The organism is Myroides sp. LJL116 (assembly GCF_054871685.1).
In genome coordinates, this window is record NZ_JBTXLR010000017.1 from 1 (window position 1) to 57671 (window position 57671).

At 32.4% G+C, this 57671-nt stretch carries 56 protein-coding genes (1 of these 56 running past the window's edge); 26 read left to right on the forward strand and 30 right to left on the reverse strand.

Annotated elements, in window-relative coordinates; translation table 11 throughout:
- Nucleotides 1–161: 161 nt before the first annotated feature.
- Nucleotides 162–1967, reverse strand: a complete 1806-nt coding sequence (locus tag ACYSNM_RS11480) for a GNAT family N-acyltransferase (RefSeq protein WP_461757044.1) — start codon at nt 1965–1967, stop codon at nt 162–164.
- A gap of 192 nt (nt 1968–2159) precedes the next feature.
- On the opposite strand from ACYSNM_RS11480, the gene ACYSNM_RS11485 reads away from it, so the two are divergent.
- The 3 genes from ACYSNM_RS11485 (at nt 2160) to ACYSNM_RS11495 (ending at nt 5285) form a co-directional block, all read left to right on the forward strand.
- Complete coding sequence (locus tag ACYSNM_RS11485; protein WP_461757045.1) at nt 2160–2924, forward strand: exodeoxyribonuclease III; 765 nt, start codon at nt 2160–2162, stop codon at nt 2922–2924.
- Nucleotides 2925–2936: 12 nt separating this feature from the next.
- Nucleotides 2937–3845, forward strand: a complete 909-nt coding sequence (locus tag ACYSNM_RS11490) for an OmpA family protein (RefSeq protein ID WP_461757046.1) — start codon at nt 2937–2939, stop codon at nt 3843–3845.
- 108 nt (nt 3846–3953) lie between these two features.
- Nucleotides 3954–5285 carry a mechanosensitive ion channel family protein gene (locus ACYSNM_RS11495; RefSeq protein ID WP_461753389.1) on the forward strand — a complete coding sequence of 444 codons (1332 nt, stop codon included), beginning with the start codon at nt 3954–3956 and terminating at the stop codon, nt 5283–5285.
- 47 nt (nt 5286–5332) lie between these two features.
- Here the strand turns inward: ACYSNM_RS11495 and xseB are convergent, their stop codons facing one another.
- The gene (gene xseB, locus ACYSNM_RS11500; RefSeq protein ID WP_461757047.1) at nt 5333–5527 is read right to left on the reverse strand and encodes an exodeoxyribonuclease VII small subunit; all 195 of its coding nucleotides are present in this window, start codon (nt 5525–5527) and stop codon (nt 5333–5335) included.
- Entirely contained in the window at nt 5488–6978 is a 1491-nt protein-coding gene (gene xseA, locus ACYSNM_RS11505) for an exodeoxyribonuclease VII large subunit (protein ID WP_461757048.1), read from the reverse strand. Before xseA ends, xseB begins: the two co-directional genes overlap by 40 nt.
- A 159-nt stretch (nt 6979–7137) precedes the next feature.
- On the opposite strand from xseA, the gene dut reads away from it, so the two are divergent.
- The 5 genes from dut (at nt 7138) to ACYSNM_RS11530 (ending at nt 11262) form a co-directional block, all read left to right on the forward strand.
- Complete coding sequence (dut, locus tag ACYSNM_RS11510; RefSeq protein WP_461757049.1) at nt 7138–7575, forward strand: dUTP diphosphatase; 438 nt, start codon at nt 7138–7140, stop codon at nt 7573–7575.
- A gap of 19 nt (nt 7576–7594) precedes the next feature.
- Nucleotides 7595–8605 (forward strand): sugar nucleotidyltransferase, encoded by a 1011-nt coding sequence (locus ACYSNM_RS11515; protein ID WP_461757050.1) that lies wholly within the window; start codon nt 7595–7597, stop codon nt 8603–8605.
- Nucleotides 8606–8685: 80 nt separating this feature from the next.
- Nucleotides 8686–9471, forward strand: a complete 786-nt coding sequence (locus tag ACYSNM_RS11520) for a DUF4292 domain-containing protein (protein WP_461757051.1) — start codon at nt 8686–8688, stop codon at nt 9469–9471.
- 10 nt (nt 9472–9481) lie between these two features.
- Complete coding sequence (locus ACYSNM_RS11525) at nt 9482–10717, forward strand: murein hydrolase activator EnvC family protein (protein ID WP_461757052.1); 1236 nt, start codon at nt 9482–9484, stop codon at nt 10715–10717.
- Nucleotides 10718–10728: 11 nt separating this feature from the next.
- Nucleotides 10729–11262: a 3-hydroxyanthranilate 3,4-dioxygenase gene (locus tag ACYSNM_RS11530; protein WP_461757053.1), complete on the forward strand. Its 534-nt coding sequence runs from the start codon at nt 10729–10731 to the stop codon at nt 11260–11262.
- Between the two features lie 87 nt (nt 11263–11349).
- Here ACYSNM_RS11530 and ACYSNM_RS11535 read toward each other — a convergent pair whose 3' ends face one another.
- Genes ACYSNM_RS11535 through ACYSNM_RS11545 form a run of 3 tightly spaced genes read right to left on the reverse strand, consistent with a single transcriptional unit; the run spans nt 11350 to nt 13827 of the window.
- The gene (locus ACYSNM_RS11535) at nt 11350–11907 is read right to left on the reverse strand and encodes a DUF3575 domain-containing protein (protein WP_461753381.1); all 558 of its coding nucleotides are present in this window, start codon (nt 11905–11907) and stop codon (nt 11350–11352) included.
- 44 nt (nt 11908–11951) lie between these two features.
- Nucleotides 11952–12680: a metallophosphoesterase family protein gene (locus ACYSNM_RS11540; RefSeq protein WP_461757054.1), complete on the reverse strand. Its 729-nt coding sequence runs from the start codon at nt 12678–12680 to the stop codon at nt 11952–11954.
- A complete protein-coding gene (locus ACYSNM_RS11545) occupies nt 12673–13827 on the reverse strand; it encodes a DUF5929 domain-containing protein (protein WP_461757055.1) in 1155 nt (384 codons plus the stop codon). The genes ACYSNM_RS11540 and ACYSNM_RS11545 overlap by 8 nt, the downstream gene beginning before the upstream one ends.
- Before the next feature lie 168 nt (nt 13828–13995).
- On the opposite strand from ACYSNM_RS11545, the gene ACYSNM_RS11550 reads away from it, so the two are divergent.
- From ACYSNM_RS11550 to ACYSNM_RS11585, 8 genes are all read left to right on the forward strand, one after another.
- Complete coding sequence (locus tag ACYSNM_RS11550; RefSeq protein WP_461757056.1) at nt 13996–15000, forward strand: AAA family ATPase; 1005 nt, start codon at nt 13996–13998, stop codon at nt 14998–15000.
- A 95-nt stretch (nt 15001–15095) separates the two neighbouring features.
- Complete coding sequence (locus tag ACYSNM_RS11555; RefSeq protein ID WP_461757057.1) at nt 15096–15959, forward strand: DUF58 domain-containing protein; 864 nt, start codon at nt 15096–15098, stop codon at nt 15957–15959.
- 10 nt (nt 15960–15969) lie between these two features.
- Nucleotides 15970–17592, forward strand: coding sequence for a BatD family protein (locus tag ACYSNM_RS11560; protein ID WP_461757058.1), 1623 nt, complete (start codon nt 15970–15972; stop codon nt 17590–17592).
- Entirely contained in the window at nt 17592–18593 is a 1002-nt protein-coding gene (locus tag ACYSNM_RS11565) for a vWA domain-containing protein (RefSeq protein ID WP_461757059.1), read from the forward strand. The genes ACYSNM_RS11560 and ACYSNM_RS11565 overlap by 1 nt, the downstream gene beginning before the upstream one ends.
- Nucleotides 18594–18599: 6 nt before the next feature.
- On the forward strand, nt 18600–19640 hold the full coding sequence (locus ACYSNM_RS11570) for a VWA domain-containing protein (protein ID WP_461757060.1): 1041 nt from the start codon (nt 18600–18602) through the stop codon (nt 19638–19640).
- Nucleotides 19641–19654: 14 nt separating this feature from the next.
- Nucleotides 19655–20542, forward strand: coding sequence for a tetratricopeptide repeat protein (locus tag ACYSNM_RS11575; protein WP_461757061.1), 888 nt, complete (start codon nt 19655–19657; stop codon nt 20540–20542).
- Nucleotides 20543–20548: 6 nt separating this feature from the next.
- Complete coding sequence (locus tag ACYSNM_RS11580) at nt 20549–22309, forward strand: BatD family protein (protein ID WP_461757062.1); 1761 nt, start codon at nt 20549–20551, stop codon at nt 22307–22309.
- Nucleotides 22310–22312: 3 nt separating this feature from the next.
- A complete protein-coding gene (locus ACYSNM_RS11585) occupies nt 22313–23074 on the forward strand; it encodes a tetratricopeptide repeat protein (protein ID WP_461757063.1) in 762 nt (253 codons plus the stop codon).
- On the opposite strand, the gene ACYSNM_RS11590 is transcribed toward ACYSNM_RS11585, so the two are convergent.
- A complete protein-coding gene (locus ACYSNM_RS11590; protein WP_461757064.1) occupies nt 23071–23622 on the reverse strand; it encodes a CvpA family protein in 552 nt (183 codons plus the stop codon). The genes ACYSNM_RS11585 and ACYSNM_RS11590 overlap by 4 nt on opposite strands.
- Nucleotides 23623–23705: 83 nt before the next feature.
- Between ACYSNM_RS11590 and ACYSNM_RS11595 the strand changes: the two genes are divergently transcribed.
- From ACYSNM_RS11595 to ACYSNM_RS11605, 3 genes are all read left to right on the forward strand, one after another.
- Nucleotides 23706–24062 carry a hypothetical protein gene (locus ACYSNM_RS11595; RefSeq protein WP_461753369.1) on the forward strand — a complete coding sequence of 119 codons (357 nt, stop codon included), beginning with the start codon at nt 23706–23708 and terminating at the stop codon, nt 24060–24062.
- Nucleotides 24063–24153: 91 nt separating this feature from the next.
- A complete protein-coding gene (pheS, locus tag ACYSNM_RS11600) occupies nt 24154–25170 on the forward strand; it encodes a phenylalanine--tRNA ligase subunit alpha (RefSeq protein WP_461757065.1) in 1017 nt (338 codons plus the stop codon).
- 506 nt (nt 25171–25676) lie between these two features.
- Nucleotides 25677–26729: a 2Fe-2S iron-sulfur cluster-binding protein gene (locus ACYSNM_RS11605; protein ID WP_461757066.1), complete on the forward strand. Its 1053-nt coding sequence runs from the start codon at nt 25677–25679 to the stop codon at nt 26727–26729.
- Between the two features lie 53 nt (nt 26730–26782).
- Here the strand turns inward: ACYSNM_RS11605 and argH are convergent, their stop codons facing one another.
- The 11 genes from argH to ACYSNM_RS11660 form a co-directional block, all read right to left on the reverse strand.
- Nucleotides 26783–28114: an argininosuccinate lyase gene (argH, locus tag ACYSNM_RS11610; protein WP_461757067.1), complete on the reverse strand. Its 1332-nt coding sequence runs from the start codon at nt 28112–28114 to the stop codon at nt 26783–26785.
- Between the two features lies 1 nt (nt 28115).
- Entirely contained in the window at nt 28116–29180 is a 1065-nt protein-coding gene (locus ACYSNM_RS11615; protein ID WP_461757068.1) for a M20 family metallo-hydrolase, read from the reverse strand.
- A 30-nt stretch (nt 29181–29210) separates the two neighbouring features.
- The gene (gene argB, locus ACYSNM_RS11620) at nt 29211–29993 is read right to left on the reverse strand and encodes an acetylglutamate kinase (RefSeq protein WP_461757069.1); all 783 of its coding nucleotides are present in this window, start codon (nt 29991–29993) and stop codon (nt 29211–29213) included.
- 23 nt (nt 29994–30016) lie between these two features.
- Nucleotides 30017–31009 (reverse strand): Rossmann-fold NAD(P)-binding domain-containing protein, encoded by a 993-nt coding sequence (locus tag ACYSNM_RS11625; RefSeq protein ID WP_461757070.1) that lies wholly within the window; start codon nt 31007–31009, stop codon nt 30017–30019.
- A gap of 15 nt (nt 31010–31024) precedes the next feature.
- Entirely contained in the window at nt 31025–32161 is a 1137-nt protein-coding gene (locus ACYSNM_RS11630) for an aspartate aminotransferase family protein (protein ID WP_461757071.1), read from the reverse strand.
- A gap of 12 nt (nt 32162–32173) precedes the next feature.
- On the reverse strand, nt 32174–33145 hold the full coding sequence (gene argC, locus ACYSNM_RS11635) for an N-acetyl-gamma-glutamyl-phosphate reductase (protein ID WP_461757072.1): 972 nt from the start codon (nt 33143–33145) through the stop codon (nt 32174–32176).
- A 10-nt stretch (nt 33146–33155) separates the two neighbouring features.
- Nucleotides 33156–34352, reverse strand: coding sequence for an argininosuccinate synthase (gene argG, locus ACYSNM_RS11640; protein WP_461757073.1), 1197 nt, complete (start codon nt 34350–34352; stop codon nt 33156–33158).
- An 18-nt stretch (nt 34353–34370) separates the two neighbouring features.
- Entirely contained in the window at nt 34371–35051 is a 681-nt protein-coding gene (locus ACYSNM_RS11645; protein WP_461753359.1) for a GNAT family N-acetyltransferase, read from the reverse strand.
- Nucleotides 35052–35443: 392 nt separating this feature from the next.
- Nucleotides 35444–35962, reverse strand: a complete 519-nt coding sequence (locus ACYSNM_RS11650; protein WP_461757074.1) for an adenine phosphoribosyltransferase — start codon at nt 35960–35962, stop codon at nt 35444–35446.
- A 25-nt stretch (nt 35963–35987) separates the two neighbouring features.
- The gene (locus ACYSNM_RS11655) at nt 35988–37031 is read right to left on the reverse strand and encodes a glycosyltransferase family 9 protein (protein WP_461757075.1); all 1044 of its coding nucleotides are present in this window, start codon (nt 37029–37031) and stop codon (nt 35988–35990) included.
- Nucleotides 37032–37108: 77 nt separating this feature from the next.
- The gene (locus tag ACYSNM_RS11660; protein ID WP_461757076.1) at nt 37109–37714 is read right to left on the reverse strand and encodes a DUF4254 domain-containing protein; all 606 of its coding nucleotides are present in this window, start codon (nt 37712–37714) and stop codon (nt 37109–37111) included.
- A 59-nt stretch (nt 37715–37773) separates the two neighbouring features.
- Here ACYSNM_RS11660 and upp point away from each other — a divergent pair, with 59 nt between their 5' ends.
- Nucleotides 37774–38427 (forward strand): uracil phosphoribosyltransferase, encoded by a 654-nt coding sequence (gene upp, locus ACYSNM_RS11665; protein ID WP_461753355.1) that lies wholly within the window; start codon nt 37774–37776, stop codon nt 38425–38427.
- On the opposite strand, the gene ACYSNM_RS11670 is transcribed toward upp, so the two are convergent.
- Entirely contained in the window at nt 38422–39360 is a 939-nt protein-coding gene (locus ACYSNM_RS11670) for a DUF6427 family protein (RefSeq protein ID WP_461757077.1), read from the reverse strand. The two genes, upp and ACYSNM_RS11670, sit on opposite strands and share 6 nt — an antisense overlap.
- A gap of 113 nt (nt 39361–39473) precedes the next feature.
- Between ACYSNM_RS11670 and ACYSNM_RS11675 the strand changes: the two genes are divergently transcribed.
- A complete protein-coding gene (locus ACYSNM_RS11675; RefSeq protein ID WP_461753353.1) occupies nt 39474–39704 on the forward strand; it encodes a DUF6341 family protein in 231 nt (76 codons plus the stop codon).
- A gap of 7 nt (nt 39705–39711) precedes the next feature.
- On the opposite strand, the gene purD is transcribed toward ACYSNM_RS11675, so the two are convergent.
- From purD to ACYSNM_RS11710, 7 genes are all read right to left on the reverse strand, one after another.
- Nucleotides 39712–40983 (reverse strand): phosphoribosylamine--glycine ligase, encoded by a 1272-nt coding sequence (gene purD / locus ACYSNM_RS11680; protein WP_461753352.1) that lies wholly within the window; start codon nt 40981–40983, stop codon nt 39712–39714.
- Between the two features lie 172 nt (nt 40984–41155).
- A complete protein-coding gene (locus tag ACYSNM_RS11685) occupies nt 41156–42139 on the reverse strand; it encodes a UDP-glucuronic acid decarboxylase family protein (protein ID WP_461757078.1) in 984 nt (327 codons plus the stop codon).
- Between the two features lie 212 nt (nt 42140–42351).
- Complete coding sequence (gene rfbD / locus ACYSNM_RS11690) at nt 42352–43137, reverse strand: dTDP-4-dehydrorhamnose reductase (RefSeq protein ID WP_461757079.1); 786 nt, start codon at nt 43135–43137, stop codon at nt 42352–42354.
- On the reverse strand, nt 43131–43682 hold the full coding sequence (gene rfbC / locus ACYSNM_RS11695; protein ID WP_461757080.1) for a dTDP-4-dehydrorhamnose 3,5-epimerase: 552 nt from the start codon (nt 43680–43682) through the stop codon (nt 43131–43133). Before rfbC ends, rfbD begins: the two co-directional genes overlap by 7 nt.
- A gap of 153 nt (nt 43683–43835) precedes the next feature.
- Entirely contained in the window at nt 43836–45515 is a 1680-nt protein-coding gene (locus ACYSNM_RS11700; protein WP_461757081.1) for a DUF6909 family protein, read from the reverse strand.
- 29 nt (nt 45516–45544) lie between these two features.
- Nucleotides 45545–47032 (reverse strand): GH3 auxin-responsive promoter family protein, encoded by a 1488-nt coding sequence (locus ACYSNM_RS11705; RefSeq protein WP_461757082.1) that lies wholly within the window; start codon nt 47030–47032, stop codon nt 45545–45547.
- Between the two features lie 5 nt (nt 47033–47037).
- Nucleotides 47038–47925, reverse strand: coding sequence for a M23 family metallopeptidase (locus ACYSNM_RS11710; RefSeq protein ID WP_461757083.1), 888 nt, complete (start codon nt 47923–47925; stop codon nt 47038–47040).
- 190 nt (nt 47926–48115) lie between these two features.
- Here ACYSNM_RS11710 and ACYSNM_RS11715 point away from each other — a divergent pair, with 190 nt between their 5' ends.
- Nucleotides 48116–48331: a twin-arginine translocase TatA/TatE family subunit gene (locus tag ACYSNM_RS11715; RefSeq protein WP_461757084.1), complete on the forward strand. Its 216-nt coding sequence runs from the start codon at nt 48116–48118 to the stop codon at nt 48329–48331.
- Nucleotides 48332–48434: 103 nt separating this feature from the next.
- On the opposite strand, the gene ACYSNM_RS11720 is transcribed toward ACYSNM_RS11715, so the two are convergent.
- Nucleotides 48435–50558 carry a Tex family protein gene (locus ACYSNM_RS11720; protein ID WP_461757085.1) on the reverse strand — a complete coding sequence of 708 codons (2124 nt, stop codon included), beginning with the start codon at nt 50556–50558 and terminating at the stop codon, nt 48435–48437.
- A 56-nt stretch (nt 50559–50614) separates the two neighbouring features.
- On the opposite strand from ACYSNM_RS11720, the gene ACYSNM_RS11725 reads away from it, so the two are divergent.
- Complete coding sequence (locus ACYSNM_RS11725) at nt 50615–50881, forward strand: DUF1294 domain-containing protein (protein WP_461757086.1); 267 nt, start codon at nt 50615–50617, stop codon at nt 50879–50881.
- A gap of 60 nt (nt 50882–50941) precedes the next feature.
- On the opposite strand, the gene rpiB is transcribed toward ACYSNM_RS11725, so the two are convergent.
- The 3 genes from rpiB to ACYSNM_RS11740 form a co-directional block, all read right to left on the reverse strand.
- Entirely contained in the window at nt 50942–51373 is a 432-nt protein-coding gene (rpiB, locus tag ACYSNM_RS11730) for a ribose 5-phosphate isomerase B (RefSeq protein ID WP_461757087.1), read from the reverse strand.
- A gap of 51 nt (nt 51374–51424) precedes the next feature.
- Nucleotides 51425–53038 carry an AMP-binding protein gene (locus ACYSNM_RS11735; protein WP_461757088.1) on the reverse strand — a complete coding sequence of 538 codons (1614 nt, stop codon included), beginning with the start codon at nt 53036–53038 and terminating at the stop codon, nt 51425–51427.
- Nucleotides 53039–53220: 182 nt separating this feature from the next.
- Complete coding sequence (locus tag ACYSNM_RS11740; RefSeq protein WP_461757089.1) at nt 53221–54117, reverse strand: 3-hydroxyacyl-CoA dehydrogenase; 897 nt, start codon at nt 54115–54117, stop codon at nt 53221–53223.
- Nucleotides 54118–54484: 367 nt separating this feature from the next.
- On the opposite strand from ACYSNM_RS11740, the gene rnr reads away from it, so the two are divergent.
- The 3 genes from rnr to ACYSNM_RS11755 form a co-directional block, all read left to right on the forward strand.
- Entirely contained in the window at nt 54485–56659 is a 2175-nt protein-coding gene (rnr, locus tag ACYSNM_RS11745; protein ID WP_461753339.1) for a ribonuclease R, read from the forward strand.
- 2 nt (nt 56660–56661) lie between these two features.
- On the forward strand, nt 56662–57339 hold the full coding sequence (locus ACYSNM_RS11750; protein WP_461757090.1) for a head GIN domain-containing protein: 678 nt from the start codon (nt 56662–56664) through the stop codon (nt 57337–57339).
- 89 nt (nt 57340–57428) lie between these two features.
- Nucleotides 57429–57671, forward strand: the start of a protein-coding gene (locus ACYSNM_RS11755) for a LysE family translocator (protein ID WP_461757091.1). It continues 435 nt past the right edge of the window; the window shows 243 of its 678 coding nt (coding positions 1–243); it begins with the start codon at nt 57429–57431; the stop codon falls past the right edge of the window.

A 57671-nucleotide genomic window follows, 5' to 3' on the forward strand; every position in this document is an offset into this window, starting at 1 on the left:
CCCTTTTATACTATTCTCCCCATTTGAAATTATAGTTACTAAACGCAACTTAAATTCATAATTATATATCTGTTTTTTACTCATAAAAAATGCCCCAAAAAGTGTCTAACTTTTTGGGGCATGTCTACTTTAATCTGTTAGAAGGGATTTTTATTTTCTATCTATTCCTGCTTATTTTGTCTTTCAATTTCTGCTTCAAATTCTTCCATAACTGGCTTAACAGTACTATCGGGTAAATCTGAAATCTTGATGTACATTAAACCATCTATCGCATTATTGAATAATGGGTCTACATTAAAAGCTATAACCTTTGCGTTTTGCTTTATGTACTTTTTTATTAAAACAGGTACACGAAGCTTCCCTGGTTCAATATCTTCAATTATTTTATCAAATTTATTCAAATCTGACTCGGTCTCATTGAATATCAAATCCTTTTCGTTGTCCTTTAAATTTACTTTATAAGCCATCTTTGGGGTAACATACTGAGCAATATAAGGATCAAAATAATGAGAACGCATAAATTCAATCATCAGTGACTTAGAAAAATCCGAAAATTGGTTACTTATACTTACTCCACCAATTAAATACTTATGCTCTGGATAACGAAGGGTAGTATGCACAATTCCTTTCCATAATAAAAACAATGGCATTGGCTTTTGCTGGTACTCTTTAATTATAAAGGCACGTCCCATTTCAATGGATTCGGATAACATTGGGTAAAGCTCTGATTCAAAACGGAATAATTCGTTTAGATAAAATCCATTAATACCATACTTCTTATATATCTCAGCTCCTAATCCCATACGATAAGCCCCACAAATCTGCTTTTGTTGGGTATCCCACAAAAACATATGATGGTAATAATTATCATAGCGATCTAAATCCAAGGAGTTATTGGTTCCCTCTCCTACTTGTCGGAAAGTTATTTCACGTAAGCGACCAATTTCCCTCATTATTGTTGGGATTTTATCCGCCTTACATAAGAAAACTTCGTAATTTTTACTTTCTAGCAAACGAGAATTCCCCTCTCTAAGGCTATTTACTTCTTGAAGAATTAACTCCGAAGAGCTTGGTTCTGCAATATCTTTAATTGTTTTAGGTAACTTAAAACTAAAAGATGGAACTTTGATCCACTTTTTATCATCTCCTTTATAAGCATTAGATAATAAATAAGTTTTAAAACGCAAAAAGTTACCGTAGTCCTTTAGGTCATAATGCTCATTTTGCTCCTCCACAGAAATTGGTCTACCAATCCTAATTTTAATCACCCTGTTTTTCTGGGTCAATAATTCGGAAGGTAATTTGGCTGTGCGTAAAGTTGGATTAATTTGAGATAAAAAATAAAACAACTTACTATTTTGAGCGTGAAAATAAATCGGTATAACTGGAACATTGGCTTTCTTTATAAGCTTAATGGCTCCTTCTTCCCATGGTTTATCTACGATTAATTCATCATCTTTATAAGTGGAAACTTCACCAGCAGGGAAAATACCTAAAGGCTTTCCATCACTTAAATGTCTTAAAGTGTCCTTAAGTCCGATTACACTAGACTTTAAATCTTTATTACTTTCAAAAGGATTTACTGGCATTATATAAGGCTTTAAAGGCTCTATACGATGCAATAAAAAGTTGGCTACAATCTTAAATTCTGGATCATGCTCTAGCATTAACTTTAGAAGTAAAATACCATCGATGCCCCCTAATGGGTGATTTGAAATAGTAATATAAGGCCCCTTTTTAGGTAAACGCTTTAATTCTTCAGGGTCGATTTCAAATTCAATTTGAAATTCTTCTAAAATAGCATTTAAAAATTCTAAATCATCTAAATGTTTATTTCGATCATATATTTCATTTAAAGTGCTTATTTTCAACGCTTTCATTAACATCCAACCAGATAATGTACCTAAAAATCCGTACTTATCTAGATTAATTGCTTTTGCTACTTCTTTAGCCGTTACTAACCCCATTCATATTAAAATTAAGTACCACAAATATACTAAAAACTTTAGCTACAACCTTTATTTTTAATTCAACAAAAAAGCTGGTTTTTCCAAAGGATTCATCACAAAATAAATATTGTATTAAAACCACCTTAACATAACAAACTTTAAGTTATATTTTTTATATTTTTGAGCAAACAATAAAAAACAAACAATAAAATGAAAATTATTTCCTACAATGTAAATGGAATTAGAGCTGCAATAAAAAAAGGCTTATTAGAATGGTTAGTAGAAGAAGATGCTGATATTATTTGTTTGCAAGAAATAAAAGCCAAACCAGAACAAATACCCACAGATTTAATATCCGAGGCAGGTTATGAGCACCAATATTATTTTAGTGCTGACAAAGCAGGATATAGTGGAGTAGCAATATTGTGTAAAACCAAACCTAACAATGTAGTTTACGGAACAGGCATTGATTATATGGATTTTGAGGGAAGAAACTTAAGGGTAGATTATGATACTTTTTCAGTAATGTCTCTATACTTGCCTTCCGCTAGTAATATTGCTAGACTTGATTTCAAATACCAATATATGGACGCATTCTTCGACTATATAAATGAATTAAAAAAAGAAATACCAAACTTAATCATCTGTGGAGATTACAATATATGTCACCAAGCCATTGATATTCACGATCCTATTAGGAATGCAAAAAACTCGGGTTTCCTACCAGAAGAAAGAGCTTGGCTAGACAAATTTATCAATCATGGCTTTATTGATAGCTTCCGTATGTTTAATAAAGAGCCTCACCAATATAGTTGGTGGACTTATAGAGCAAACGCACGTAACAACAATAAAGGATGGAGAATTGATTATAATATGGTTGCCGAGCCAATGCAAGAGCGTATAGTGCATGCATGTATACTTCCATCTGTTATGCATTCAGATCATTGCCCAATTGTAGTTCAAATTAAACCTTAAAAAATCAACAGCATGAGAATTAAATATTTTGCTTTAAGTCTAGTATGTATTACTTTTCTTTCCTCTTGTGTAACACGAAAGTTATATAACGAACTAGATAGTCAGTTAAAAGAAGCGCAACTAGAAAATCAAAAACTAGATTATGACCTTCAATTATTAAATAGTTCCAATAATGATCTAGAAAAAATAAAAAGAGATTTAGCAGCCCAGTTAAAAGAATTACAGCAAGAAAGACTAAACCTAAATGCTGAAATCGCCGCTGCAAAAAATCGTCTAAAAGACTTAGAAATGTCTTACACTAATTTAGAAAAGTATTCCCAAGAGTCTTTAGAGGCCGAGGCAGCTAGATTAGCTAAAGCCAAAAGCGATTTAGAACAAAAATCAAAACGCGTAGAAGACCTAGAAAGTATCATCGAGGCAAACGATCTTCAAATGCGCCTTTTACGTGATAATTTATCCGCCGCATTAAATGATTTCGAAGGACGAGGGCTTACCATTGAACAAAAGAATGGGCGAGTATACGTTTCTATGGAGAATAAACTTTTATTTAAATCTGGTAGTTGGTCTATCAACACAGAAGGTCAAAAGGCTATAGAAGAACTAAGTAAAGTATTAGCTCAAAATCCTGATATTACTGTAGTAATCGAAGGACATACGGATAATGATAAAATTTTAGGTAACTTAGGAGAAGGTGTTAAAACAAACTGGGATCTTTCTTCAAAACGAGCGCTTACTATTGTAGAAATTATCGCTAAAAATGAACAAGTAGATAAAAAGAACTTAACTGCAGCAGCTAGAAGTCAGTATGCCCCTATTGCCGAGAATACTACCACAGAAGGCAAGGCAAAAAACAGACGTATCGAAGTTATTCTAACGCCAAACTTGGACAAAATCAATCAAATGTTACAAAACATTAATTAGAAAGTCCTTGTTTAAAGTATTATTTTTATTCCTATACCTAATAAGTAATTATTAGGTATAATTTATTCTATCTTTTAATAAACTAAAAAGAGCTAAGCTACTAATTATATGTCTACGCCATTACTTTCAACTTTACAAATAAACGAACTGGTGGACCCAACAGAGTTCAACAAAATCTACTATTGGTTTTTTGAAAGTTTATCCTTTTTACAACTATCTAAATATGAAACCCAGGTAGTTGCAACCATTATTCTACTATTGTCTTTTACCTTTTTCATGCTTGTTTTAGATTATGTCTTAAAAAACATCATCATAAGTATAGTTAAGAAATTCGCTGCAAAAACCAAAACGCAATTTGACGATATCTTAGTAAAGAACAAAGTACTTGATAATCTTACCCACTTAATACCCATTACCCTTGCTAGGATACTATTTCCAATAATATTCACAGGATTTAAAAGCTTAACCCATTTTACAATTGTAATTACAAATATCTTTTTCATTATAGCCGTAACTGCAATGCTACGCTCTATAATAAAAAGTATAAGAGATTATGCTAAAACCAATCCAAAACTAGCAGATAAGCCAATTGATAGTTATTCCCAAGTTGCAACCATTATAATATATTCCTTTGCGGTAATTATTATATTCTCTAGCATCACAGGTAAAGATCTCAATACTTTCTTCGCCTCTATTGGAGCTGCTTCTGCCATTTTAATGCTTATTTTCAAAGACACCATTATGGGCTTTGTAGCGAGTATTCAAGTTTCTACCAACGACATGGTTAGAGTGGGAGATTGGATAGAAATGGCTAAGTTTGGAGCTGATGGTACAGTATTAGAAATAAACCTAAGTACTGTAAAAGTACAGAATTTTGATAAAACCATTACAACCATTCCTACCTACTTACTTATTAGTGATTCCTTTAAAAACTATAGAGGAATGCAAAACTCAGGTGGTAGAAGGATAAAACGCAGCATAAATATTAAGATTTCTTCTATCCGATTCTTAGAAGAAAATGAAATTGAGCAATTAAAGAAAATTCAAATCCTTAAACCTTATATAGAGGAAAGGCAACAGGAAATTGAGAAATATAATGCGGACACACATGCAGATCAATCCATGCCTGTTAATGGTAGGAGAATTACCAATATTGGATTATTTCGAGCTTATGTTTTACGCTATGTCCAACAAAATCCTAATATTCACAAAGAATATTTTATCATGGTTCGACATCTACAACCCACACCACATGGATTGCCATTGGAACTTTATATGTTTACCAATAGTACCTTATGGCTGTTTTATGAAAATGTAATGGCCGATATTTTTGATCATGTCTTAGCAGCAGTAGATTACTTCCATTTAGAAGTATTCGAATTGCCTTCTTCGGATGATGTAAGGGATTTTACACAAAGAACCCAAAACAACTTTTCTTAAAATAAACTACAAGAGGTTAGCTCATAGGGCTAACCTCTTGTGGTTTATTACATCTCTAACTTGTCAATAATCTGATCTACTTTCTTTTCAGTGTCCATTAGTTTTTTCTTGCAAAACGCAATCAACTCTGAGGCCCTCTCTACTTTAGTAGCTAATTCATCTATACCAACCTGATCTTCTTTAAGTTGACCTAGAATTAGCTCTAATTCTCTTGAGGCTTTTTCATAAGTAAGTTCTTCCATAATATCGTCTCTTTAAAATCTTTAATGGTAATTAAATAAGCTTTGTCTAAGATTTGGATTTCTAAAACGTCACCTATTTTCAAAACAGTATCTTTCGTTAATATTTTATCTTTTAATCGAACAATAGAAAAGCCCTTTTTAAGAACACTTTCTAAATCGTAAGCTTGTAGCATTTGGCTATTTTGATCCTGCTGTATTTGATTTTTCTTCAATAAACTCTTGGCATAGAACCCCAATAACTCCTGTTGGTTAGTTAACTGATATTCGGCGGATTTTCTAGTACTACTAGTAAACAAAGCTATATTAGAGCTTTTTTGTATTAAGTGCTGCAGTTGCTCTGTACAAGAAGCTTTCGCAATACCCCCTACTTGTTGAGCAATAGATTCTAAAGAAATAGTTTGTTTAAAAACAGGTTCTCTCACCATCAAAGATAGTTGACTTTGCAAAGAATTTATCTGGGACATTTTCTTTATTGTAGTAGATTTCCCTAAATTAGATAAGGTAAGGGCTCTTTGAGAAATTAAAAAGTTTTGCTGTTCCTTAATACTACCATAGTACTGTTTAATTTGAAAAAACAAATCTTTCATTTTAATCCAGTATTTAAAATTTCTCTCCACGATAAATGCACCTGCAGCGCTTGGAGTTTTAAATGAATGGTTAGCGACAAAGTCTACCACACTTGTATCGGTTTGATGTCCAATAGCTGTAAAAACAGGCGTGTGAAAGGTAGCAATACACTTGGAAAGAGCTAAATTATTAAATACATCTAAATCCATGGCTGCTCCTCCTCCTCTTAATAAAACTACCACATCATAATGGTTTTTTTTTATACTATGCAGCTTTTCAAGGATTTCTAGGTGAGCTCTATCTCCTTGTACTTTTGTATCATAACTGCTAATAGAAAAGTAAAAACTATACTCGTTTGTTTCTAATTGATTGATAAAATCCATATACCCAGCAGAATTCACCGAGGCTAATACAGCTATCTTTTGAACAACCACTGGTAGGGGAACTTGTTTATTTAAATCAATTAACCCTTGTTGTTGCAAGGTTAATATGGCTTGTTGTTTTTTACGTTCTACTTCTCCTAAAGAAAAACTCAAATCAATATCTAAAATATTGATAGATAATCCGTAAATAGGACTAAAAATAACTTCACCCAAACACAATATTTGAGCACCTTCTTTAAGAATACTATCTTTTTTTTCTCCTAGATTATCCTCAATAGCCAAAGCAGATTGCCTCCATATTGTGGCCCTAGCCTTTGCTAATGTAACACCTTGTTTATTCTCTACTAGCTCCAAATAATAGTGTCCGCGTCTATCTTTTTTTAATTGAGCTACTTCCACCTTCAACCAAAAGGTTTTACCGGAAATAGAAGAATCAAAGATTTCCTTTACTCGATTGAGTATAACATCTAATGAGAACCACTTAGGTTGTTTTTCTTCCATAGCATAAAGTTAACAAAACAAAAATACGAACTCTAGCTTGAAAACAGCTAAATACAACAACTTAAAGCGTAAAAACAATATAATTTTCATTACAAGGGCATAACTCTTTTTAGTTGCTTATATCTTTTTTATATTTGTTAGATATTTAATTCTCAACTTATGACAGCAGTAAAAATAATTAATAAATCACAACACCCACTACCAAATTATCAAACTTCACAGTCCGCAGGAATGGATCTTAGAGCAAACTTGGCGGAAGCAGTAACATTAGGTCCATTAGAAAGAGCTATTATTCCAACGGGATTATACCTAGAGTTACCTGAAGGTTATGAAGCACAGATAAGACCTAGAAGTGGTTTAGCTGCTAAACATGGAATTACTCTTTTAAATTCACCAGGTACAATTGATGCAGATTATCGTGGTGAAATTGGCGTGATTCTTGTAAATCTATCCAATGACTCATTTACTATTGAGAATGGGGAAAGAATTGCCCAAATGGTTATTGCAACTTTTGAGCAAGCTACTTGGGTACCAGTAGAGGAATTAAGCCAAACTCAAAGAGGAGAAGGTGGATTCGGAAGTACTGGTGTAAAATAAATACTAAAAAAATTACAAAATGAAAATAATCGTACCAATGGCAGGAAGAGGATCTAGATTACGTCCTCATACTTTAACTGTTCCTAAGCCATTAATTCCTATTGCAGGAAAACCAATAGTACACCACTTAGTACAAGATATTGCAAAAGTTTTAAATGACCCAATTGATGAAATCGCTTTTATTATCCATGAAAGCTTTGGAAAACAAGTTGAAGAAGATTTGATCAAAATTGCAAATGACTTAGGAGCTAAAGGTACTATATGTTACCAAAATGAAGCATTAGGTACAGCTCATGCTATCCTTTGTGCTAAAGAAGCAATGGTAGGTCCAATTGTTGTTGCTTATGCGGACACTTTATTTAGAGCAGACTTTAATTTAGATACAAAAGCAGATAGTGTAATTTGGGTACAACAAGTAGAAGATCCTAGTGCATTTGGAGTTGTTCAACTAAATGAGCAAAACCAAATCGTAGATTTTGTTGAAAAACCAAAAGACTTTGTTTCTGATTTAGCCATAATTGGTATCTACTATTTTAAAAGTGGAGAAAACCTAAGAAGTGAATTAGAGTATCTTTTAGACAATAACATTATAAAAGGTGGAGAATACCAATTAACTGATGCACTTGAAAACATGAAGTTAAAAGGTCAAATCTTTGTTCCTGGTAAAGTTGACCATTGGATGGATTGTGGAAATAAAGATGCAACAGTGGATACAAATAACAGAATGTTAGAGTTTTTAGAAAAAGAAAATCTAAATTATATCTCTAAAGATATCCAATTGGAAAATAGTACTATTATTGCTCCATGTTACATTGGAGATAATGTAGTTCTAATTAACTCTACTATTGGTCCAAATGTTTCTCTTGGTGAAAACACTAAAATTGAAAATTCAACGATTAAAAATAGTTTAATTCAAACTAACTCTACCATTAGCAATGCTACTTTAGACAATGCAATGATTGGAAATCACGTGAATTATAACGCACAACACTCTGATATAAGTATAGGAGATTACAGCGTTCTTAAATAAGAAATTCTTAAATCCGTTTTAAAATTATTTGAAACGGATTTTTTTTAGCTATATTTCATGGTAAATAAAATGTAAGAAAAATGCAAAAGAAAATAATTTTCTTTCTTTTTTGCCTAACCTTATTGGCTAGCTGTAAAAAAGATAAAGCTATATACGATATTGTTGAAAAAGATGCTACTCATAATAAAACTGCCTTAAAGGTTTTAAATGAACATGCTAAAAATGCACAAGCATTTGATACAGCATTAATTAGAACGACTGCCAACTATCAACAAGATGGAACTAAGAACCAGAGATTCACTCTTGATATAGCCATTGAGAAGGATAGAAATATCCTACTTGATATTCGTTTTCTTGGTTTTCCAGTTGCTAAAGCTTTGATCAATCCAGATCAAATCCAATACTATGATAAAATTAATAAGGTATACTTCGATGGGGATTATTCCATATTAAATACATGGTTAGGGACGGAGCTTAATTTTAATCGCCTTCAAAATCTTTTCTTAGGACAAGTCCTAGATAGCTATAATAAGCAAGAAGTACTCCAATCCTCTATTGAAAAAGGATGGCATAAAGTATCTTCTATAGAAGATAATGGTAATGCATCAAATTACTTCTTTGAAGATAAAAACGCATTACTTAAAAAAGAACAAATAATAGAACCAGAAAATCAGAGAATCGTTACTATTAATTATGATTCTTATAAGAAAATTGGAAAATATACTGCTCCAAATCAAATTAATATACAAGCACAACAAGAAAAAGTTATAAATTTGGACCTACGTTACGACAAGGTTTCTTTTAATGAACAAATTAATTTACACTATAATGTTCCTAAAGGATATACGCGTATAACTTTCAATTAAGTCTATTTTCATGAGATCTATTTATATTACTCTACTTCTTAGTTTATGTACTCTTGGGGTTTATGCTCAACAAACCCAAGCTCAACTTGAGCGCAAAAAGCAACAGATCTTAATTGAAATTAAGTCTGTGCAAAAGCTATTACAGGTAGAGCAAACTAAGGAAAGAAATATATTATCCGAAATCCAAGAGTATAATCGCAAGATTTCTCTAAATCAAGCTTTGATTAAGAATGTTCAGCAGCAAATACAAGCAACCAATAGATCCATTAATCAAAAGCAAGCTGAAATCACTAAACTGCAAAAAGAAATTGAAGTTTTAAAACAAGACTATGCCCAAATTATAGTAAAAAGCTATCAAAGTAAATCTAATCAAAGTAAGTTGATGTATATTTTGTCTTCGGATAACTTTTTACAAGCTTATAAAAGGGTACAATATTTAAAACAATATGCTCAATATAGGAATGAGCAGGCCATTGAATTACAAGAAAAGGCTAAAATATTGGATCTAGCTATTGCTGATTTAGAAAAGCAGAAAGTTAAACAAAGAGCACTTTTAGCAGAGCAGCAAAAAAGTCAAAAGGCTTTAGAGGATGATTTAGGTAAACAAAAAGAGCTAATCGCTTTGGTAAAAAAAGACCAAAAAACCTATAATGCCCAAATTGTTGAAAAGCAAAAGCAAACCGATCAAATTGATAGACAAATCAAAAAGTTAATTCAAGAAGCCATTGCATTAGCAAATAAAAAGGCAAGAGAAGCAGCAGGAAAATCTACAACTAGCACTTCTACTGCCAAAGCAACCTTTGAATTAACTCCAGAGGGAAAAATAGAGGCCAGCAACTTTAAAGCCAATAAGGGTAGACTACCTTGGCCAGTGGAAAAAGGATATGTTTCTCTTGGTTATGGAGACCAGCCTCACCACACCCAAAAACACCTAACTATTCACAACAGTGGTTTAGAAATTTCAACTGAACCTGGTTCTAAAGCAAGAGCTGTTTTCCAAGGAGAGGTACTTCAAGTACAAGTTTTATCTGGTGGAAATAAAGCTGTTTTAATTCAACATGGGGACTATATTACAGTTTACCAAAATTTGAACCAAGTTTGGGTAAGCCCTGGACAAAAAGTAACCTTAAAACAAGATATTGGAACTATTAACACAAATAGTTCAGGAAAAACAATTTTAAAATTCTTATTAACGCATAATACGGATATTAATAATCCACAATTATGGTTAACTCGAAGCAATTAGTTTTAAAAAATATGACAGTAAAACCGGCATTTAATATTTATAAATGGATTGAAGAAAACAAACATTTATTACAGCCACCAGTGGGGAACAAAAATATTTACCCTCTTTCTGATGATTATATTGTAATGGTTGTTGGTGGCCCAAATGCCCGCAAAGATTTTCATTATAATGAATCTGAGGAATTTTTCTTTCAACTTCAGGGAACAATCTATATTGACATACAAGAAAACAACCAGCGTAAAAGAATTACCCTTGAAGCGGGAGATATCTTTCTACTTCCACCCAAAGTACCCCATTTACCTATTCGAACAAAAGATTCTGTAGGTCTTGTGGTAGAGCAAAAAAGAAAAGCAGCCAATAGTAAGGATGGTTTAATATGGTATTGCGAAAATTGTAATGAGAAACTCTATGAAGTATATTTTGTATTAGAAGATATAGAGACAGATTTTTTAAAGCATTTTGAAACATTTTATAATTCTTTAGAATTAAGAACATGTAAATCTTGTCACACTGTTTTACAAGCCGATAAAAAACATACCAAGTAAATTATATAAAGGACAAAAAAAAGCGTTAAGTATACTTAACGCTTTTTTTATTTAAAGAGAAACTACATGTGTAGATGTATTTTCTAATTAAAATCTATATCCTAAATTTAATCCAGCATTAAACTCAATTGCTGAAAAACGATCATTTACTTTTGAGCTAAAGTTACGTGCAATACTTGCAAATGGACTAATGGTAAAGGAGTCTCCAAGTGCCCATTTATATCCTACCCCAATACCAAAAATAAAACTATCCATATCTGTTTTTACACGAATATTTTGATCTAAAGTGGTATCGAACTTATTCTCCTTAAAGTTACCAAACCTGTACTTAACAAAAGGACTTATCACATAACCACTACCATTGGCTCCTGTTTTGCCTCCAAAATAATAGTTGTAGTTAAAAGCAAGACTACTTGTCTTAAACTTTTGGTCTTTACTATCTCTTTCTGAATGATAAGAAAAACGATCATTTATGATTAAGTCAGCACCAATACTTTGATTATGGTCTATAAAATGCTCATAACCTAATTCAACAGATCCTAAAACAATAACGTTTAATACATTTACCTTTACTTCATTCAGTGCTTGTGAAAAACCACTAAATGAACACCCTACTAAGAGAAGTCCTAGAATAATTCTTTTCATATTTTTTTCAATTTGCTGTAAAGATAATAATTTCTGTTTTATGACTAATTCCTCCCTATCTCATTTGGGTATAAACTTACCAAAGAATCGCTCTGCCAATACTCTTTATTATCGACATTCAAAATGGAAACACAGCCTTTAAAAGCAGCTCCTGTATCCATATTCCAAACATTTGCACAATTAGTTGGGCTTGTAAAACCAACATTTGTAACAGGCGTATGTCCTATATATATTTCATGGTAATGTTTAAGTCTTTGGGGGTAAAAAGGGTCCGCATGGGTTAAGCTAATATCAAGACTTAAAACCATTTCCCAAAGCGTTCTATCCCATAACAAATTTTCTTGAAAAAATTCTGCCTCTACTCCACGCAGGTTTGTAAATCCTCCATGTACGAATAATCTATTTTGATCATCCTTGTAATAATACTTTAAATTGTGAAAGAATTCAAGCTGTTTTTCCATTGTTACAGCATCTAAGTTCTCATAACTTTCAATGGTGCTCATGCCTCCGTGCTTTTCCCAAAGGACATTCCTTTTTCTTGTACTAAGCCAATCTAAAAACAAACCTTCATGATTACCTTTTAAAAATATACAAGTATTGGTCTTATCTAATTCTAATAATAAATCTATCACCTGTGGACTCTGGCTCCATCCATCTACATAATCCCCTAAAAAAATCAGCTTGTCTTCAGGGGTGACTTCTGCCCTTTGTAAAACTTGGACTAAAGCTTTGTAACCTCCGTGTATATCTCCAATAACTAATGTTCTACTCATTTTCAATTTCCTTTTCATATTTCAGTTTACGCAAAATACGCATTACTTCTTTAAAGTCTTTAAATAAGGTTGGGTCTTTATGTTGCTTCAAATAATCTTTTATCCTTAAAAGATCTTCTTTGGCTTGATCCATTCCATTGAGATAACACAGCATAAGGTTAAAACACAACTTAGAGAGCCCTTTCTCTTCTTTGGAAGTTAAACTTACCGACTGTGTTATTTTAGTAATAATCTTAAGGCAACTTTGATAAATATGTCTTAGAATATTTATGTTATAAGTTGGAGCTTCAAAGAGCATTGTGTGCTCCATAGTATAGGTGCCATTATCTAAAAATTTTATGGCTACTTCCATAAAGGGATAAAAACTAGTTTTATCATTTAAACCTAGATTTAAATACTCTGTGATAACAAATTCATCTTGGTTATAAAAAAGAGTCACCGAATCTAAATCAGAATAAAATAATTTAATTTGCTCATTGATAAAAGAAATATCCATACGAGAATAAAAGGCAGTGCCTTTGACCATGGTCTTATTACCAGCCCAACAAATAACGAATTGTTCTTTGAAAACTTCGTATTTGGGCTTCATATCTTTATGGGTTACTGTCACAAAATTAACCACACTTTGAAGAGTTGTTTGAAGATTATTCCATGAGTTCTTCTCAATACTAGATACCATTGCAGAATTATCTTGAACAGCACTTGCCTCTGCATTGGGCACAGAAGTACTTCCTATACGGTAAAAGTGGGTCCCCTTAGTTATAATAGATATTGTTCTTTTAAAACTGGTTAAACCAGATTTAGGACCAATAGTAACTAATCCTATAACTTTATCTTGGGACAAAGAGTCAAAAGAAACATTATCATACGTTATAGTAGGTGGGTTATCTAAATACGCATTGACCAAATTCTGAATTTTACTATCATCATAAAAGTCTACGCCAATTATAGAATTTTCCTTATCTTCAATCCCTACTAAAAGGTAAGCATTATTCAAGGGATTTGAATTAGACAGTGCACAAATGTGCTTCAAAAACTTTGCTTTTCCATTTGCAGTATGAAGATTTAATTGCCTTTTCTTATCATAAAAGCTATTCTCATCATAGTATGCCAGGATGTTTTTTATAAGTAGGCGTTTATTAATCACAACTAACTAATTTTTAGTACTTAAAAATAGTAAAAAGAAAAATATAAATCAGTGTTAATTGAATATTTTAAACTATATATTTAACCATATTTTAACAACTTTGTATGGAATAATTTTCCAATTTGCGTAAAGTATTAGAAAAGAGGGTATTTAAACAAAAAAACAGGTATGGATACAACAGCATCAAATTATGATATTCGTGAGTTAAATGAACTAATTGAAAGAGAAAGTGCTTTCATTGATCTCCTTACCATGGAGATGAACAAGGCAATTGTTGGTCAAAAACATATGATTGATCGACTGCTTATTGGCTTAATTGGCCAAGGACATATTTTATTAGAAGGTGTTCCTGGACTTGCTAAAACACTTGCAATTAACACTTTGGCGCAGGCTGTAAAAGGTAGCTTTAGTAGAATTCAATTTACTCCCGATTTATTACCAGCTGATGTTATTGGGACGATGATTTACAACGTAAAGGAAAATGATTTTTCGATTCGTAAAGGACCTATTTTTGCAAACTTCGTACTTGCTGACGAAATAAACAGAGCTCCTGCAAAAGTGCAATCTGCTCTTTTAGAAGCAATGCAAGAGAAGCAAGTAACCATTGGAGATACAACTTATCCATTACCACGCCCTTTCTTAGTAATGGCAACCCAGAACCCAGTTGAGCAAGAAGGAACCTATCCTTTACCTGAGGCTCAAATGGACCGTTTTATGCTTAAAACTGTAATAGACTATCCTAAATTAGAAGAAGAAAGATTAATTATTCGTCAAAATTTAGAAGGTCAAAGACCTGTAATTAACCCTGTTGTAAGTTTAGAACAAATTCTAAAAGCCCAACAAGTGGTTAAACAAGTTTATATGGATGAGAAAATCGAAAAATATATCTTAGATATAGTTTTTGCTACACGTTATCCAGAAGACTTCAAATTAGAAAGATTAAAGCCACTAATTAGTTTTGGTTCTTCTCCTCGTGGAAGTATTAACTTAGCTACAGCAGCTAAAGCTTATGCTTTTATTAAAAGAAGAGGTTATGTTATTCCTGAAGATGTAAGAGCCGTAGTTGTTGATGTACTACGCCATAGAATTGGAATAACTTATGAAGCAGAAGCAGAAAACATCACAACTGTTGATATTATTAACCAAATTGTCAACGAGATAGAAGTTCCTTAATAGACATTAATAAACTATAATTTAAAATAAACGAACCTATTTGTTATGAAGCAAATAGGTTTTTAAGGTTCAACATTTTTGCATAGAATATTGTTATGGATACCAAAGAGTTATTAAAAAAAGTCAAAAAAATAGAAATCAAAACCAAGCGTTTAAGTGATCATATTTTCTCCGGAGAATACCATACCTCCTTTAAAGGACGTGGGATGACTTTTTCAGAGGTAAGACAATACCAATTTGGTGATGATATTCGGGCAATTGACTGGAATGTAACTGCTAGGTATAATGAACCTTATATAAAGGTTTTTGAAGAGGAAAGAGAGTTAACTATGATGCTACTTGTAGATATTAGTGGTTCTCAAGACTTTGGATCTACCGATGAATTCAAAAGTGATATCGTAACAGAAATAGCTGCTACTTTGGCCTTTTCTGCCACTCAAAACAATGATAAAATTGGAGTAATTCTATTTTCTGATCAAATAGAATTATTTATACCACCCAAAAAAGGGAAAACCCATGTATTGCGTATCATTCGTGAATTGGTTGACTTTCAACCAAAAAGTAACAAAACAGATGTAGGCCTTGCTTTACAGTACTTATCTAAAGTAATAAAAAAGAAAGCAATTGTTTTCGTTTTATCTGACTTTATAACTCCTTTATTTGAACCTACTTTAAAAATTACTGCTAAAAAACATGATTTAACAGCTATAAGGGTATTTGATAAAAGAGAGAAGGAAATTCCCAATGTTGGTATTATGAATATTTTCGACCCCGAAACAGGGCAGGAACTACTTATAAATAGTTCAGATTCTACAAGAAGAAGAAAGTATTTAGAAAATTATTTACAAAGGGAAGATCAATTTAAAAAACTATTCTCTAGATCAGGAGCAGGAAGCATTGATATAGAAATTGGTGAGAGTTACGTTAAGAAACTTCTAGGTTATTTTAAATCAAGATAATTGCAGTAAAATGAAACATAAATATTTATATACTTTAATTTTTATATGTAGTTTAATTGGGTCACTTTATGCGCAAGATCCCATTGAAACTAAAGTAGACACTACTTCTATCAAAATGGGAGATAGTTTTGCATTGACCTTAAGAGTGCATACCAATACACAAGATAAAGTGTCTTTTCCAGATACCCCTACTTTGGGAGATTTTGACGTATTGGAAGCTTGGCCTGTAGATACCATTGTATCTGGTGACTTAATGGAGCTTATTAAAAAATATGAACTTACCCAATTTGACCAAGGGGAGCACCAATTACCAGAATTACCCATTGTAATTGGAGATAAACTATATAAAACCCAAAGTATTGCAATAGATGTTTTAGGCGTTGAAGTAGATACCCTGAAAACACCATTATATCCTATTAAAGATATTTCTACTGCTGGAGCATCCTTTTCTACCTATTGGTATTATATTTTCTTCATTATAGTGTCTTTTATTCTAGGTATACTAACCTTCTTGTATATTAAATACCAACAAGATAAAAACTTAACAGAGGAAGATAAATACAAAACTCCTTTTGAAAAAGCATCTAAAAAATTAAGAAAGTTAGAGCTTCGTAAAAACTGGACCAAACAAGGAGCTAAACCATATTATTCGGATATGAGTAATATTGTAAGATCCTTCTTAGAGGATACCTTCGATATTTCAGCACATGAGCTTACTACTTTTGAGATTCTTACCCTTTTAAAACATACTTTAAAAGATAAGGATATTAAAGTTCAACCAGAGTTAATAGCTGAATTTAAGCGTATTTTAGAAACATCTGACTTGGTGAAATTCGCTAAAAGCCAGCCTTCTGAACAACAAATACTATCCGATACAAATAAAATTCAAAAAATTGTTTCCGATATAAATATCGCCTATCCTATTTCGGCAGCCAATCAAACTATGCGTATTCGATTACGTGAAGAACGCAAGAAAAAAAGAATGCGATTTAGAATCTGGCTTCCAGTAGCTGTAACCTCGTTGCTGCTAATAGTAACAGGAATAGTCTATTTAATAAATACAAAAAGCGAAAAGGAATATAATTTCTTCACCTTTGACTCTACCAAAATCCTATTAGAAAAACAATGGATACAAAGTACCTATGGATATAGTCCAGGGATTACTTTATCTACTCCTTCTGTATTAACACACAAGAATGAACCAACTATAAAGGATGCTAAACTAGAAGGAATTGAATATATTGAACAGTTCCGCTTTAATGAACTAGAGGATCCAATATTTATTATCGCAAATAATTTGACCATGGTAAAGGATCACAAAGTGAACCAAGGTCAAATAATCAAACAGTTTATTACCCTATTGACTCAAAATTACAATATAAAAGATATAAATTTTGACCAAAGTACTTTTGAAAATTCTAATGGAGTAAAAGGGACAAAAATTGAAGGAAACTTTGAATTCAAGCCTACCCCAAGTAGTAAAGTAGAACAAGTGGAATTCCAAGCAGTATTTACTCAATTTGGTATAAATACAGATCAAGTTTGGATATTTTATCGACAAAAAGATGAGGCAGCGTTAGAGCTTTCGAATCGAATTTTTGAGTCCATCGTCTATAAACAAGTGAAAAAATAATGAGAGATATAAGTTTTTTAAATCCTGAATACTTTTGGCTTTTTTTATTACTACCAATCGCTTTTTATGTTTGGTATCGCAATAGAAAAAAACATCGCCCTACTATAAAACTAAGTTCTATAGAGGCTTTTCAAGGATATACCTCCCCTATTATAAAGCTTCTTCCTATTCAAATAGTTTTACAACTATTAGCAATGGCATTACTTATAGTAGCCTTAGCAAGACCACAAGTTGTTAGCGTACACAACCATGTTCATTCTACCCATGGAATTGATATTGTTATGGCAATGGATATTTCAGGAAGTATGTTAGCCAAGGATTTAAAACCTAACCGACTAGAGGCTCTTAAAAATGTAGCTTCTGATTTTGTTAAACAACGTATTACAGATCGCATTGGGATTGTTATCTATGCAGCAGAGGCTTATACAAAAACACCTGCAACTAGTGACAAACCTTTAATTTTAAATGCCTTAAAGGACATTCAGTATTCCAACGATATCCAAGATGGAACAGCCATAGGTGTAGGACTAGGAACAGCGGTAAACCGCTTAAAGGATAGCCCATCTAAAAGTAAAGTAATCATATTACTTACAGATGGTGTAAACAACACAGGTGCTATAGACCCTTTAATGGCTGCTGAAATAGCTAAACAATATAATATCAAAGTTTATACTATCGGAATAGGATCTAATGGCTTAGCAGAATCTCCAGTTGGTATGAAAGCAAATGGTGAAATTGTTTATGAGAAGATTCCAGTAGAGCTAGATGAAGAGCTTATGAAAGAGATAGCCAATATCACTAATGGAGTATACTTTAGAGCAACAGATACAGAAAGCTTAAAAAACATTTATGAGGAAATTAATCAGCTAGAAAAAACCAAAATTGATGAACAAAAGTTTGTAAACACAGATGAGAAGTTCCACATATTGGCCTTGATTAGTTTTGGATTATTAAGCATTAACTTTATTCTAAGAAGAACATTATTTAGAGGTTTTATATAAGATATTATGTGGGAACTAGATCAAACAAAATACTTTTTTTTACTTATACCAATAGCAGTACTTGTTGTATTGTTTATTGTAGATATATTGTGGAGAAAAAGAAAACAAGCTGAATTTGCTTCACCAAAAGCAATACTGTTATTAGCGCCTAATCAATCTTTTAGTAAAGCAATAATAAAAGCTATTTTACCACTTGCTGCATTATTATTCATTATTATAGCTCTTGTTAATCCTAAAATTGGAACAAAGATTGTAACAGTAAAAAGACAAGGTGTAGATATTGTTTTTACGCTAGATGTCTCAAAGAGTATGTTAGCACAAGATATGGCTCCTGATAGGTTAGCTAAGATGAAACAATTAGTTTCACAAATTATCAACAACCTGGGACCAGATAGAGTAGGTATAGTAGGTTATGCAGGGAGCGCTTTCCCATTATTACCTATCACCACAGATCATTATGCTGCAAAAATGTATTTACAATCCATGAATACAGATATGGTCTCTTCCCAAGGTACTGCCTTTGCACAAGCTATTCAAGTAGCAAGTAACTACTATGATAATCCTAATACTAGTAAAGTAATGATCCTAATTAGTGATGGTGAAGATCATGGAGATGACATGCAAAGTGCTATCGAAATTGCAAAGAAAAAGGGCATTAAGATTATCACCATCGGAGTTGGAACAGAGAAAGGAGCACCAATTCCTATTTCAGACAAAAATGGTACATCTTATAAAAGAGACTGGGATGACCAAGTGGTTATAACCAAGTTAAACCCTTCTACTTTAGAACAAATAGCTAAACAAACCTCTGGGGCGTATTACTATGGAGCTAATACCCAAGAAGTAGTAGACTTAATTAAAAACGACTTATCAAAAATAGAGAAAACAGATTTTGAATCCCAACAAATTGCGGAGTTTCAATCTCAATTTCAATGGTTTTTAGCCTTGGCATTTGCACTATTATTTATCAATATATTTATACTAGAGCGCAAAACACAGTGGTTAGAAAAATGGAATTTATTTAATGACAAGCAGCCAAAAGAATAAAGATTTTACATCCTATGAAAAACTTTTTAACTATTTTACTCCTTACTTTTTATTCTAGTATAGCTATGGCCCAATCTGGAGCTAGAGCATTGAGCAAAGGTAATGAAGGATATACCAGTGAACAGTACTCACAAGCAGAGGCTTCTTACAGAATTGCTAATTCAAAATTAAATACGAGCTCTACAGCTCAATATAATATGGGTAATGCCTTAATGAAGCAGGGCCGTATTAAAGAAGCTAGAACAGCATATACGAATGCAATTGAAAGTGCAACTAACAAAGAACAAAAACACCAAGCTTACCATAATATTGGTAATACTTTCATGCAAGAAAAAAACTATAAAGAAGCAGAATTAGCCTACAAAGAGGCTTTGAAAAATAATCCTAAAGACGAGCAAACAAGATATAATTACGCTTTAGCAAAAGAACTAAATAAACAAGAAGAGCAAGATAATCAGGACAACCAAGATAATCAGGACAACCAAGATAATCAGGACAACCAAGATAATCAGGACAACCAAGATAATCAGGACAACCAAGATAATCAGGACAACCAAGATAATCAGGATAACAAAGATAATCAGGATAACAAAGATAATCAGGATAACAAAGATAATCAGGACAACCAAGATAATCAGGATAACCAAGACAATCAGGACAACCAGGACAACCAAGATAATCAGGACAACCAAGATAATCAGGATAACAAAGATAATCAGCAACCTGAACCTCAACAAGGCCCTATGAGTGAGCAACAAATGCAAAACATCTTAGAGTCCTTAGAAAGAGATGAAAAACAGGTACAAGATCGATTAATTAAAAAGGGCAATGGTACCTTTGGTACTCCGACAGATTCTATAAAAGGAGAGCCGATGAAAAATCAACGTAAAAAAGACTGGTAAAACATTATGTATAATTTTAAAAGATATTTTTTTTTAATTCTACTTCTAATTAGTAGTACTTGCCTTTTAGCACAATCTTATTTTAAAGCGAGTGTTAATAAAGAAAGTATTCCACTAAATCAAAGTCTTACAGTAGAATTTTCAATGAATGAAGACGGAGACTATTTTAAGGCTCCAAACTTTGAAGGGTTCAGAATAATTTCTGGGCCGAACCAAAGTGTTAGCGTGTCATGGACCAATGGAAAGAAATCATTTAATAAGACGTATTCTTTCCAGCTACAACCAACTAGAAAGGGTAAAATTACAATTGGAAGTGCAAGTATTGACATTAAAGGAGAAGTGTATAAAACACAAGCTATATCTGTTAATGTCACTGATGCAGTAAAATCAGATGCTCAGGCAAATAACTTAAACTCTATTCAAACACAATCCTTAGAAACCATTCATTTAGTTGCAGAAGTTTCTAATCGAAATCCTTATATAAACGAACCTATTACTATTAGTTATAAAATCTATTTCAGAGAAGGTTTAAGTGGATACGCAGGAAAGAAGATACCTACTTTCGATAAGTTCTGGGTACATAATGTACAAGTTCCAGAACCACATCCAGTAGAGACAACCTATAAAGGAGAAGCCTATTATTCCATCCTAATTAAACAGGATGTATTAATGGCCCAAGAAGTAGGTGACTTTACTATTGACCCTTTAATATTAGATGTACAAGCACAAGTATTAACAGGTAGAAGAGATTTCTTTGGATTTCCTGAATACGGGTATATTGAACAAGAATTTTCAACTAATTCCGTAAAAATCACAGCCAAGGCTTTACCTGAGGCAGGAAAACCTGCAGACTTTTCTGGGGCTGTGGGAAGTTTTGATTTCAAAGCAACTCCAAGTAAAACACAGTTAAAAGCTGGGGAAATGCTTAATTTAAAGGTAGAAGTAAGTGGTAGAGGTAATCTAAACTTACTAAAAATGCCCACTCCTAAAGCAAATTCAGCCTTAGAAATATATGACCCTATCTATAGTGAGAAGGTAAATACAGGTATATACGGTATTCAAGGAAGTAGAAAGAATGACTACACGATTATCCCTCAATACCAAGGAGACTATAGTATTGAGCCTATGCATTTTTCTTACTTTGATTTAAACACTAAAACATATAAAACTATCTCAACAGATAGTATAACTATTAATGTATTAGAAGGACCCACATTACCTACAAACAAAGAATTACAAGGGGATCTTTTAATAAATGAACAAGAGTTATTTCAACCGATAAAAGAAACATTAAATAGAGTTTCTCCCTATAGATCTACCTATTGGTCTTCAACATTGTTTTATGTTTTAAACGCAGCAGCTTTAGTTGCTATCTTTTTAGTTGTTGGTATAGTAGAAACTCGAAAAAACGCAACAAAAGATGTCCTTGGCAATAAATTAAAAGCAAATAATAAATTAGCGAGAAAATATTTAAGCCAAGCTAAAAAACACTTAAAAGACAAAGACCTATTTTATGAAGCATTAGAGCTGTGTCTTCATAACTTCCTTAAAGCTAAATTAAATATAGAAACTACTCAAATGAGTAATGATAATATAAGAGAGCTTTTGAAAGAAAAACAAGTAGAGGATTCCAGTATTCAAAGTTTTATAGATTTAAAGAATGCTTGTGAGTGGGCTAGATATACCCCTTCAGAAAAAGTAGATAGTAACAAAGATTATCAAACTGCTATTAATATAATTGCAGAGTTAGAAAAACAAATTAAATAGACAATGAAAAAATACAGCGCATTACTCTTACTGCTATTTAATATAATAAGCTATGCAAATGATCCTAAAGTTATTCAAGAGCAATTTGAACAAGCCAATTCCTACTATAAAAAAGAACAGTATAAAAAGGCTATAGAGTCTTATTTGGAGTTAAGTCAAGAGGTAACAGATTCCCCAGAGTTATATTATAACTTAGGTAATGCTTACTTTAAAACAAAACAGGATGTAGAAGCTGTCTATTATTTTGAAAAAGCACTACTTCTTGCTCCTACGGATAAGGATATCTTAACTAACTTAGATCATGCAAAAGCCAATTTAGAAGATGATATAACCATTATTAAGAAGTACAATAACCAAGATATAATACATCAAAGTATAGGAAAGTTAAGTCCTGATGACTGGGCTTTTATTACTACGATATTAGCTTTTGTATTAGTTGTACTTTTTGGAGTATTCTATTTGGCTAAGAACCCCACTTTAAAAAGAATATTTTTCTGTTTATTTGTACTAGGTATACTTTCCATAGGCTTTACAACATACTGCGCTTATTTTGAAGAAAACTTCCACTTAGAAGCCCCTTCAGCCCTATTATGGGAAAACACAGTGGAACTAAAGCAAGAACCTAGGAGTAATTCTGAGACTATAATAAAATTACATAAAGGAACTAAAGTGTATCTTTTAGAAGACAAATCCCTTTGGGTAAAAGTAAAACTAGATAATCTAGAACAAGGATGGGTTCCTAAAAAATCCTTGAAAAATATTTAAAAAGAATCCGAATTAAACGAAGGCGTAGATGTATTGATTACCTCTACGCTTTTTTCAAATAAGTTATTTACTAAAGAGAAGAAACTAGGAAAGAAATGCTGAGATAATTCTAAATATACTCTATAACTATAAGATGTATTTAACTCCTTTGCAGTAACAAAAGCGAAGTTAGCATTAAACTTATCAAAAAGGCTAAGTCCTAAACTCACAAGTAAAACGACTACGAAAACTTGAAAAACAGCACCAAATATTCTATTAACAAATCCTAAATAAACAGCTTGTAATAAATTGGTAATTAATTTAGCTATAAACTTTACTACTAAAATAGCAGCAAAAAAAGTAATCAAAAAAGAGATTAAAGGTAAAAAGGTGGAGTCCCATCCGAAATAAGAAAACAACGCATCTTTGACTACATTGGAAAACTTTAAAGCGGCAATTATACCTATCAATAAAGAAATAAATGCAGCCACTGATACAAACAACCCATTTTTTGCTCCTTTATAAATACCGAATATTAAAGCGATACCCACTATTATATCTAAAATCATAATTTGTTTATTAAGTTAATACATTCTCTAAATTACACTCAATTGTAAATCGTATCTTTGCTATACTTTATATATATAAGCATATGGCAAGAGATGAACAAATGAAACACAGGTGGGATACCCTTGTTCAAAAAATATCCGATAAGTTTGCCGATGGAGATACATTAGACTTAGAATCTATAATATATTTAATCGGTATACAGGAAAGGGGCAAATTTAAGAAAAAATATAAGAAAGACGATAAGGTTAATTTAATGCATATTGCGATCTGTCGTTTATTAGAGCCTTATGGCTATTACGAGTTTGATCACTATGATCAAGATGGGTGGCCTCATTATAATATCAAAGCAGAATTACCAGCTTTAAAAGCAGGAGAGCAATCCGTTTTAATGAAAGAAGCTATTATAAATTATTTCTTGGCTTCAAAATTCATAGATTAAGCATAAACTTCCCTAATTATATTCATAATAAGGTTTTAAAATTTTAATGTCTAATTGAAAAGCAGTAAATTTGCTTTTTACTTTACTTAAGATGATAGATAAAATAAAAGAATACGTTGGTCAAGCAAAGGAGTTTACCACCGACAACAAAGAAACCCTTGAAGAATTCAGAATTAAATTCTTATCTAAAAAAGGAATATTAAATGACTTATTCGCCCACTTTAAAACAGTTCCAAATGATCAGAAGAAAGAGTTTGGACAGGCGATTAATTTATTAAAAAGCACTATTGAAAATAAAGTAAAGTCTATTCAAGATGAGTTAGACTCTAAAGATGTTCAAGGTCTTTTTGGAGATTTAACACGTCCTGGATATCCTACAGAAATTGGATCTAGACACCCTATTTCTTTAGTAAAGAATCAAATTGTGGATATCTTTAACTCTATTGGCTTTAATATTTCAGAAGGTCCAGAGATTGAAGATGATTGGCATAACTTCTCTGCATTAAACTTTCCGGAATACCACCCGGCAAGAGATATGCAAGATACTTTCTTTGTTCAAACAAATCCAGAGCACCTATTAAGAACACATACCTCATCGGTACAGGTTCGTTATATGGAAAAGAATACCCCTCCTTTACGTACAATTTCTCCAGGAAGAGTATTTAGAAATGAGGCGATTTCATCTCGTTCTCACTGTATTTTCCATCAAGTAGAAGGATTATACATTGATAAAGATGTTTCTTTCGCTGACTTAAAACAAACTCTTTTATATTTTACAAAAGAGATGTTTGGTAAATCAAAGATTCGTCTACGTCCATCTTACTTCCCATTTACAGAGCCAAGTGCTGAGGTAGATATTTATTGGGGATTAAAAACTGAAACAGATTACCGTATTACAAAAGGTACTGGTTGGTTAGAGATTATGGGTTGTGGAATGGTTGATCCTAACGTTTTAAAGAACTGTAACATTGATCCTAATGAATACAGTGGATTTGCATTTGGAATGGGAATAGAAAGAATTGCTATGCTTTTATACCAAATCGGAGATATTCGTATGTTCTATGAAAATGATGTACGTTTCTTAGAACAGTTTAAAACGAACTTCTAATCTATCCAAGGATATAGAATATAAAAGGCCATTTTTTTAAAGGGATACCCCCTTTTTAGAAAATAACTTTTAAAAAAATAAGAGAACGCTTATAAAGGATTTTTAAATCTTTTGTAAGCGTTTTTTAATGGTTAGAGTTAAATACCTAAATACTCTAGAGTACCCTAACCTATAAAAGGTCTTAATCCCTGTTTCTACATTATTTAATACTTATTATACTATACTAGTAAGAAGTTTGTAAATCAGTAGCTATAAACCTTTGTGCTGACATGACATTTTATTGTCCCATTATACATCCTATAACTCTTTTTTCCCAAGAGATAAGAAGGTGTACTTTTCTATTTTCAGCAAAAAACAAAGTAACTTTCTTATACCCTTTAATTCTAAAGTGATAAAATGAGATAATTTCGCTAGATTTTGCATATTATTTTTAGTTCTTATCTCATTTAATTTTCATTTAACTCTTTGTCTTTCGTATTTTTGTCTTTTACAAACTAAGCAAAACTATGTCTAAATTTAATTTATTAACTGTAAAGGAAATTCGTCAAGAAACACCTAATGCGGTATCTATCTTATTTGATATTCCTGCACAACTTCAAAAAGACTATAATTTTATTGCAGGACAATACATAAACATTAAACATACTTATAACCAAAAAGAAATAAGAAGAGCTTATTCTATTTGCTCTACTCCTGAATCTGGAGATGTTCGTATTGTGGTTAAAAATGTTGAAAATGGTGTTTTTTCACACTATGCTAATAAAGAACTTAAAGTAGGTGATACTCTTGAGGTAGATTTACCACAAGGTAGGTTTACTCTTCCAACCAATAAAGACAATCAAAATAATTATGCAGCCTTTGTAGCTGGTAGTGGTATCACTCCAGTAATGTCAATGATTGAAACTGTACTTGCAAGTGAACCTAAAAGTAAGTTTGTTTTAGTATATGGAAATAAAAGCGTGCAAGAGACTATCTTCCACACTACATTACATAACCTACAACAAAAATATCCAGAGCAATTGCATGTTCATTTTGTATTCTCTAGAGAGAAACAAGACAATGCACTTTTTGGAAGAATTGATAAAGCAGCAACTAACTTTGTTATTAATAATAAGCACAAAGAGGTAGAGTTCCAGAAGTATTTTTTATGTGGACCAGAAGCAATGATTGATATAGTAGCACATACTATTGAAGAGAAAGAAGGTTCTAAAGAAAAAGTAGCTTTTGAAATATTTACTCCAAATAACGATACTGTTGCACCTATTCAAGCAAGTTCTGACCTAGTAAAGGTTAGCGTATTGGTAGATGATATGGAAACTGTCTTTGAAATGAAAAAGGATACTATCCTTTTAGATGCAATCTTAGACCATGATATTGATGCACCTTATTCTTGTCAAGGAGGTATTTGTAGTTCTTGTATGTGTAAAGTAACTAAAGGAAGTGCTACAATGCGTAAAAACAGTATTTTATCAGATGAAGAAATTGCAGATGGGCTTATCTTATCCTGTCAGGCAATTGTTACATCAGATGAGATAAGTGTAGACTTCGATCAAATGTAATCAAAATAAAAAAAGGTCTTTGTATTTTTTATACAAAGACCTTTTACAAAAAATCACAACACTAAACTTACTAGTTTATCGTTTACTTGGTCAAAATTAAATTCGCTATATACGCGATTAAATTCCATTTTAACCTCTTGGTTCATCAGATTACCGATACTTCCTTGATGGGTGTGATTAACCTCTTTGGAAGGCTTATACGTACCTTGTTCTATAGATAAACCTATATCTTTATATGCATCTCTAAATGCAACTCCTTTTAATACTTGTTCATTAACTACCTCAACACTGAATAAGTAATCATATTTAGGATCTTCTAAAATAGATGGATTTACTTCAATATTATCTAGCATTAACTTTAAGATATCTAAACACTCTTTTAGAGAATCAAATGCTGGAAATAAATTCTCTTTTAATAACTGTAGATCTCTATGGTAACCACTTGGTAAATTAGTAGTCATTAAGGCAATCTCATTTGGTAATGCTTGTATCTTATTACATCTAGAACGTATTAATTCTAATACGTCAGGATTTTTCTTATGAGGCATTATACTTGATCCTGTAGTTAAATGATCCGGAAACTTGATAAAGCCCATATTTTGACTCATATATAAACAAGCATCCATAGAAAACTTAGCTAAAGTAGCAGCAATACTAGAAAGTCCTTGAGCTAAAACTCTTTCTGTCTTACCTCTTCCCATTTGAGCATAAACTACATTATAATTCATACTTTGGAATCCTAAAAGATCCGTTGTCATTTGTCTGTCTAATGGAAAAGAAGATCCATATCCAGCTGCAGATCCTAATGGGTTTTTATTGGTTATCTTCCACCCTGCAAGCATTAACTCTAAATCATCTACTAAACTCTCTGCATAAGCTCCAAACCATAATCCAAATGAACTTGGCATAGCTATTTGTAAATGCGTATATCCAGGAAGTAAAACGTCTTGGTGCTTATTACTTAATGTTTGTAGGGTTTCGAATAATACTTTTGTTTTTTGAACGATTTGCTCTATTTCAAAACGGAAATACAGTTTTAAATCCACTAAAACTTGATCGTTTCTTGATCTACCAGAGTGAATTTTTTTTCCTGCTTCCCCTATTCTTCTTGTTAGAAGTAACTCTACTTGAGAGTGAATATCTTCTACTTCTGGTTCAATGGTAAAATCTCCATTGATGATTTCTTTATATATATTTTTCAGCTCTTTTTCAATACTTTCTAAGTCCTCTTGGCTTAATAAACCAACAGCACAAAGCATTTTTGTATGGGCTAAAGAACCCAATACATCAAAAGCTGCTAAATTCAAATCTAATACTCTATCTTGACCTACCGTAAAAAGATCAACGTCTTGATTGACCTGGGTAGTTTTTTGCCATAATTTCATCTTACTTCACAATTTTAGTTAACATTTGTATATACAGCTCTACTCCTTCAAATATCTCCTGAACATAGATAAATTCATCAGCAGTATGAGAACGAGCCGAATCTCCAGGTCCACACTTTAACGAAGGAATACTAAGTAATGCTTGATCACTTGTTGTTGGAGAGCCATAGGTACTTCTTCCAAGCTCTATCCCTGCTAATACAATCGGATGATCCTTCGCTATAGAAGACGGCTTTAAACGTGTAGATCTAGCAGTAACCTGGCAATGTACATTTTGCTTTATTATTTCTAATACTTGCTCATTTGTATATGCATCAGTAACTCTAATATCTACAACAAAGTCACAAGTAGATGGTACAACATTATGTTGGGTCCCAGCATTAATCATGGTAACACTCATCTTGATTGGACCGAACTGTTCGGATTCTTTCTCAAACTTAAAGCTATTAAACCATAGAATATCTTGTATTGCTTTAAAAATAGCATTATCTCCTTCTTCCCTAGCTGCATGACCACTTTTCCCATGCGCTACACAGTCTAAAACCATTAAGCCACGCTCTGCAATAGCTAAATCCATTTTTGTTGGCTCACCTACAATTGCGAATTCTAAATCCCCCAATAATGGAACTACTAACTCTAATCCATCATTTCCAGATATTTCTTCTTCAGCAGTAGCAGCTAAACAGATATTATATTTTAAATCCTTTTGATCATAGAAATAAATAAAAGTTGCAATTAAACTAACTAAACAACCTCCAGCATCATTACTCCCTAGTCCAAATAACTTATCCTCTATAATCTGGGCTTGAAATGGATCTTTAGTATAATCCTTATTTGGTCGCACAGTATCGTGATGAGAATTTAATAGTATCGTTGGTTTTAAAGGATCATAGTACTTATTAAAAGCCCACACATTATTTAGCTTTCGATGTATTTCAACATTTTGAGAAGTAAGATAATTTGCGATTAAGTCAGCTGTCAAATTCTCTTGCTTACTAAAAGAAGGTGTTTGAATAAGCTGCTTTAAAAGTTCTATGCTTTGTTGTGTTATTTGTTTAATTTCCATGTTATAATGGTTTAGTTTAAAACTATTATTCTAATTTTCTATTGTTGTACCCTGAGCTGGATCTAAAAGATCCTGCGCTAATTTAATACATACTTTACTTACTCCTTGTTTGGTAGCAACTAAAGCATTCTGTATTTTAGGTACCATACCATCCTTTACAATTCCCTTGTCTAATAAGGAAGTAAAACTACTAGAGTTTATATTAGATATTACAGAGTTTGGATCCTTTATATCTATTAATACTCCTTTGTGTTCAAAACAATAAATAAGATCCACACTATAGTCTTGGGCTAAGGCGATACTTAAATTACTAGCAATAGTATCGGCATTAGTATTTAAGAGTTGCCCATTTTGATCTGCTGTTATTGCACAGAACACAGGATATAAATCCAAATCTAACAATTGCTCGATTCTCTTTACATTTACATCTTTGGCTTGGAAGTCACCTACAAATCCAAAATCAACAGGATCAATAGGTCTTTTACTTGCAGTGATAATTGCAGCATCACTTCCATTTAAGCCAATGGCATCACACTTCCTTTTTTGTAATAAAGCAGTAATAGTGGTATTTATAAGTCCTGCATAAACCATTACAGTTATAGGTAACATCTTATCACAAGTTACTCTCCTACCTTGAATCATAGTGGTAGGTAAGTCCAGATCGTTAGCCATTTTTGTAGCTAGCTTTCCTCCCCCATGTACTAAAATCTTCTTTCCTGGAATTTGAGCATATATGTCTAAGAAATCTTCTAATGCTTTAGCATCATCTACTATATTACCTCCTATTTTTACTACTGTAATTTTTTGTTGCATTCTCTTATTGCTTTGACTTATTATTACTTCAACATTTCTTTTAAAACCCCTTGTGCTGCCCAAACACGATTTCCAGCTTGCTCAATAACAATAGAACTATCACTATCTAAAACCTCAGAGCTTATTACTACATCTCTACGAACCGGTAGACAGTGCATTACTTTTGCATTATTAGTAGGAGCTAGTTTATCCAAAGTAAGCATCCATTGTGGATCTTTAGAAGTTATCTGTCCATAGTCTGAATAACTAGACCAGTTTTTCACATAAATAAAATCTGCGTCTTCTAAAGCTTTGTCTTGGTCATATTCTATTTGAGCACCTTGTGTAAACTCTTCTTTAAGCTCATATCCTTTTGGATGAGTAATTACAAAGTCAACTAGGCCATTGTCTTGCGCTTTACACATCCACTCAGCAAAGGAGTTAGGTACAGCTTGTGGTAAAGCCTTTACATGTGGTGCCCATGTTAGAACAACTTTTGGTTTCTTGGTTTTGGGTGTATATTTTTGTGTTTGATCATCATAATCGAATCCCCAATTCTCCACTATCGTGATTAAATCCGTTAAGCTTTGTAAAGGGTGTCTTGTAGCGCTTTCTAAACTAATTACTGGTTTATTACAATACTTGGTAAACTTAGTGAATAGCTCTTCGCTATAATCTTGTTCTGCATCTTGTAAAGATGGGAAACAACGTAAACCAAGAATATCGCAATATTCTCCCATAACAGCTGCAGCTTCTTTAATGTGTTCTGCTTTATCAGAATCCATCACTACGCCATCTTTGGTTTCCAATGCCCAGCCATCAGTACCCATATTTAAAACCATCACATTAATTCCTAAATTCATGGCGGCTTTTTGAGTACTCATCCTAGTACGTAAACTTGGATTCAAAAACACTAAACCAAGTGTTTTATTTTTCCCTAATGCCTGATCGGCAAAAGGAGAAGCTTTCCCTTGTAAAGCATCGTTTACAAGCTTATCCAAATTCTGTACATCGTTTACGCTAAAAAACTGTTTCATAATTCTATGAATTTTTTAATATTGGTTTAATCTAGTTTTAAATTTATCTAAAAAGATATCAGCTTGTTCTTTAGTAAGATTTAAAGCTGGTAGTAATCTAATCACATTAGGACTAGCTGTACCTGTAAAAATGTGGTCTTCAAAAAGAAGGTCTTTTCTCAGGTCTTTAAAAGAAGGGTCTAAGTCAATTCCTATCATTAATCCCTTACCTCTTATTTGATTTATTTTCTCTAAGCCTTTAAGGTTATCTATTAGATATTGTCCTATTGCTTGAGCATTTTCAATCATTTTATGCTCTTTTATTTGCTCTAATACCGCTAAGGCAGCGCTACATGCTAAATGGTTTCCTCCAAAGGTTGTTCCCAATTGTCCGTGCCAAGGTTTAAATTGATCACTCACTGCAATTGCACCAATTGGAAATCCGTTACCCATTCCCTTAGCCATGGAGTAAATATCCGCTTTGATATCTAAGTGGTCTAAAGCAAAGAACTTTCCTGTTCTTCCATAACCACTTTGTACTTCATCAGCAATAAATACACTATTATATTGTTTTGTTAGCTCTCTAATAGCAGTTGCAAATTCTTTTGTAGCTTCGATAATACCACCTACTCCTTGAATTGGCTCTAGAATTACCGCACAAATTTCATTACCATACTGCTTAAAAGCATTCTTTAAAGCATCTACATCATTATATGGTAAGAAAATAACATTATCCGATTCATTAACCGGTGCTACTATCTTAGGATTATCCGTAGCTAAAACAGCTAAAGAAGTTCTTCCATGAAATGCTCCACTAAAAGAGATAACCTTTTTTCTTTGATTATAAAAAGAAGCAAGCTTTAATGCATTTTCATTTGCTTCGGCACCAGAGTTACATAAAAATAACTGGTAATCTTGTAAGTTTGCTACTTCAGCAAGTAAATTTGCTACTTCTTGTTGTTTGGGAATTAGAATGGAATTGGAATAAAATCCTATCTTTTCTAATTGTTCTTTAATAGACTCTACATAATGTTTATTGCTATGCCCGATAGAAATCACTGCATGACCACCATATAAATCTAAATACTCTACTCCCTTATTATCGTAAACATAACTTCCTTTTCCTTGAACAATTTCAATAGGATTCAAAGGATAAACATCGTATAATTTCATCTTAAATTCTTTTTAAAAAGCAGATGCTTTTAATTTTAATCCCAAATCTTCAGGTAAGCCAAACATTAAATTCATATTTTGAACAGCTTGACCACTTGCCCCTTTTAATAAATTATCTATCGCACATGTAATTAGAATGTTATCTTCACTCTTTTCAATGGAAATAAGACATTTATTTGTATTAACTACTTGTTTTAAATCAATTGGATCCTCACTTAAAAAAGTAAATGGAGCATCTTGATAAAACGTTTTATATACTGCTTGCAAATCCTCTAATGAATCATTGCTTTTTAAAACAACACTAACAAAAATTCCCCTTGCAAAATCTCCTCTTTGTGGAATAAATTGGATGGTATTTTCATAGTTGTCTTGTAATTGCGTCAGACTCTGTCCTATCTCACCTAAATGCTGATGCTCAAAAGCTTTGTAAACAGATATATTATTGCTTCTATAGCTAAAATGAGTAGTTGCACTTGGTCTTTGCCCTGCTCCTGTACTTCCTGTTAGTGCAGTTAAGCATATTTGTTCTGGTAATTTGTTTTGCCCAGCTAGTGGTAATAAAGCCAGTTGAATTGCTGTTGCAAAGCAGCCAGGATTAGCAATATAACTACTTTGTTTTATCTGTTCTTTATTTAACTCAGGTAATCCATAAACAAATGGATTGTCCTGCTTTTTTAAACGATAGTCTTGACTTAAATCAATGATTTTAATGGATTCATTGATTGGATTGTTATCTAAAAACACTTTAGAATCTCCATGTCCCATGCATAAGAATAATACATCAATATCTTGGGAAAAGGCATCTGTAAATTCTAACTCAGTATCTCCAATTAAATCGCGATGTACCTGGTAAACTTTTTTATTTGCGTTACTATTACTATGAATGTAACTAATATCTACCGCAGGATGATTCAACAAAATACGAAGTAGCTCACCACCTGTATATCCAGCTCCTCCAAGAATACCAACTTTTATCTTTTGCATTTTCATATTATTATTTTTCCTTATTATTAATTAAGTGCCAAATCATTGTTTGGTTACCAAATACTTTAGAGAATCCTTTTACATCTTCTCCAGTCCAAGCATTGTTCATTTCTCCGTAGCTACCGAACTCATTGCTCATTAAATCAAATGCAGATTCGATTCCTACTATTACAAATCTATGAGGATGTAACTCCACAAAAACACTACCTGTTACGCTTTTTTGGGTACTTTCTAAGAAAGCCTCCATATCACGCATAATTGGATCATGGAATTGTCCTTCGTGTAAATGGTTTCCATAGAAAGATCCTAATTGTTCTTTCCAGCTCAATTGCCATTTTGTTAAGGTATGCTTTTCTAAAGTATGGTGAGCTTTCACTAAAATAACTGGACCTGCAGCCTCAAATCCAACTCTACCTTTAATTCCAATGATAGTATCTCCAACGTGAATATCTCTTCCAATTCCATAAGGTTGAGCCATATCTTGAAGAGTTTGAATCACCTTAGTTGGCTCCATAGTCACTCCATTTAAAGCAACTGGCTCTCCTTTTACAAATGAAATCTCTACTGTTTCACTTCCTGTTTTAGTAATTGGGGTTGGCCAAGCATGCTCTGGTAAGTACTCTCTAGAATTTAAAGTTTCTTTTCCACCTACAGAAGTTCCCCAAAGTCCTTTATTGATAGAGTAAAGCGCTTTTTCTGCGTTGATTTCTACTCCGTGTTTTTGTAAGAATTCGATTTCTTGCTCTCTACTTAATTTCAAATCTCTAATTGGAGTGATGATTTGAACATTAGGAACTAAGATATTGAAAATCATATCAAAACGTACTTGGTCATTTCCAGCACCTGTTGATCCATGGGCTACTGCTTGTGCTCCAATCTTCTTAGCGTAGTTTGCAATTGCAGTTGCTTGACAAACTCTTTCTGCACTTACTGATAATGGGTATGTTCCGTTTTTAAGTACGTTTCCAAATATTAGGTATTTTACACTCTCTTGGTAATAGCTTTGTGTTTGATCAATACAAACGTGAGAAGCAACTCCTAAAGCAAAAGCTTTCTTTTCAATTTCTGCTAACTCTTCTTGATCGAATCCACCTGTATTTACAACTACAGAGTGTACTTCATATCCTAATTCTTCTTTTAAATATATAACGCAAAAGCTAGTGTCTAATCCTCCGCTAAATGCTAAAACTATTTTCTTATTGTTCATCTTGGTTGTGTGTATAAATTAAAATAAATGGGTTTTTTTTATTGTTTTTCTTAACTGAATTTGAAGCTTCTTCAATAAGGACTGCTTCTTTTTCATACGTTGCAAACGTTCTTTAGCCTCTTGTCTAAGATCTATTTTACTGCGCAATTTTTTTTGCTTATCTAAAGGATCCCATAACATGGCTGTACATAAACAATTCTTTTTCTCCTTGCTTTGTAAGATTTGAAAGTTTACGCAACTCTCACATCCTTTCCAGAAGGTCTCGTCTTGAGTTAGAGCAGAATATGGAACTGGTTCGTAGCCTAATTCAGAGTTAATTTTCATTACAGCAAAACCTGTAGTTAAACCGAAAATTTTTGCCTCTGGATATTTACTTCTTGATAGCTCAAAAATTCTCTTTTTGATAGCCTTAGCTAGGCCTTCTTCTCTAAAAATGGGATTAACTATTAAACCTGAGTTAGCAACATACTCTCCGTGGCCCCAAGTTTCTATATAACAAAAACCTGCCCATCTTCCGTCCTTATGCAGTGCTATAACAGCTTTACCTTCAAGCATCTTGCCTGCTATGTATTCGGATTTTCTCCTAGCAATACCAGTACCACGAGCTTTGGCAGATTGAGCCATTTCTTCACAAATTTGTTCAGCGTAATCCACATGTGTGTGATCTGCTGGTACAACCAGAAATTGATTTGAATTCATTCTAAATCAGTGAATTAAAATCCAAGTAGCCACAAGCAAAAGCGTAATACAAGTATACAGCAATGCCTTAGGTTAATTGAAAAACATTAAAATTATGGATAAAAAATCGATGATGTAAAAACTACATCATATATATAAGAATAGGCAAAGTGTAATTATGCCCAAAACCGCGAAGACCGCGAGAAAAAATTCAATAGCACAACTGGCATCGAAAGCTCGATGTAGTTTTTTAAATCTCCTATATGTAGGTTTGTGTGCTTCATTTTGAATTATTTGCTAAATGCAAGTGCAAATATTTCGAATTATTTTTGAGAAATCCAAATTTATTTCAAAAAAAAATCCAATTAAAAAATTAATTGGATTTTTTTACTTGATATATGCTAAACAACTCACTAATAAGTTATTAAACTTTTCACATCGTAAGATTTTATTTTATCTCTTCCATTTAAGAAGCTTAATTCCATTAAGAAATTTAAACCTACAATCTCTCCGCCTAAAGATTCTACTAATTTACATACAGCTTGAGCAGTACCACCTGTTGCTAAAACATCATCATGAATTAATACTTTTTGACCTGGCTTGATTGCATCTTTGTGCATTTCTAGGATATCTGTACCGTATTCTAAACTAAACTCTTCTGATATCTTCTCACAAGGCAATTTATTTGGTTTACGAACTGGTACAAATCCAGCACCCAACTTATAAGCTAAAATAGTAGCAAAGAAAAACCCTCTACTTTCCATTCCAACTACTACATCAATTTTTTGATCTCCAATAAGATCTAAAAGTGCATTTGTTGTCTGAACAAGCGCATAATGATCATTTAATAAAGGAGTAATATCTTTAAAAACAACCCCTTCTTTTGGAAAATCCTGTACGTCTCTTATGTATTTTTCAATTTCAAACTCCATCTTTATAATTTTTAAAAATAGTGAACTATACTTTTTTTATTTCATTAATTACTTTATCACACACCATCATTGGATCAATGCTACGCATAACATCTTGATAACCTTCTACCTCTTTATTACCATATACAGAAGTTGGCAGTAAAGGATATTTATCTCTATCAGCAGTTATACAATAATCTAAAGGCTGATTAAAAGGAGAAAAACCTGCATAAGGATGGGTTGCTCCCCAAAGAGTAATTACCTTAACTCCTAGCATTGCTGCAATATGAGCATTCCCAGAATCCATAGATAGCATTAAATCTAAATTATGAATCAAATTCAACTCTACGTCTAATTTAACCTTTCCTGCTATAACAATTACATTGTGGTTATCCCTTTTTAATTGATTTAAAAGAGCTACCTCTTTCTCACCTCCTCCAAATAAAAACAAAATAGACTTCTCTCTTTCTGCCAAAGTATCGATGACCTTTTGCATCAAATCCAAAGGATATACCTTAGAGGAATATTGTGCAAATGGAGCAATACCAATCCAATAGGTATCTTTACTTTTTACATAAGGTAATAGCTCAGGAGCTAAAGCAGGCTTTTGTGGAAATGTTGGATTATCTAAGTTAACTTTAATACCTAACTTATCCAATGTTTTTAAATGGTTTTCAAACATAGTAGGAACAGGTTTGAAAATCTTATTGCTCAATGAAGTAAGTGCCTTCTTTTGCTTACGACCTTTATCTAATGCAGCAACTTTTACGCCACTTAAACTAAATAGAGTTCGAACGAAACTAGAGCGCAATACATTGTGAAAGTCTGCAAAATAATCTACTTTCTTAGCCTTGATATCCTTGTATAATTGATATAACCCTTTGATGCCTTTATGCCTTTTCTTTAGATCAATAGCCATAAACTCGACCCTGTCTATTCCTTGAAAAAAAGGTTTGAAAAAAGGTCTAGATACAACGGTTACACGAATATCTTTATGTTGTTCTACCAAAGCACGAACAACAGGCACAGTCATGGCTACGTCTCCCATAGCAGATAGCCGGAAAATAACAATATGTTTGGGTTTTTCCATATCAATGTAATTACTGTTTTTCAACAATAAAAGCGTGAAAAATTCACGCTTTTAGTATTGAAAAAAATCAGATATAACTATTTTTTATTTTGGTATAATACAGGGTTTAATTCCTCATCATTATACATTTTCATTTGTTTATACACTTTCATGTATTTTTTACCTTCAGAGATATCACTTAACAAATCATCAATTGCAGTTGTTAAGTCTTTCTTTTGTTCTAATAAAACATCTAATTTCTCTTGGCATTTTTGTCTGTGCTCTACGGAAGCTTCTTGTCTATTAGCTTCTTCTTGCATATGATAAATCTTAAGAGCTAAAATAGATAGACGGTCAATTGCCCAAGCAGGACTTTCTGAATTAATTTTAGCATCTTCTTGTATAGCTACATCTTTATACTTTTGAAGAAAATAGCTATCAATATATTCAACCATATCAGTTCTTTCTTGATTTGAAGCATCAATTCTACGCTTTAAAGCTAATGCTCCTACAGGATCAATTTGAGGGTCTCTAATGATATCCTCGAAATGCCATTGTACCGTATCAATCCAGTTCTTTAAATATAAAAGATGTTTAATATCATCTTTAGGATAAGGATTCGAAATTGGTTGATCTACATTATCAAAAGTGTGATAATCTTTAATTACTTGTTCGAATATAGGAAATGCTAGTTCTGAAAACATGATAAATATTTTATTTACAAATATAGTTTTAATACTTTTATACTACTAATTATATTTATATGAAAATTCACTATATCTCCGAGCAAAATAGTATCTTAAATCATTTTCTAGCACAATTACGTGATGTAGATGTACAAAAAGATAGTATGCGATTTAGAAAAAACATTGAGCGAATTGGTGAAATAATGGCTTATGAGCTAAGTAAAAACTTACAGTATAAGCAAATCAACGTTCAAACTCCTCTTGGAATTAAAAACACTACATGTATTGAGGATAAAGTAGTATTGTGTTCTATTTTAAGAGCTGGTTTAGCCCTACATACAGGCTTTATGAATTTCTATGATGATGCTGAAAATGGTTTTGTATCTGCTTATAGATCCCATAACAAACAAGATAATACAAGTGAAATTCTAGTAGAATATCAAGCTGCACCATCTTTTAATGATAAGGTATTAATCATGATTGACCCTATGCTTGCCACTGGACAATCTTTAGTGGCAGTAATCAATAAGCTATTGGTAGATCAAACACCTAAAGAATTACATATTGCTGTTGTTATTGCAGCTCCAGAGGGTATTAGTTATTTAAAAGAAAACCTGCCTTCAAATGTACATTTATGGGTTGCTACTTTGGATCAAGGATTGGATCAAAATAACTATATCATACCTGGATTGGGAGATGCAGGAGACTTAGCCTATGGCCAAAAGCTATAGGAGAACCTGAGCGATAAAGAAAAATAACCCCAAAATAAATACAGAATATACCACGGCTTCTTGTTGCCATTTTTGGGGTATATTATCTAAATAATTAGCACCTAAAATAGATAATGGGAAAAAAGAAAATAGTAGAATTGCATTACTTTTTTCTGGAGAAATAATATATACTGCTACCCCTATTACAAAAGTCAATAAAATCTTTTTGTACATATTTTGCATGTTGTAAGCTTTTTGTCCAAGGCTTAAGGTTTCCGAGGTAAAAAACAAAACAGATATAGAGGCAAATACTGCTAAGGCTATATTGGCAAAAACATCATCAAAATATAAGAAATTTAAACTCATATCAAACCTTCCATCTAACCACTGTTGCAGAGGAATATTGGTGATTTGTAAATAAAGACATATACCTATAAAGACAGTTAAAAAAGCCAATAAAGGAATAATCCAGTTCCTAAAGTCCTTTTGAACAAATGAAATAAGAGCTACAAAAAGCAGAATTAAAAACAGTATGCTCCAAAAATGGAATAAACTCGCCATTAAAATCCACAAAGAAGCATCAAAAATTTTCTCCTTAGATTGCTTTAAAGAGTGTAAGGAAAAAATTCTTCTTAAAGCCAACATTATAAAATAATTAGAAACAATAAGCTTAGCACTTGTTAGTAAACTAGGAAAAAACAAAATAAAACTAACAAATAATAAAGGTACAAATGCATGATCTCTAACCAATCGATTGCGAGAAACAATAAATTGGGATAAATACATCATTAATAGTAAAAGCACTAACTCTATTGTGTACTCTGTTGATTCCAGAAGAGTAATTTGCTGTACCTCAATAGTAGTTAACTGATAAATTACATATGCAAAAACAAGTAACACTGTAAGTATAATATAATTAATCGGTTTTGTTTTACTAAAAACACTTGCTAACATTTATATATTTTATATTTTTGTAACTAATATGGAGTGTTCTCTTTTTTTACAAAGAGTAAGACCTATATTACGGATTAATAAAAATAATTTTATTTAATTTAAAATAAAGTAAAATGACTTCATTATTTAATGGAATTGGATTCCTATTCGAAAGAGTTCTTTTTTTACCAATGGATTATTTGGCTAAATTAGAACTAACAAATTGGTGGGCTGCTAATACAGTGACTTGGATTTTCATCCTGATTACTTGTTATTACTTTGTATACTGGTTAAAACAACTAGAAATTTTCAAAGCAAATAATGAGGATGATCAAGATACTACAGCCCACTCATTCTTAAAATAGTCTCATCTTAAAGATCAAATCCAAGATCTTTTCGATAATTAATCTTATCAAAACAAATTTTATTTATGTTTTGATAAGATTTTTTTAATGCCTCTTGGAAGTTATCTCCTAAAGAAGTAACTGCCAATACCCTACCACCATTTGTAACAACAGTTTGGTCTTTTAATGTAGTACCTGCATGAAAAACTAAAGATCCTTCTACTTGATCTAAACCACTAATTGCTTTTCCTTTTTCATAGTCCTCTGGATAACCACCGGAAACTAACATTACTGTTGCAGCTGTATTATCGTGAATTTCAATTTCTATATCGTTTAAAGTTTCATTAGCAATACTTTTAAATATTGTAACTAAATCACTTTTTACAAGTGGTAGAACTACCTCCGTTTCAGGGTCTCCCATTCTAACATTGTATTCAATTACATAAGGGTCGTCTCCAACTTTAATTAAACCGATAAAAACAAATCCTTTAAAGTTTAAGTTATCCTTTTTGATTCCTTCAATTGTAGGAATAACAACACGTTGTTCAATTTTATCCATGAACTCTTTAGTTGCAAAAGGTACAGGGGAAATAGCTCCCATTCCTCCAGTATTTAAACCAGTGTCTCCTTCTCCAATTCTTTTGTAATCTTTTGCTGTTGGTAAAATCTTATAACTCTTCCCATCAGTTAATACAAAGCAACTAAGCTCAATACCAGATAAAAATTCTTCAATAACTACTTTAGAACTAGCATCTCCAAATTTAGCATCCACAAGCATATCTTCTAATTCTTGCTTAGCCTGATCTAAATCTTCTAAAATAACAACTCCTTTACCTGCTGCTAATCCATCTGCCTTTAAAACATAAGGTGCTTTCAGAGTCTCTAAAAATGCCTTTCCTTGCTCTATTGTATCCTTAGTGAAAGATTGGTATGCAGCTGTTGGAATATTGTGACGAAATAAAAATTCTTTAGCAAAATCCTTACTACCTTCTAATTGCGCTCCTTTTTGAGATGGACCAATTACAGGAATATTTTTCAACTCTTGATCTTGTAGAAAAAAGTCAACAATCCCACGTACTAAAGGATCTTCAGGACCAACTACTACCATATCAATATCGTATTGTAATACGGCAGTTTTAACTGCTTGAAAATCATTTGGATTTAAAGCTAAGTTTTGAGCAATTTGAGCTGTACCAGCATTTCCAGGAGCTACATATAGCTTTTGGCAATGTTCGCTTTGAAGCATTTTCCAAGCAAAAGCATGCTCGCGTCCACCGGAACCTAATAATAAAATATTCATTGTATTGTGTTGTTTGTAATTATGCATCAAAAATAACTTATTTTACTGAACTATTAAAAAATAGTATTCTAATAAAAAAGGCATTAACTAAATAGTTAATGCCTTTTTTATATAAATCTACCCTTTGCTCTAAGACAAAAGGCAATATATCTTTTATACGCTTACTTTAAAATTAGCGGATATAATTACTAAAATCCTTATGTTCTTGTTTTAATAAATCTTCTTTTGAAAACTGCTTAAAATATTCATACGTTAGTTGCATACCCGTTTTTCTATCTACTTTTGGCTCCCACCCTAGAATTTGTTGAGCTCTAGTGATATCTGGACATCTTTGCATTGGATCATTAAGAGGTAAATCTTTAAACACAATACTTTGTTTACTGCTTGTTAAGGCGATTATTTCTTTTGCGAAATCTAGGATAGAAATTTCTTCTGGATTTCCAATATTCACTGGTAATGAATAATCACTTAGTAAAAGTCGATAAATTCCCTGTACTTGGTCATCTACATAGCAAAAAGACCTTGTTTGTAAACCTTCTCCAAAAACAGTTAAATCTTCTCCTCTTAGAGCCTGTCCTATAAAAGCAGGTATTACCCTACCATCATTTAATCTCATTCTAGGTCCATAGGTATTGAAAATACGTGCTATTCTAACCTCTACACCATGAAAGGTATGATAAGCCATTGTAATGGACTCTTGGAAGCGCTTAGCTTCATCATATACACCTCGAGGACCAATGGTATTTACATTCCCATAATAATCTTCATTTTGCGGATGAACCAAAGGGTCTCCATATACCTCAGAGGTAGAAGCAATCAACATCCTAGCTTTCTTTTTTCTAGCTAGTCCTAATAAATTATGGGTACCCAAAGAACCAACTTTTAAAGTTTGAATGGGAATTTTCAAATAATCAATAGGACTTGCAGGAGAGGCAAAATGTAAAATATAATCCAAATCTCCTTGAATATCTACATATTTGGTAATATCGTGATGGTGAAACTCAAAATTACTTTTGTCGGATAAATGCTCAATATTTCGCATATCACCTGTAATCAAGTTATCCATAGCGATTACATGGTAACCAAGAGTTATAAAGTGATCACATAAATGCGATCCTAAAAAACCTGCAGCTCCAGTTATAAGTATGCGTTTCATTTAAATTTAGGTATATATTTATTAATTAAGTCGATTTATTAAACAATGTAGGATAAGACGTTTTACTCTTACATAGAATTTTATCCAAACAAGCAACGGTAAAATTACTAATAATAAATTGTAAATCGAATTTTTTCATAGGGTCTCTACCCTACTTCCTTATTGCTAAGAGTACTTTAATGAAGCAAATTCTATCTAAAGCGTTTTTTATACTAGTCAATTGGTGTAGTAGCTAAAGCGCTATAACTTGGTCTATGAGCTAGACTATTAAAATCCTTCGAACTAATAGGTAGAACTTCTATATCTATACTATTTTGCTCAAAAATATCTTTTGCAAACTCAAACCAAGTGCAAACCTTATTACCTGCAAAATGATATAAACCATACTTGGCTTTGGATTGTATAATTTCCATCAAATAATAACACAGTTCTACTGCATTGGTAGGAGTACCAATTTGGTCATTGACAACTTGTATAGAACTTTTAGTTTTTGCCAAATGCAGCATAGTCTTTTTAAAATTATGTCCAAAGTCCGAATAAAGCCAAGAGGTTCTAACGATATAGTATCTCTTACACTCTTTCTGAATACCGCATTCTCCTTGGAGTTTTGAACTTCCATATACATTTATGGGATTAGCTATATCTTGGGTAGTATAAGGAATTTTCTTTTTACCATCAAACACAAAATCAGTAGACAGATGAATAAAGGTTATTCCAAACTTATGTGCACACTTGGCTATATTTTGCACAGCAATACTATTGATTTGAAAAGCGCGAGCTGTCTCCACCTCAGCTTTATCTACCTGTGTATATGCAGCTAAATTGATACAATAATCCCATTTGTCTTTGCCTAATACCTCTTCTACCTTATTAAAACAGGTAATATCAAGAGAACTGGAATCAAAAAAAGAAAATTCTATATTATTAAATTCATGAGCTATACTTTGTAAGACTTGGCCTACTTGACCATTTGCTCCTGTTACTAGAATTTTTACCATATGCTCTGATGGTTTTTAAAAGTATTCAGCTCTAAATCTTTTGGTGATAGTACAACCTTGTCTAAGTCTACTCCCCAATCAATATCTAAATCTTTATCGTTGTAAATAATCCCTGCTTCAGAATCTATATTATAGTAGTTATCACATTTATATGCGAAAATAGCCGTTTCACTTAATACCAAAAAACCATGTGCACAACCTCTTGGTATAAAAACTTGTTGATGCTTTTGATCATCTAATACAATCTTTACATGCTGCCCATAAGTTGGCGAATCATGTCTTAGATCAACAACTACATCCAATATTTCCCCTTGAATTGCCCTTACTAACTTTGCTTGTTGAAACTCCTTTGTTTGATAATGAAGCCCTCTAAGAGTGCCTTTTCTTGAAAAGGACTGATTGTCTTGGACAAAGTTTACATCTAATTCTGTCAGTGCTTTAAAATTCTTTTCATTAAAGCTTTCCATAAAGTAACCACGGTGGTCAGAAAAAATCCTAGGTGTAAGGATTAAAACCCCAGGAATTGCAGTGGTAGATATCTCCATACTCACATTGTATTATTTTAGCTCCATTTATATTTCTCCTTGATTATACTACAACAAGAAGTATGCAAATTATAAAAAAAGCCCCACTACTTAAGACATGGGGCTTTTATCATGATAAACCATCTTTTACATTTCAATGGTTTTATATTAAAACTACTTAGACAAAAATATTTGTTCTAAGATTTTTATAGTAATTAAATAAGTAGGTTTAACCCCTGTGCTTCCTAAACCTCCAGAGGCTAAAGTACTTCCTGTTTCTAAAGGATTATCAGAAGCATAATAAGCATACCTTACTTTAACATCAGGATTTATACTCTTTCTAATTTTAGATGCCGATTGAATTGCTTTTTGGTAATGTGCTCCTTCCATTTCAAGTCCAATAACTCCCCATGTAGAATCATGGAAAAACTTCAGTAAATCCTTATTCTGTAAAGAAGTACCTAAAACAGTTACCATCGTACCACCAAATACTGGGATATCGTCGTTTTCAAACATCTCTACGCTTAGTTCATTATCAAACGGATAATTATCTCCTGTCCCTTCATTAATATGTGCAAAAGGTATCATAATGTCTCCTTTACCTCCTACTAGAATTCCTGCTTTACCCATAATGGAAACAGATTCTACATTCAATAAGGTTTGTTTTTGATAAGGTTTCAATAGCTCATCAATTGTTTCATAGGCTTGCTCTCCAAAAGCATAATCCATAACAATTATTACTGGGAAGTCTTTTGTAAGTTTGGTATCCTTGAAGTTTGTATCCTTAAAGTCAATTTTTTGTGTATCAAAAATTTGTACGTCTATATTAGTACCACTTTGATCCTCTAGGAAAATCATTCCTTCCTTTTTTGCTTTAAGACGTACAGCATCTCTTAACTCCCAATTTTCTCCTTTACTTAATTCTTCATAAATCTGTAGTTCATCCTTTAAGCCAGTAGCTTTCTTAACTACAGATGGTGCGAAAATCGAATTCATAACACTGTGCATATTGGCACTAATAATATGAATAGGACGGTGTAATAAATTATTTTTCTTTAATACATCTTTGATACGATCTGACCAAATCTCTCCATAAATATGGTGTCCTAATCGTTCTCTTAATAAAGGACTAAAAGTAATAGTTCGTTTTTGGTTCTCTAAATCCTCTTCAATAGCAAACTTCCCTAACCAATAGATCACATCTAAGAAGCGGTCTGGATTGGTAGGTGTAGCAAACTTTTGATAGATATCTAATACCTCAGAAAAAGATCGTCCAAGTACATTAGATAAATGGGACATTACTACTTCTTTTTCTACTTGCTCTAAAGGTTCTTCCCTATTTGCAGCAAGTTCGATTTTTTTCCAATCTCTGGAAAAACTCCCGTCATCACTAATTAAAACTCTGTCTTTTATTTTATGAGATTCAATGAATATAAAAGTCAAATGTGTTAAAACATCATATATATCACTTCTACCTCTAGTAATCTCAATATTCATCTGCTCTTCATCTATTCTATAGCAGTTTCTTCTACGCTTAGGAGGAACAATCGCTTGGAAGTGAGAATTAGAATAACCTTCATCTGAAGTTAGATTAATAAAACGGCATTCTTCAATTCCTATAGGTAAACGTTCAATAACATATAATAGTCCATTTAACTCTACCTTTTCACCACCTATTGTACCGTAAATCTCAGGACTAAGCTCCAATAAAGCTTCTCTTAAAGTATCCCCAGAAACTCCCATGGGCTTGTAAAATCCACGGTTGAATAAATGGCGCATTGTAATATACATTCGCTCAATAGCCGCAGAGGACATTTGAGCTCTTGTTCTTGTTATATTTTTAGATTCATTCATATTTTATACTTTTTGGGTTGTAAACAATATTATATTGTTTGAAGATTATCAGCAATTTTTCTGTCATTGCTAAGACGTGGTAATTTATTTTGTCCCCCTAGTTTTCCAATACTTTTCATATAGTCTTGAAAACCATGATTAGCAACTTTACTAATCACTAAGGTTCTTAATACTTTACCTTGGATTAAATCCTTATAGTAACTATTTTGACCTTGTAAAGCCTTGTCAATATCTTTGGCAAACTTTTCTAAATCCTTTGGTTCCTGCTCAAACTCAATAAACCATTCATGGTAAGGTAATCCTTCTTGAGGTTCCACCATCGGACAAACTGTGAATTCATTAATTTTTATATCTGTATTCTGCATCGCAGTAGCCAAAGCTGTTTCCACTTCTTTTGCTATAACGTGCTCTCCAAAGGCAGAGATAAAATGTTTTATACGTCCTGTTACGATAATACGATGAGGTTTAAGACTTACAAATTCAACAGTGTCTCCAATATTATAGGCCCATAGACCTGCATTAGTTGAAATTATCATTACATAATTCACTCCTAACTCAACTTCTCTAATTGTGTATCGTGGCGGGTTTGGTAAGTCAAATTCGGTAGTTTTCACAAATTCATAAAAAATACCTGAATTTAAAAGTAACAGTAATCCCTCCTGTTTTTGAGAATCTTGATAAGCAAAGAAACCTTCAGAAGCAGGAAATAATTCAATGGAATCAACCTTTCTGCCAATTAACTGCTCAAACTTAGCTTTATAGGGCTGGTAATTTACACCTCCATAAATAAAAAGCTTAAAGTTCTTGAAAATATCCCCAACCGCTTTATGGTTTTTTTCTACTAACCTTTCAAAATACATTTGAACCCAACTTGGAATTCCTGAAATTACAGTTAGATCCTCCTTTTGGGTTTCCTCCACAATAGCATCTACTTTTCGTTCCCAATCTTCTATACAATTAGTCTTTAAACTAGGAAGTCTGTTTTTCTGTAAATAGCTAGGTACATAATGAGCAACAATCCCGGATAATCGTCCTATTTGTATACCATTGATTGCTTCTAACACTGGACTCCCTTGTAAAAAAATCATTTTTCCATCTACAAAATCAGCTTTACCAGTTTCTACAATATACGATAAAATTGCATTACGAGCAGCTGTTATATGATATGGCATAGATTCCTTTGTTAAAGGAATGTACTTAGTCCCTGAAGTAGTTCCAGATGTTTTGGCAAAATAGATAGGTTTACCTTTCCACAAAACGTTAGGCTCCCCTTCTACTACTCTATCCATATATGGTCTTAATTCCTCATAGTCTCGGATAGGAACTTGCTTTACAAAATCTAAATGAGATCTTATTTCTCCAAAATGGTGATCTCTTCCAAATTCCGTATCTTTTGCTTGGCTTAACAAAGATTGAAAAACCTTTTCTTGGGTTTCTACAGGTTTATTAACCCATTTTTGTCTATTTTTAATAATAATAGATGCAAAAATTTTTGCTGCGAATGATTTAATTGACATAATTGTTAATCTAAGTCTATAAATAAGGAAGGGTCTAAAGGAAAACTATCCTTCCATAGTTCAAAATTAAAAAAGGAAATATTGTTATTATTAACATCGATTGCATCGTGTTCTTGTACATCAAAAAGCCCTAAGACTTCTCCTGATTCTACTGTATCATATTCATCTTTTATCAAACTTGTAAGATGCTTATATACTGAAACGATACCGTCTTTATGTAAAACAGCAATCATATAACCGTCCTTTATATTCCACTGGGATAATAATACTGTTCCCTTTGCAATAGATTTAATTGGGGTAGTTCCAGTTAAAATAAAATCTACACCGTAGGAAGAAGAGGCTGGATCAAATTTTTTAACCACCTCAGCATCTACTGGAGAGAACAAAACCTCACTAACCTTTGGAGCAGCCTCAGGAAACAAATTATATTTATCTTCTAAATGCACTAGCTCTCTTAATTTCTTATCGTTTTCACTTGGCCCTTTATGTTCTAAGGTTTGAGTTGGATTTGCCGTTATCATTAAAGAATCTATACTCTCAGAGGTTATTTCCACATCTCCTTTTAAAACTTGGGTGATACCATGAATAAACAAAGAGTTCCTTCTAGCTTCTGCCTCTAAAGAATCCACTTTTAAAGTAAGCTGAATCGTCTTTTGTTTTAAGTCAGAAGAAGAATATCCTGGAATATATTCCTTAACCGGAGTAAGAACTAATAGAAGAACAGTGGATAAAATCATTACAAAAACAAGGGTAGTAATCCCCATCCACACATTTAAAATATTCAATTTAAAAGATTTAACATCTTCAAATGTGCGATCATTGACTATAACTATTCGATACTTATCCAAAAGCTTAGTCTTCCACCTTTTAGGCCCAGTCCCTGTACTTGACATATGTTATTTTTTAATAAACAAATATAATAATTCTAATACTTATGTAGCTAAATATAGCCCTTTATTATTCAATAAATGCATTGTAAGGGCCATCTAGTTTTCTTAAATGTTTAATAATTTTTACTATAAAGAATTGATTTCCATTTTTCTTACTATATTTGTATAACATAATGTTTCAAATAAATTTAAAATGAACTCATTACAGGTATTTTTAGGAGTAGTAGGTCCTTGGCAAATTATTGTTATTGTAGCAATAATTCTTTTATTATTCGGAGGTAAGAAAATTCCAGAATTAATGAAAGGTTTAGGTAGCGGAATAAAAGAATTTAAAGATGCTACAAAAGAGGACACTTCACAAACCTCTTCTAAACAAAGCAATCAAAACGATACTACTAAGTCAGAATAATAGTTTATTCTGAACCACAGGTCATAACACGCGCTAAATAAGTTATTTAGCGCTTTTTTTATTTCTAGGATTTATAAATAATAAACCCTAGAAATGTATATTTTTAAAAAATCAATGTAAGTTGAATTCTCTTTTTGGCAACATCTACATCGGTAACTTTCACCATTAAGTGTTGATGAAGTTTGACTACTTGATTCACATCACTTACAAAATCCTTTTGTAAAGCAGAGATATGGATTAACCCACTTTCTTTGATACCTAAATCAACAAAACAACCAAAATTAGTAATGTTGTTTACAATTCCAGGAAGAACTTGTCCGATTTTTAAGTCGGTTATCTGTTTCACACTTGGATCAAATTCAAATACTTTAGCAGGCTTTCTTGGATCTAGACCAGGTTTTTCTAACTCTTTAAGTATATCAATTAAAGTATGCTCTCCAATTTTATCTGAAATGTAACTTTTAATATTTATTTTATTGATCATTTCTTTGTTGGAAATTAGATCCTCTAAACTCACCTTAAGATCTTTAGCCATTTTTTTCACCACTGGATAGGATTCTGGATGAACTGCAGAATTATCTAATGGATTATCTCCTTGAGTAATGCGAATAAATGCAGCCGACTGCTCAAAGGCCTTTTGCCCAAATCTTGCTACTTTTTTTAATTCTTCCCTATTGGAAAAGCCTCCATTTTCCGAGCGATAATTAACAATATTCTTCGCCATCTTTGGTCCTATTCCTGATACATAAGACAATAAAGAAGTACTAGCAGTATTGACATTTACTCCTACAGAGTTTACACATCGCATCACTACATTATCCAATTCTTGTTTTAATAAAGTAGGATCTACATCATGCTGATACTGTCCAACACCAATACTTTTTGGATCTATTTTCACTAACTCTGCTAAAGGGTCAATAAGCCTTCTCCCAATAGATACTGCTCCTCTTACAGTAACATCGTAATTGGGAAATTCTTGTCTTGCAATTTTAGATGCAGAATAAACAGAAGCCCCTGCTTCATTTACAATGAATACTTGAACTGGTTTGTCAAAAGCAATTTTCTTTATAAAGAATTCAGTTTCCCTGGAAGCTGTTCCATTACCAATAGCTATAGCTTCAATTTGGTAAGAATTAACCATTGATCTAATCTTCTTCATAGCCATAGTAGTATCCTTTTGAGGAGCATGAGGAAAGATGGTTTCATTATACAACAGATTTCCTTGTTGATCCAAGCAAACCACTTTACATCCACTTTTGAATCCTGGATCAATAGCTAAGATGCGTTTGTGTCCTAAAGGAGATTGCAATAATAACTGGGATAGATTATCAGCAAAAACACCTATTGAGTTTAAATCAGCCTTTAATTTGGCTTGATTTAATGCCTCTGTACTCAGTGCAGGCTCCAACAATCTTTTGTAGCTATCTTCAATAGATTGCTGCACTATTTGTGCAGAATCTCCATCGTTTTTAAGGATGGTTTTCTCAATAAAATCTAAAGCTTCTTGTTTTTCAATAGTAGCATTAAATTTAATATACCCTTCTTTTTCAGCTCTTAGAATTGCCAATAATCGGTGAGAAGGAATTCTATGTAAAGGTTCATTCCAATCAAAGTATTGACTATATTTTTGAGCTTCTTCTAAATCGGCCTTTGCTTTAACTACTTTTGTTTGCACACTAGAATTACGTTCAAATTTTGAACGCAATACCTTTCTTACATACATATTTTCATTGATCCACTGTGCAATAATATCTTTGGCCCCATTTATTGCCATTTCTCTATCTACTACATTACCTTTTACAAATTTTTCGATAGTTTGAGATAAATTAGAGGCATTTTGAGCCATAATCATCTTTGCTAATGGCTCTAACCCATTTTCTTTAGCAATATCAGCTTTGGTCTTACGTGTCTTTTTAAAAGGAAGATAAATATCTTCAATTTCTAGTAAATCAAAACTCCCAAGGATTTTTTCTCTTAATTGGTCACTTAATTTTCCTTGTTCCTCTATAGCTAAAATAATAGCCTCTTTTCTCTTTACAATACCTTGGTATAATTGTTGGTACTTTGCTATTTTTTCAATTTCAACTTCATCTAAATTTCCTGTTCTATCCTTTCTATAACGAGCGATAAAAGGAATGGTACAAGATTCATTTAATAATTCAAGGGTATTTTCAATACTCTTAGTCGAAGCACTTACTATTTGCTGAATAAACTCGATAAGGGTCATAATAAATTATTTTTACAGTAGCTAAAATACTACCTTTGATCCAATAATTTTGGCTTATGAAATTTTTATTCATTTACTTATTCATTATAAACTACTTAGCCTTTACCATCTTTGCTCATGACAAAGAACAAGCGATAAAGAATAAAAGACGAGTAAAGGAAAAAAACCTACTTACTTTATGTTTTTTTGGAGGAAGTATTGGAGGCTATCTAGCAATGAAAAGGTTTAGACACAAAACTTCTAAAAGTAATTTTATGCTTAAATTTTATGGTCTTGCTCTATTTCAGGCTATACTTCTACTTATGATTTTGAAACGAGGATAAAAAAAAACGTTTGTATAAAAATTTATACAAACGCTTTCTTATTTAGTATTCTATTTAAGATTAGCAACAGCTAATTTTATTTACTCTTAATGCATGTCTACCATTTTCAAATTCTGTATTTAAAAAGGCTTCTACCATACAAACAGCTTGTTCTATAGAAGTAAAACGCGCAGGTATACTAATTACATTAGCATCGTTATGTAAACGTGCAAGCTCTGCAATTTCTTTTGTCCAACATAAAGCACAACGAACACCTTGGTGTTTGTTTGCTGTCATGGCAATTCCATTTCCGCTACCACATATTACAATACCAAAATCTACTTTGTTATCTTGAACATCTTGTGCAACTTTATGCCCAAAATCAGGGTAATCTACAGACTCAAAACTATCTGTTCCATAATTAACTACCTCATGTCCCTTAGATTCTAAAAACTCTACTATTGCCTTCTTATAAGCAGGACCAGCATGATCATTACCAATTGCTATTTTCATTGTTGTGTTGTGTTGTTATTTATAAACTACAAATTTAAAACAATTTTCTTTTTAAAGTTGCAATTCTTTGGTTGCAATCTCTCTCATTTCAACTTTTCTAACTTTTCCTGAAATAGTCATAGGAAATTCAGATACAAACTTCCAATATTTAGGGATGGTATAATGCGCAATTTTTTGATTACAATAATTTTGAAGGCTATTTGGTGTCTCTTGACATCCATTTTTTAAAATAACCCAAGCCATAATTTCTTCTCCAAATTTCTGACAAGGCACTCCAATTACTTGAACATCTTTAACACTTGGGTGAGTATATAAAAAATCTTCAATCCATTTTGGTGAAATATTCTCTCCTCCCCTAATGATTAAATCTTTTATTCGTCCTGTAATGGATATATATCCCTCTTGGTCCATGATGGCTAAATCTCCCGAATGCATCCAACCACTTTGGTCTAAAACTTCTTGGGTTTTTTCTGGATCATTCCAATATTTCAACATAACAGAATACCCTCTTGTACATAGTTCACCTGCTTGCCCACGTGGTACTATTTGTCCTGAAAGTGGATCTATAATTTTAATTTCTATATGATCTTGAACTGTACCAACTGTCGTGGTTTGTTTAACTATATCAATTCCGATTCTACTTTGAGTGGAAACTGGAGAAGTTTCTGTCATACCATAACAAATACTAACCTCTTCCATATTCATTTGCTCTTTAACCTTACGCATTACAGACTCTGGGCATAAAGATCCGGCCATTACTCCAGTACGCAAAGAACTTAAATCATAGTCTTGGAAATTAGGTAAATCAAGTTCAGCTATAAACATTGTTGGCACTCCATATAAAGAAGTACATTTTTGGTTCTGTACACACTCAAGAGTCAAACTTGGGTCAAATCCGTCGTTTGGAATCACTATGGTTGCTCCATGAGAAGTACAACATAAATTTCCAATTACCATTCCAAAACAATGATAAAAAGGAACAGGAATACACACCCTATCTTTATGGGTGTAATTTAAGCGTAAGCCTATAAAATACCCATTGTTTAAAATGTTGTGATGAGTTAAGGTAACTCCCTTAGGAAACCCAGTTGTTCCAGATGTATATTGGATATTTACAGGATCACCAAATTGTATACTATTTTCAACAATTTCTAATTCTAAATCACTAATCCTATTAGCATTGGCTAAAAGCTCTTGCCACTGTTCTCCTAAAAAAACCACTTTTTTCAAACTAGGTACATTATCCATTACCTGAGAAATAAGGCTTTTATAATCACTACTTTTAAAACGAACAGCTGATACTAATAAAGAAATACCGGATTGATTTATAGCAAATTCTAACTCAGAACTACGATAAGCAGGGTTAACCGTCACTAGAATAACCCCAATGCGAGCAGTAGCATATTGTAATAATACCCATTCATAACAATTGGGAGCCCATATACCTACCCTATCCCCTTTCTTAATTCCAGAGGCCAAAAGGCTCTTTGCTAAATCAGTGGTTTGCTGATAAAATTCACTATAAGTGGCATGATAATCTTGATAAACACTAATAATTGCAGGGTTATCCGGGAATTTATGAGTAATCCTTTTTAAATTTTGACCTATAGTTTCTCCTAACAATGGTGTTTGGGAAGCACCATGTACATAAGAAATGTTTTCCATATATAAATAATTTTGTTGGCAATTGCCAATTTACAAAAAATTATATAGTTGCCAATAGAAATTCGTTATATCTTACTATTTATCCATTCAAACACATAATCCACAACACTATAAGGTGGATTTTTATAAAAATCACAATATAAAACACTCGGTTTAATCTCTTTTTAAATCTAATTTAACTCTTATTTCAAAAAATCTTTATCTTTATAAGCAGGATTAGGATAGGAATAAAACCCTTGATTGGTACTCACACCCAATTTATTTTTATCAATAAATTCACTTTTCAAATATGCAATGGTTTTTATTGCCATTGGGTCCTTTGAGCTATCGGCTTTTATCTTATTTATATTATATACTGTGGTAATACCAACAATATCTAAAATTGCAAAAGGTCCCATTGGAGCTCCTGTTGCAATCATCCAAGTTTTATCTACCGTAGAATAATCCGTTATATCATTTACTACTAAATTAGTGGCTGCTTCTAAAAAAGGAACAAGCAAAGAATTTAGAATATAACCTGGTTGTTCTTTCTTTAAAGGTAAACCAACCATTCCAATTGATTCTGCAAAAGAAACAACTAAGTCAAATACTTCGGGATCAGTTTGATCACTCCCCATTATTTCAGCTGTATTATGTATCCAAATTTCATTAGCAAAATGTAAAGCTAAGAACTGCTTAGGACGTTTTGTTGCACTTGCTAACTTACTTGGTAATAGAGTAGAGGAGTTGGTAGCAAAAATTGTCTTTTCAGGAGCTACACTAGAGAGTTTATTATAAAATGCTATTTTAATTTTTGGATCTTCTGGTACTGCTTCAATCACTAAGTCTGCATTTTTTGTAGCCTCTGCCAAATCTGTATAATAAGATAAGTTTTGCTTAGCCTTTTGTAATTCTTCTGCACTAACTCCTAAAGTATCTTGATAAATACGCGCTAACTCTTCCCATTTTTTTCTAGCGTTTTCTAAAGCCTGCTCATTAATATCATAAAGAGAAACTTTATATCCTTTATATGCTGTTTGAAAAGCAATTTGAAAACCTAATACACCACTTCCAGCCACGCAAACATTTTCTATTGTCATAATTTTATGTTTTTTGAGTATAAATAACGGGTAGATATTTTATGGTTAATCTTTTAAGATTAAAGACAAAACTCTGTTAACTAATATACTAAAAAACAATAAGTATACCCAGAGAATTGTATTTTAATAAGTCAACATTCCCATTAAAGACCGGATACAAAAAAAATCTCACCCATTTTAAACTAATAGAGAAATTTCTTTTTTCGATTATTTTAATGTGCCTAAAATATATTTATAGAAAAGTATAATAAAAAAACATAATAAATTTATAATTTATCCGTATAATGTGTTTAAAACGCATTGTATTTTGTACATTTAAACTAAAATTTTCAGTACAAAGTACTGAAATGAAAAATAGAAGAAAAGAATGGCAAAAAATTTTAAAAATAAAAAGAAGAAAGACTCTGATTTATCTACTAAGATTCTCAAAGTTCTTTCTAAAAGCGCCAATAAGAGCTTAAATTATAAACAAATAGCAGCTAAATTAGAAATAACAGATACAGCTGGTCGCAATCAAATAATTCGCGATCTAAAATTCTTACATTCCAATCAAAAAATAGAAGAAACAGAACCAGGAAAATATAAATTTATTGGTCAATCTAATTATTACGAAGGACAAGTTGATATGACTGCGCGTAAGACAGGATATTTTGTTTGTGAGGATTTAGAAGAAGATGTATTTATCCCTAGTAATAATTTAAATAAGGCCTTACACGGAGATACCGTTAAGGTGTATATTTATAATAAACGCAGAGGTAAAAAACCTGAAGCCGAAGTTGTTGAAATTATAAAAAGAAATAAAACCCAATTTGTTGGGGTTATTGATATTCAGCCAAATTTTGCTTTTGTATCTACAGCTAATCCAAAAATGTATACGGATATTTTTATTCCGAAAGATAAAATAGGGGAGGCCCAAAATAAAGATGTTGTTTTAGTAGAATTAGAAGCTTGGCCAGAAAGAGCAGATAGTCCTTTTGGAAGAATCCTACGTATTTTAGGAAAACAAGGAGAACATAATACTGAAATTCATGCTATCCTAGCGGAATATGGTTTACCTGCAGAGTTCCCAGCAGAGGTAGAGGAGTTTACTCAAAAGATTGATACTAGTATTCAAGAAGAAGAGGTATTAAAAAGAAGGGATATGCGTGAGGTTCTAACCTTTACCATTGACCCTAAAGATGCTAAAGACTTTGATGATGCGTTATCTTTTGAAGAATTAGAAAATGGTAATTACCAAATAGGTATTCACATTGCCGATGTTTCTCATTATGTAAAAGAAGGAACAATCTTAGATCAAGAGGCTTATCAAAGAGCTACATCTATCTATTTGGTGGATAGGACAATTCCAATGTTACCCGAGGTACTATCTAATTTTGCATGTTCTTTACGTCCAAATGAAGATAAGTTTACCTTTTCTGCTGTTTTTGAATTAAATGACAAAGCACAAATTGTAGACAAATGGTTTGGAAGAACAGTGACTCACTCTAACTTTAGAATGGCCTATGAAGAAGCCCAGTATATCATAGATACACAAGACACTACTATTCCTAAAGAAATCTCTATTACAGAACAGGAACATACTGTGGCAGAACCTATCGCTAAGGCAGTACTTAAAATGAATGATTTAGCTAAGCAGCTAAGAGAGGTACGCATGAAAAACGGGGCAATTTCCTTTGACAAAATAGAAGTGAAATTTAACTTAGATAAAGATGGTGTTCCAATTGGAGTATATTTCAAAGAAGGAAAAGAAGCAAATCACTTAATTGAAGAGTTTATGCTACTTGCCAATAGAAAGGTTTCAGAATTTATTGGAAAGCAGAAAAAAACTTTTATCTATCGTATTCACGATGAACCAGATCAAGACAAACTATTTGCATTACAAAATGTTATCTCGAAATTTGGGTATAGTATCAATTTAAAATCTAAGCAAAGCATTTCGTCATCTTTGAATCAACTTTTAAAAGATGTAGATGGAAAACGCGAACAAAACTTAGTAGATACTCTAACTATTAGAAGTATGAGTAAAGCAAGCTATTCTACCAATAATATTGGACACTATGGTCTAGCTTTTGATTACTATTCTCACTTTACTTCTCCTATTAGAAGATATCCAGATGTGATGGCTCATCGTCTATTACAACATTATTTAGACAATGGAGCTTCAGTGAATCAAGAAGAATATGAACAAAAGTGTTCCCATACTTCTTCTATGGAAAACCTGGCAGCTTCAGCAGAAAGAGATAGTATTAAATACATGCAGGTAAAATACATGCAAGGCCAAGAAGATAAAGAGTTTTTGGGTGTAATTTCTGGAGTTACAGAATGGGGTATTTACGTAGAAATCCAAGAGAATAAATGCGAAGGTATGGTTCGTATTAGAGAAATAAAGGATGACTACTATGTATTTGATGAAAAGCAATATGCTTTAGTTGGTCAAAGTACTTCAAGCACACTTCAACTTGGTGATCAAGTAATTGTAAGTGTAAAGAACGCCGATTTAGTAAAAAAACAATTAGACTTTAACTATATTAAAAAAGCATAAAAATGATAAAAAAACTAGCCCTAATTCTAAGCTTGACAGTGATCAGCATAGGATTTTCACAAAATACAAAAGACGTTGGTACTTTTAATAAAGTAAGTGTATTTGATCAAATTAGAGTTACTTTAGTGGAATCTCCATCTGGATCAAATACTATTGAGATAAAAGGAAGCGATGCAGATAATGTAAATGTGATCAACAAAAATGGTCATCTAAAGATTAAAATGAACTTCGCTAATAGCTTTCAAGGTGATGACATCAAAGTAACATTATACCACAATGGTATCAATGAAATTAATGCTGGAGAAGGTTCAACTGTTCGTTCAAATGAAGTTCTAAGTTCAGTTGCAATGGATTTACAAGCTAAAACTGGTGCCTTAATTGATATTGAGGTACAAACAGACCGCTTAAATATTACAGCTGGTGCTGGCTCAGTTATCAAAGTAAATGGACATGCAAGTGTACAAAATATTGTTTCTAATTCTGGAGCAGATGTACAAAACAAAGATTTGCAAACTAAGCAAACTACAGTAACTGTAAATGCTGGTGGTAAGGCTAGTATTCAAGCAAGCGATTTAGTAGATGCAAAAACTAGAGCAGGAGGTAATATTTATATTTACGGTGATCCAAAAGTTATCAATCAGAAAAATATAGCTGGTGGAGTAATCAAAAAAGTTAAATAAGTGAATTATTACTTTTGAAATAAAAAATGTAAATTGCAAAAAAAAACAAATGCCAATTTTATAGAAATTGGCATTTTTAATTGAATACAATGTTAGACGACTTAATTACAGGTATTTCTCTAGGTTTTTTCTTGAGTTTTATGATCGGGCCTGTTTTTTTTATACTTATTGAAACTAGTATTACTAGAGGCTTTAAAGCAGCAATTACCTTTGACTTAGGGGTTATTATTGCAGATGCTATCTTTTTTTCCATCGCTTTTTTCAGCAGTTTTCGTCTTATTAATACCATTAAGGACGATCCTGCATTATTTATCTTTGGAGGTTTGATAATG

Excerpts from the sequence above, each read along its gene's own strand:
- ACYSNM_RS11480 (WP_461757044.1), bottom strand. The coding sequence starts at position 1,967 with ATGGGGTTAGTAACGGCTAAAGAAGTAGCAAAAGCAATTAATCTAGAT.
- ACYSNM_RS11485 (WP_461757045.1), top strand. The coding sequence starts at position 2,160 with ATGAAAATTATTTCCTACAATGTAAATGGAATTAGAGCTGCAATAAAA.
- ACYSNM_RS11490 (WP_461757046.1), top strand. The coding sequence starts at position 2,937 with ATGAGAATTAAATATTTTGCTTTAAGTCTAGTATGTATTACTTTTCTT.
- ACYSNM_RS11495 (WP_461753389.1), top strand. The coding sequence starts at position 3,954 with ATGTCTACGCCATTACTTTCAACTTTACAAATAAACGAACTGGTGGAC.
- xseB (WP_461757047.1), bottom strand. The coding sequence starts at position 5,527 with ATGGAAGAACTTACTTATGAAAAAGCCTCAAGAGAATTAGAGCTAATT.
- xseA (WP_461757048.1), bottom strand. The coding sequence starts at position 6,978 with ATGGAAGAAAAACAACCTAAGTGGTTCTCATTAGATGTTATACTCAAT.
- dut (WP_461757049.1), top strand. The coding sequence starts at position 7,138 with ATGACAGCAGTAAAAATAATTAATAAATCACAACACCCACTACCAAAT.
- ACYSNM_RS11515 (WP_461757050.1), top strand. The coding sequence starts at position 7,595 with ATGAAAATAATCGTACCAATGGCAGGAAGAGGATCTAGATTACGTCCT.
- ACYSNM_RS11520 (WP_461757051.1), top strand. The coding sequence starts at position 8,686 with ATGCAAAAGAAAATAATTTTCTTTCTTTTTTGCCTAACCTTATTGGCT.
- ACYSNM_RS11525 (WP_461757052.1), top strand. The coding sequence starts at position 9,482 with ATGAGATCTATTTATATTACTCTACTTCTTAGTTTATGTACTCTTGGG.
- ACYSNM_RS11530 (WP_461757053.1), top strand. The coding sequence starts at position 10,729 with ATGACAGTAAAACCGGCATTTAATATTTATAAATGGATTGAAGAAAAC.
- ACYSNM_RS11535 (WP_461753381.1), bottom strand. The coding sequence starts at position 11,907 with ATGAAAAGAATTATTCTAGGACTTCTCTTAGTAGGGTGTTCATTTAGT.
- ACYSNM_RS11540 (WP_461757054.1), bottom strand. The coding sequence starts at position 12,680 with ATGAGTAGAACATTAGTTATTGGAGATATACACGGAGGTTACAAAGCT.
- ACYSNM_RS11550 (WP_461757056.1), top strand. The coding sequence starts at position 13,996 with ATGGATACAACAGCATCAAATTATGATATTCGTGAGTTAAATGAACTA.
- ACYSNM_RS11555 (WP_461757057.1), top strand. The coding sequence starts at position 15,096 with ATGGATACCAAAGAGTTATTAAAAAAAGTCAAAAAAATAGAAATCAAA.
- ACYSNM_RS11560 (WP_461757058.1), top strand. The coding sequence starts at position 15,970 with ATGAAACATAAATATTTATATACTTTAATTTTTATATGTAGTTTAATT.
- ACYSNM_RS11565 (WP_461757059.1), top strand. The coding sequence starts at position 17,592 with ATGAGAGATATAAGTTTTTTAAATCCTGAATACTTTTGGCTTTTTTTA.
- ACYSNM_RS11570 (WP_461757060.1), top strand. The coding sequence starts at position 18,600 with ATGTGGGAACTAGATCAAACAAAATACTTTTTTTTACTTATACCAATA.
- ACYSNM_RS11575 (WP_461757061.1), top strand. The coding sequence starts at position 19,655 with ATGAAAAACTTTTTAACTATTTTACTCCTTACTTTTTATTCTAGTATA.
- ACYSNM_RS11580 (WP_461757062.1), top strand. The coding sequence starts at position 20,549 with ATGTATAATTTTAAAAGATATTTTTTTTTAATTCTACTTCTAATTAGT.
- ACYSNM_RS11585 (WP_461757063.1), top strand. The coding sequence starts at position 22,313 with ATGAAAAAATACAGCGCATTACTCTTACTGCTATTTAATATAATAAGC.
- ACYSNM_RS11590 (WP_461757064.1), bottom strand. The coding sequence starts at position 23,622 with ATGATTTTAGATATAATAGTGGGTATCGCTTTAATATTCGGTATTTAT.
- ACYSNM_RS11595 (WP_461753369.1), top strand. The coding sequence starts at position 23,706 with ATGGCAAGAGATGAACAAATGAAACACAGGTGGGATACCCTTGTTCAA.
- pheS (WP_461757065.1), top strand. The coding sequence starts at position 24,154 with ATGATAGATAAAATAAAAGAATACGTTGGTCAAGCAAAGGAGTTTACC.
- ACYSNM_RS11605 (WP_461757066.1), top strand. The coding sequence starts at position 25,677 with ATGTCTAAATTTAATTTATTAACTGTAAAGGAAATTCGTCAAGAAACA.
- argH (WP_461757067.1), bottom strand. The coding sequence starts at position 28,114 with ATGAAATTATGGCAAAAAACTACCCAGGTCAATCAAGACGTTGATCTT.
- ACYSNM_RS11615 (WP_461757068.1), bottom strand. The coding sequence starts at position 29,180 with ATGGAAATTAAACAAATAACACAACAAAGCATAGAACTTTTAAAGCAG.
- argB (WP_461757069.1), bottom strand. The coding sequence starts at position 29,993 with ATGCAACAAAAAATTACAGTAGTAAAAATAGGAGGTAATATAGTAGAT.
- ACYSNM_RS11625 (WP_461757070.1), bottom strand. The coding sequence starts at position 31,009 with ATGAAACAGTTTTTTAGCGTAAACGATGTACAGAATTTGGATAAGCTT.
- ACYSNM_RS11630 (WP_461757071.1), bottom strand. The coding sequence starts at position 32,161 with ATGAAATTATACGATGTTTATCCTTTGAATCCTATTGAAATTGTTCAA.
- argC (WP_461757072.1), bottom strand. The coding sequence starts at position 33,145 with ATGCAAAAGATAAAAGTTGGTATTCTTGGAGGAGCTGGATATACAGGT.
- argG (WP_461757073.1), bottom strand. The coding sequence starts at position 34,352 with ATGAACAATAAGAAAATAGTTTTAGCATTTAGCGGAGGATTAGACACT.
- ACYSNM_RS11645 (WP_461753359.1), bottom strand. The coding sequence starts at position 35,051 with ATGAATTCAAATCAATTTCTGGTTGTACCAGCAGATCACACACATGTG.
- ACYSNM_RS11650 (WP_461757074.1), bottom strand. The coding sequence starts at position 35,962 with ATGGAGTTTGAAATTGAAAAATACATAAGAGACGTACAGGATTTTCCA.
- ACYSNM_RS11655 (WP_461757075.1), bottom strand. The coding sequence starts at position 37,031 with ATGGAAAAACCCAAACATATTGTTATTTTCCGGCTATCTGCTATGGGA.
- ACYSNM_RS11660 (WP_461757076.1), bottom strand. The coding sequence starts at position 37,714 with ATGTTTTCAGAACTAGCATTTCCTATATTCGAACAAGTAATTAAAGAT.
- upp (WP_461753355.1), top strand. The coding sequence starts at position 37,774 with ATGAAAATTCACTATATCTCCGAGCAAAATAGTATCTTAAATCATTTT.
- ACYSNM_RS11670 (WP_461757077.1), bottom strand. The coding sequence starts at position 39,360 with ATGTTAGCAAGTGTTTTTAGTAAAACAAAACCGATTAATTATATTATA.
- ACYSNM_RS11675 (WP_461753353.1), top strand. The coding sequence starts at position 39,474 with ATGACTTCATTATTTAATGGAATTGGATTCCTATTCGAAAGAGTTCTT.
- purD (WP_461753352.1), bottom strand. The coding sequence starts at position 40,983 with ATGAATATTTTATTATTAGGTTCCGGTGGACGCGAGCATGCTTTTGCT.
- ACYSNM_RS11685 (WP_461757078.1), bottom strand. The coding sequence starts at position 42,139 with ATGAAACGCATACTTATAACTGGAGCTGCAGGTTTTTTAGGATCGCAT.
- rfbD (WP_461757079.1), bottom strand. The coding sequence starts at position 43,137 with ATGGTAAAAATTCTAGTAACAGGAGCAAATGGTCAAGTAGGCCAAGTC.
- rfbC (WP_461757080.1), bottom strand. The coding sequence starts at position 43,682 with ATGGAGATATCTACCACTGCAATTCCTGGGGTTTTAATCCTTACACCT.
- ACYSNM_RS11700 (WP_461757081.1), bottom strand. The coding sequence starts at position 45,515 with ATGAATGAATCTAAAAATATAACAAGAACAAGAGCTCAAATGTCCTCT.
- ACYSNM_RS11705 (WP_461757082.1), bottom strand. The coding sequence starts at position 47,032 with ATGTCAATTAAATCATTCGCAGCAAAAATTTTTGCATCTATTATTATT.
- ACYSNM_RS11710 (WP_461757083.1), bottom strand. The coding sequence starts at position 47,925 with ATGTCAAGTACAGGGACTGGGCCTAAAAGGTGGAAGACTAAGCTTTTG.
- ACYSNM_RS11715 (WP_461757084.1), top strand. The coding sequence starts at position 48,116 with ATGAACTCATTACAGGTATTTTTAGGAGTAGTAGGTCCTTGGCAAATT.
- ACYSNM_RS11720 (WP_461757085.1), bottom strand. The coding sequence starts at position 50,558 with ATGACCCTTATCGAGTTTATTCAGCAAATAGTAAGTGCTTCGACTAAG.
- ACYSNM_RS11725 (WP_461757086.1), top strand. The coding sequence starts at position 50,615 with ATGAAATTTTTATTCATTTACTTATTCATTATAAACTACTTAGCCTTT.
- rpiB (WP_461757087.1), bottom strand. The coding sequence starts at position 51,373 with ATGAAAATAGCAATTGGTAATGATCATGCTGGTCCTGCTTATAAGAAG.
- ACYSNM_RS11735 (WP_461757088.1), bottom strand. The coding sequence starts at position 53,038 with ATGGAAAACATTTCTTATGTACATGGTGCTTCCCAAACACCATTGTTA.
- ACYSNM_RS11740 (WP_461757089.1), bottom strand. The coding sequence starts at position 54,117 with ATGACAATAGAAAATGTTTGCGTGGCTGGAAGTGGTGTATTAGGTTTT.
- rnr (WP_461753339.1), top strand. The coding sequence starts at position 54,485 with ATGGCAAAAAATTTTAAAAATAAAAAGAAGAAAGACTCTGATTTATCT.
- ACYSNM_RS11750 (WP_461757090.1), top strand. The coding sequence starts at position 56,662 with ATGATAAAAAAACTAGCCCTAATTCTAAGCTTGACAGTGATCAGCATA.